Annotated in this window: 55 protein-coding genes (2 of these 55 cut by a window edge); 28 read left to right on the top strand and 27 right to left on the bottom strand. The window is 62.7% G+C overall.

What is annotated here, in order from left to right:
• Positions 1–1,576 carry the 3' portion of a methyl-accepting chemotaxis protein gene (locus BGK68_RS22970; RefSeq protein ID WP_075258967.1) on the top strand. It extends 197 nt beyond the left edge of the window, so the window shows 1,576 of its 1,773 coding nt (coding positions 198–1,773); its start codon lies off the left edge, out of view; it ends in the stop codon at positions 1,574–1,576.
• A 177-nt stretch (positions 1,577–1,753) separates the two neighbouring features.
• On the opposite strand, the gene kdgD is transcribed toward BGK68_RS22970, so the two are convergent.
• A complete protein-coding gene (kdgD, locus tag BGK68_RS22965; RefSeq protein WP_075258966.1) occupies positions 1,754–2,674 on the bottom strand; it encodes a 5-dehydro-4-deoxyglucarate dehydratase in 921 nt (306 codons plus the stop codon).
• Between the two features lie 310 nt (positions 2,675–2,984).
• Positions 2,985–3,752 (bottom strand): FadR/GntR family transcriptional regulator, encoded by a 768-nt coding sequence (locus tag BGK68_RS22960; protein ID WP_075258965.1) that lies wholly within the window; start codon positions 3,750–3,752, stop codon positions 2,985–2,987.
• Positions 3,753–4,056: 304 nt separating this feature from the next.
• On the opposite strand from BGK68_RS22960, the gene iscR reads away from it, so the two are divergent.
• The 9 genes from iscR (at position 4,057) to iscX (ending at position 10,571) form a co-directional block, all read left to right on the top strand.
• The gene (gene iscR, locus BGK68_RS22955) at positions 4,057–4,551 is read left to right on the top strand and encodes a Fe-S cluster assembly transcriptional regulator IscR (protein ID WP_075258964.1); all 495 of its coding nucleotides are present in this window, start codon (positions 4,057–4,059) and stop codon (positions 4,549–4,551) included.
• 16 nt (positions 4,552–4,567) lie between these two features.
• The gene (locus BGK68_RS22950) at positions 4,568–5,821 is read left to right on the top strand and encodes an IscS subfamily cysteine desulfurase (RefSeq protein ID WP_075258963.1); all 1,254 of its coding nucleotides are present in this window, start codon (positions 4,568–4,570) and stop codon (positions 5,819–5,821) included.
• Between the two features lie 84 nt (positions 5,822–5,905).
• Positions 5,906–6,304: a Fe-S cluster assembly scaffold IscU gene (gene iscU / locus BGK68_RS22945; RefSeq protein ID WP_008330359.1), complete on the top strand. Its 399-nt coding sequence runs from the start codon at positions 5,906–5,908 to the stop codon at positions 6,302–6,304.
• Between the two features lie 55 nt (positions 6,305–6,359).
• Entirely contained in the window at positions 6,360–6,683 is a 324-nt protein-coding gene (gene iscA, locus BGK68_RS22940) for an iron-sulfur cluster assembly protein IscA (RefSeq protein ID WP_006712826.1), read from the top strand.
• A gap of 184 nt (positions 6,684–6,867) precedes the next feature.
• Positions 6,868–7,383, top strand: a complete 516-nt coding sequence (gene hscB, locus BGK68_RS22935) for a Fe-S protein assembly co-chaperone HscB (protein WP_075258962.1) — start codon at positions 6,868–6,870, stop codon at positions 7,381–7,383.
• A 15-nt stretch (positions 7,384–7,398) separates the two neighbouring features.
• The gene (locus BGK68_RS22930) at positions 7,399–8,025 is read left to right on the top strand and encodes a LysE family translocator (protein WP_075258961.1); all 627 of its coding nucleotides are present in this window, start codon (positions 7,399–7,401) and stop codon (positions 8,023–8,025) included.
• Positions 8,026–8,072: 47 nt separating this feature from the next.
• The gene (gene hscA, locus BGK68_RS22925; RefSeq protein ID WP_075258960.1) at positions 8,073–9,938 is read left to right on the top strand and encodes a Fe-S protein assembly chaperone HscA; all 1,866 of its coding nucleotides are present in this window, start codon (positions 8,073–8,075) and stop codon (positions 9,936–9,938) included.
• 45 nt (positions 9,939–9,983) lie between these two features.
• Positions 9,984–10,322 carry an ISC system 2Fe-2S type ferredoxin gene (fdx, locus tag BGK68_RS22920; protein ID WP_013235088.1) on the top strand — a complete coding sequence of 113 codons (339 nt, stop codon included), beginning with the start codon at positions 9,984–9,986 and terminating at the stop codon, positions 10,320–10,322.
• Positions 10,323–10,376: 54 nt separating this feature from the next.
• A complete protein-coding gene (gene iscX, locus BGK68_RS22915) occupies positions 10,377–10,571 on the top strand; it encodes a Fe-S cluster assembly protein IscX (protein ID WP_075258959.1) in 195 nt (64 codons plus the stop codon).
• An 86-nt stretch (positions 10,572–10,657) separates the two neighbouring features.
• Here the strand turns inward: iscX and BGK68_RS22910 are convergent, their stop codons facing one another.
• Both BGK68_RS22910 and BGK68_RS22905 read right to left on the bottom strand, forming a co-directional pair.
• Positions 10,658–11,971 (bottom strand): DUF1501 domain-containing protein, encoded by a 1,314-nt coding sequence (locus tag BGK68_RS22910; RefSeq protein ID WP_075258958.1) that lies wholly within the window; start codon positions 11,969–11,971, stop codon positions 10,658–10,660.
• 19 nt (positions 11,972–11,990) lie between these two features.
• Positions 11,991–13,553, bottom strand: a complete 1,563-nt coding sequence (locus BGK68_RS22905) for a DUF1800 domain-containing protein (RefSeq protein ID WP_075258957.1) — start codon at positions 13,551–13,553, stop codon at positions 11,991–11,993.
• 425 nt (positions 13,554–13,978) lie between these two features.
• Between BGK68_RS22905 and BGK68_RS22900 the strand changes: the two genes are divergently transcribed.
• Together BGK68_RS22900 and BGK68_RS22895 are read left to right on the top strand one after the other, a co-directional pair.
• A complete protein-coding gene (locus BGK68_RS22900; RefSeq protein ID WP_407645716.1) occupies positions 13,979–14,722 on the top strand; it encodes a response regulator transcription factor in 744 nt (247 codons plus the stop codon).
• 20 nt (positions 14,723–14,742) lie between these two features.
• Positions 14,743–15,444, top strand: coding sequence for an Hpt domain-containing response regulator (locus tag BGK68_RS22895; RefSeq protein ID WP_075258955.1), 702 nt, complete (start codon positions 14,743–14,745; stop codon positions 15,442–15,444).
• Positions 15,445–15,463: 19 nt separating this feature from the next.
• On the opposite strand, the gene BGK68_RS22890 is transcribed toward BGK68_RS22895, so the two are convergent.
• Entirely contained in the window at positions 15,464–15,925 is a 462-nt protein-coding gene (locus BGK68_RS22890; protein ID WP_075258954.1) for a rhodanese-like domain-containing protein, read from the bottom strand.
• A gap of 541 nt (positions 15,926–16,466) precedes the next feature.
• Between BGK68_RS22890 and glnA the strand changes: the two genes are divergently transcribed.
• From glnA to ntrC, 3 genes are all read left to right on the top strand, one after another.
• Positions 16,467–17,882, top strand: a complete 1,416-nt coding sequence (glnA, locus tag BGK68_RS22885; protein ID WP_075258953.1) for a type I glutamate--ammonia ligase — start codon at positions 16,467–16,469, stop codon at positions 17,880–17,882.
• Between the two features lie 182 nt (positions 17,883–18,064).
• Complete coding sequence (glnL, locus tag BGK68_RS22880; protein ID WP_075258952.1) at positions 18,065–19,138, top strand: nitrogen regulation protein NR(II); 1,074 nt, start codon at positions 18,065–18,067, stop codon at positions 19,136–19,138.
• Positions 19,139–19,275: 137 nt separating this feature from the next.
• Positions 19,276–20,778, top strand: coding sequence for a nitrogen regulation protein NR(I) (ntrC, locus tag BGK68_RS22875; RefSeq protein WP_075258951.1), 1,503 nt, complete (start codon positions 19,276–19,278; stop codon positions 20,776–20,778).
• Between the two features lie 119 nt (positions 20,779–20,897).
• Here ntrC and BGK68_RS22870 read toward each other — a convergent pair whose 3' ends face one another.
• Positions 20,898–22,529: a methyl-accepting chemotaxis protein gene (locus tag BGK68_RS22870; RefSeq protein WP_075259963.1), complete on the bottom strand. Its 1,632-nt coding sequence runs from the start codon at positions 22,527–22,529 to the stop codon at positions 20,898–20,900.
• A gap of 69 nt (positions 22,530–22,598) precedes the next feature.
• On the opposite strand from BGK68_RS22870, the gene BGK68_RS27670 reads away from it, so the two are divergent.
• Positions 22,599–22,805, top strand: a complete 207-nt coding sequence (locus BGK68_RS27670) for a hypothetical protein (RefSeq protein ID WP_143433142.1) — start codon at positions 22,599–22,601, stop codon at positions 22,803–22,805.
• A 138-nt stretch (positions 22,806–22,943) separates the two neighbouring features.
• Here the strand turns inward: BGK68_RS27670 and BGK68_RS22865 are convergent, their stop codons facing one another.
• From BGK68_RS22865 to BGK68_RS28090, 3 genes are all read right to left on the bottom strand, one after another.
• A complete protein-coding gene (locus tag BGK68_RS22865) occupies positions 22,944–24,227 on the bottom strand; it encodes an MFS transporter (RefSeq protein WP_013235073.1) in 1,284 nt (427 codons plus the stop codon).
• Between the two features lie 395 nt (positions 24,228–24,622).
• The gene (gene prpR, locus BGK68_RS22860; RefSeq protein ID WP_075258950.1) at positions 24,623–26,260 is read right to left on the bottom strand and encodes a propionate catabolism operon regulatory protein PrpR; all 1,638 of its coding nucleotides are present in this window, start codon (positions 26,258–26,260) and stop codon (positions 24,623–24,625) included.
• Between the two features lie 144 nt (positions 26,261–26,404).
• Positions 26,405–26,560, bottom strand: a complete 156-nt coding sequence (locus BGK68_RS28090) for a hypothetical protein (protein WP_198937244.1) — start codon at positions 26,558–26,560, stop codon at positions 26,405–26,407.
• On the opposite strand from BGK68_RS28090, the gene prpB reads away from it, so the two are divergent.
• The 6 genes from prpB to BGK68_RS22830 all read left to right on the top strand — a co-directional run bounded on the left by prpB (position 26,559) and on the right by BGK68_RS22830 (position 32,400).
• On the top strand, positions 26,559–27,449 hold the full coding sequence (prpB, locus tag BGK68_RS22855) for a methylisocitrate lyase (RefSeq protein WP_075259962.1): 891 nt from the start codon (positions 26,559–26,561) through the stop codon (positions 27,447–27,449). The genes BGK68_RS28090 and prpB overlap by 2 nt on opposite strands.
• 61 nt (positions 27,450–27,510) lie before the next feature.
• Positions 27,511–28,665, top strand: a complete 1,155-nt coding sequence (gene prpC / locus BGK68_RS22850; RefSeq protein WP_013235069.1) for a bifunctional 2-methylcitrate synthase/citrate synthase — start codon at positions 27,511–27,513, stop codon at positions 28,663–28,665.
• Positions 28,666–28,851: 186 nt separating this feature from the next.
• On the top strand, positions 28,852–29,283 hold the full coding sequence (locus BGK68_RS22845) for a hypothetical protein (protein ID WP_075259961.1): 432 nt from the start codon (positions 28,852–28,854) through the stop codon (positions 29,281–29,283).
• A 328-nt stretch (positions 29,284–29,611) separates the two neighbouring features.
• Positions 29,612–31,498, top strand: a complete 1,887-nt coding sequence (locus BGK68_RS22840) for a propionate--CoA ligase (RefSeq protein ID WP_075258949.1) — start codon at positions 29,612–29,614, stop codon at positions 31,496–31,498.
• Positions 31,499–31,609: 111 nt separating this feature from the next.
• Complete coding sequence (locus tag BGK68_RS22835) at positions 31,610–32,113, top strand: arsinothricin resistance N-acetyltransferase ArsN1 family B (RefSeq protein WP_075258948.1); 504 nt, start codon at positions 31,610–31,612, stop codon at positions 32,111–32,113.
• On the top strand, positions 32,113–32,400 hold the full coding sequence (locus tag BGK68_RS22830) for a hypothetical protein (protein WP_075258947.1): 288 nt from the start codon (positions 32,113–32,115) through the stop codon (positions 32,398–32,400). Before BGK68_RS22835 ends, BGK68_RS22830 begins: the two co-directional genes overlap by 1 nt.
• Before the next feature lie 64 nt (positions 32,401–32,464).
• Here BGK68_RS22830 and xth read toward each other — a convergent pair whose 3' ends face one another.
• The 3 genes from xth to BGK68_RS28555 all read right to left on the bottom strand — a co-directional run bounded on the left by xth (position 32,465) and on the right by BGK68_RS28555 (position 34,221).
• Positions 32,465–33,232 (bottom strand): exodeoxyribonuclease III, encoded by a 768-nt coding sequence (gene xth, locus BGK68_RS22825; RefSeq protein ID WP_013235065.1) that lies wholly within the window; start codon positions 33,230–33,232, stop codon positions 32,465–32,467.
• 137 nt (positions 33,233–33,369) lie between these two features.
• Positions 33,370–33,579: a helix-turn-helix transcriptional regulator gene (locus tag BGK68_RS22820; protein ID WP_075258946.1), complete on the bottom strand. Its 210-nt coding sequence runs from the start codon at positions 33,577–33,579 to the stop codon at positions 33,370–33,372.
• A gap of 507 nt (positions 33,580–34,086) precedes the next feature.
• A complete protein-coding gene (locus BGK68_RS28555) occupies positions 34,087–34,221 on the bottom strand; it encodes a hypothetical protein (RefSeq protein WP_267889726.1) in 135 nt (44 codons plus the stop codon).
• Positions 34,222–34,252: 31 nt separating this feature from the next.
• On the opposite strand from BGK68_RS28555, the gene BGK68_RS22815 reads away from it, so the two are divergent.
• Entirely contained in the window at positions 34,253–34,897 is a 645-nt protein-coding gene (locus BGK68_RS22815) for a hypothetical protein (RefSeq protein WP_075258945.1), read from the top strand.
• A 509-nt stretch (positions 34,898–35,406) separates the two neighbouring features.
• Here the strand turns inward: BGK68_RS22815 and BGK68_RS22810 are convergent.
• Complete coding sequence (locus BGK68_RS22810) at positions 35,407–35,823, bottom strand: hypothetical protein (protein WP_075258944.1); 417 nt, start codon at positions 35,821–35,823, stop codon at positions 35,407–35,409.
• Positions 35,824–35,849: 26 nt separating this feature from the next.
• Between BGK68_RS22810 and BGK68_RS22805 the strand changes: the two genes are divergently transcribed.
• Positions 35,850–36,641, top strand: coding sequence for a hypothetical protein (locus BGK68_RS22805; protein ID WP_075258943.1), 792 nt, complete (start codon positions 35,850–35,852; stop codon positions 36,639–36,641).
• A gap of 1,295 nt (positions 36,642–37,936) precedes the next feature.
• On the opposite strand, the gene BGK68_RS22800 is transcribed toward BGK68_RS22805, so the two are convergent.
• From BGK68_RS22800 to BGK68_RS22775, 6 genes are all read right to left on the bottom strand, one after another.
• Positions 37,937–38,509, bottom strand: coding sequence for an FxDxF family PEP-CTERM protein (locus BGK68_RS22800; RefSeq protein ID WP_075258942.1), 573 nt, complete (start codon positions 38,507–38,509; stop codon positions 37,937–37,939).
• 465 nt (positions 38,510–38,974) lie between these two features.
• Complete coding sequence (locus BGK68_RS22795; protein WP_075258941.1) at positions 38,975–39,544, bottom strand: FxDxF family PEP-CTERM protein; 570 nt, start codon at positions 39,542–39,544, stop codon at positions 38,975–38,977.
• Positions 39,545–39,941: 397 nt separating this feature from the next.
• On the bottom strand, positions 39,942–40,703 hold the full coding sequence (locus BGK68_RS22790) for a MipA/OmpV family protein (protein ID WP_075259960.1): 762 nt from the start codon (positions 40,701–40,703) through the stop codon (positions 39,942–39,944).
• A 122-nt stretch (positions 40,704–40,825) separates the two neighbouring features.
• Complete coding sequence (locus BGK68_RS22785) at positions 40,826–41,926, bottom strand: alkene reductase (protein ID WP_143433141.1); 1,101 nt, start codon at positions 41,924–41,926, stop codon at positions 40,826–40,828.
• A 212-nt stretch (positions 41,927–42,138) separates the two neighbouring features.
• Positions 42,139–43,161, bottom strand: coding sequence for a dienelactone hydrolase family protein (locus BGK68_RS22780; protein WP_233149388.1), 1,023 nt, complete (start codon positions 43,159–43,161; stop codon positions 42,139–42,141).
• A 14-nt stretch (positions 43,162–43,175) separates the two neighbouring features.
• Entirely contained in the window at positions 43,176–44,696 is a 1,521-nt protein-coding gene (locus BGK68_RS22775) for a leucyl aminopeptidase (RefSeq protein ID WP_075258940.1), read from the bottom strand.
• A 151-nt stretch (positions 44,697–44,847) separates the two neighbouring features.
• Between BGK68_RS22775 and lptF the strand changes: the two genes are divergently transcribed.
• From lptF to BGK68_RS22760, 3 genes are read left to right on the top strand one after another with little or no spacing between them, the layout of a single operon-like run.
• On the top strand, positions 44,848–45,978 hold the full coding sequence (gene lptF, locus BGK68_RS22770) for an LPS export ABC transporter permease LptF (RefSeq protein WP_075258939.1): 1,131 nt from the start codon (positions 44,848–44,850) through the stop codon (positions 45,976–45,978).
• A gap of 1 nt (position 45,979) precedes the next feature.
• Complete coding sequence (lptG, locus tag BGK68_RS22765) at positions 45,980–47,110, top strand: LPS export ABC transporter permease LptG (protein ID WP_075258938.1); 1,131 nt, start codon at positions 45,980–45,982, stop codon at positions 47,108–47,110.
• Between the two features lie 30 nt (positions 47,111–47,140).
• Positions 47,141–47,506 carry a sirohydrochlorin chelatase gene (locus BGK68_RS22760; RefSeq protein ID WP_075258937.1) on the top strand — a complete coding sequence of 122 codons (366 nt, stop codon included), beginning with the start codon at positions 47,141–47,143 and terminating at the stop codon, positions 47,504–47,506.
• Positions 47,507–47,583: 77 nt separating this feature from the next.
• Here BGK68_RS22760 and BGK68_RS22755 read toward each other — a convergent pair whose 3' ends face one another.
• The 8 genes from BGK68_RS22755 to BGK68_RS22720 all read right to left on the bottom strand — a co-directional run bounded on the left by BGK68_RS22755 (position 47,584) and on the right by BGK68_RS22720 (position 54,894).
• Entirely contained in the window at positions 47,584–47,955 is a 372-nt protein-coding gene (locus BGK68_RS22755) for a tRNA-binding protein (protein ID WP_075258936.1), read from the bottom strand.
• Between the two features lie 7 nt (positions 47,956–47,962).
• Positions 47,963–48,724, bottom strand: coding sequence for a uroporphyrinogen-III C-methyltransferase (cobA, locus tag BGK68_RS22750; RefSeq protein ID WP_075258935.1), 762 nt, complete (start codon positions 48,722–48,724; stop codon positions 47,963–47,965).
• Between the two features lie 37 nt (positions 48,725–48,761).
• Complete coding sequence (locus BGK68_RS22745) at positions 48,762–50,093, bottom strand: sulfate adenylyltransferase subunit 1 (protein WP_075258934.1); 1,332 nt, start codon at positions 50,091–50,093, stop codon at positions 48,762–48,764.
• Complete coding sequence (gene cysD / locus BGK68_RS22740) at positions 50,093–51,028, bottom strand: sulfate adenylyltransferase subunit CysD (RefSeq protein ID WP_075258933.1); 936 nt, start codon at positions 51,026–51,028, stop codon at positions 50,093–50,095. The genes BGK68_RS22745 and cysD overlap by 1 nt, the downstream gene beginning before the upstream one ends.
• A gap of 49 nt (positions 51,029–51,077) precedes the next feature.
• Entirely contained in the window at positions 51,078–51,809 is a 732-nt protein-coding gene (locus tag BGK68_RS22735; RefSeq protein WP_075258932.1) for a phosphoadenylyl-sulfate reductase, read from the bottom strand.
• A 30-nt stretch (positions 51,810–51,839) separates the two neighbouring features.
• Positions 51,840–52,367, bottom strand: a complete 528-nt coding sequence (locus tag BGK68_RS22730) for a DUF934 domain-containing protein (protein ID WP_075258931.1) — start codon at positions 52,365–52,367, stop codon at positions 51,840–51,842.
• Positions 52,360–54,057 carry a nitrite/sulfite reductase gene (locus tag BGK68_RS22725; RefSeq protein ID WP_075258930.1) on the bottom strand — a complete coding sequence of 566 codons (1,698 nt, stop codon included), beginning with the start codon at positions 54,055–54,057 and terminating at the stop codon, positions 52,360–52,362. The genes BGK68_RS22730 and BGK68_RS22725 overlap by 8 nt, the downstream gene beginning before the upstream one ends.
• 63 nt (positions 54,058–54,120) lie before the next feature.
• The gene (locus BGK68_RS22720) at positions 54,121–54,894 is read right to left on the bottom strand and encodes a sulfite exporter TauE/SafE family protein (protein ID WP_075258929.1); all 774 of its coding nucleotides are present in this window, start codon (positions 54,892–54,894) and stop codon (positions 54,121–54,123) included.
• A gap of 183 nt (positions 54,895–55,077) precedes the next feature.
• Between BGK68_RS22720 and BGK68_RS22715 the strand changes: the two genes are divergently transcribed.
• Positions 55,078–55,742 carry the 5' portion of a CysB family HTH-type transcriptional regulator gene (locus BGK68_RS22715; protein ID WP_075258928.1) on the top strand. The gene runs 277 nt beyond the window's last position, so 665 of the gene's 942 nt are visible here — the first part of the coding sequence; it begins with the start codon at positions 55,078–55,080; the stop codon falls past the right edge of the window.

Raw genomic sequence — 55,742 nt, 5'->3', positions numbered from 1 at the left:
CGGGCGCATGTATGCGACCCTGATGGAAAAGGGTGACCAGGCGGTGATCGATTCTGCGTTGAAGAGCGCAGAGATGACTTATGAGCGCAGCCTGAAATACCTCGACGAGTATGCCAAGTTGCCCGATCTGGAAGGCCAGGATCCGGCCACCAAGGCCGAGCTCCTCGAATCCGCCAAGGCGTTGAACGAGATCCTGAAGAAGGCCACCGACCTGCTCAAGGCCGGCGACGCGGCGGGCTACTCCCAGCTCAACAACAACTTCATCAGCAAGGGCGGCGCGCGGTTCTCGACCGCCCTGGATGCGTACCAGAAGCGGGCGATGGAGCTCAATGACAATGTCACCACCCAACGCCAGCGTGAATACAACCTGGTGGTCTGGCTGGTCGTGACCGGCCTGATCGGCGCCATGTTCCTGGTGGTGGGCGTGCATTTCCTGTTGCGCAACATCGTCCTCACGCCGCTCAACCGCGCCGTCCACCTGCTGGACCTGGTGGCCAATGGCGACCTGACCACCAAGGTGGAAGTGCAAAGCAGCAACGAGATCGGCCGTCTGTTCTCGGCCATCCGCAGCATGCAGCAAGCCTTGCTGACCACGGTTTCGCGGGTGCGCAGCAGTTCCGACAGCATCGACACCAGCGCCAAGGAAATCGCGGCTGGCAACATGGACCTGTCTTCGCGGACCGAACAGCAGGCCAGCTCGCTGGAAGAGACCGCCGCCTCGATGGAAGAACTGACCGGCACCGTCAAGCAGAATGCCGAGAACGCCTTGCAGGCCAACCAGCTGGCGCATTCGGCTTCGTCCACCGCCAGCAAGGGCGGCGAGGTGGTCTCGAAGGTGGTCGATACGATGCAGGCCATCAATGATTCCTCGCGCAAGATCGTGGACATCATCAGCGTCATCGACGGCATTGCTTTCCAGACCAACATCCTGGCCTTGAACGCCGCCGTGGAAGCGGCACGCGCTGGCGAGCAGGGGCGCGGCTTTGCGGTGGTGGCGTCGGAAGTGCGTTCGCTGGCCCAGCGCTCGGCGGCTGCCGCCAAGGAAATCAAGTCGCTCATCGATGACTCGGTGGAAAAGGTCGAGGCCGGCAGCCAGCTGGTCGAGCAGGCCGGTGCGACCATGAGTGAAGTGGTCACCAGCGTGCAGCGCGTCACCGACATCGTCGGCGAGATCGCCGAGGCCAGCCGTGAGCAGAGCACCGGGATTGAACAGGTCAACCGCGCCATCACCCAGATGGACGAAGTGACCCAGCAGAACGCTGCGCTGGTGGAAGAAGCGGCCGCTGCGGCCCAGTCCCTGCAGGCGCAGGCGACCAACCTGGTGGGTGCGGTGAGCATCTTCAAGATCGAGGCGCACCAGGTCGCGCCGGCTGGCAAGCCGGCTGCCAAGCCGCGCGCAGCCCCGGCGGCCCGGCCAGTGACGACGCCTGCCGCGCCCGCGGTGACAGCGGCTGCACCGTCCTCCGCTGCGCCAGCCCCCAAGAGCGCACCCAAGCTGCCGTCGGCGTCAGCCAAGGCGGCCAAACCGGCCAGCAGCCGCGCCAAGGATGATGCCCAGGATTGGGAAGAGTTCTAAGTCCGGCATCTTTGCTCTAAAGATAAAAAACCTCCGCAGCGATCATGCTGCGGAGGTTTTTTTTCGTCTCTCTGACCGATGCGGCAAGTCCGCCAAGTCCGCGCCAGCCAGGCTGGCGGATGTAAAAAGGGCCGCCCTGTTCTGGCGGCCCTTGGTTCTTGCGGCTACGGCAGACGCTTATTGCGGGCCGAGCTTCTTCATCAGTGCGGCCAGTTCTTCGTGCTCTTCAGGCGTGCAATCGGTCAGCGGAGTACGCACTGGACCGGCGTCGTGGCCGGCGATACGGGCGCCCGCCTTGACGATGGACACGGCATAGCCAGCCTTGCGGTTGCGGATGGCCAGGTAGGGCAGGAAGAATTCATCGATCAGCTTGCCCACGGTGTCGTGGTCTTCCTTGGCGATGGCCTGGTAGAACTCCACGGCGGTCTTGGGGATGAAGTTGAACACCGCCGAGGAATACACCGGCACGCCCAGCGCCTTGTAGGCCGCTGCATACACCTCTGCGGTCGGCAGGCCGCCCAGGTAGGTGAAGCGGTCGCCCAGCTTGCGGCGGATGTGGACCATAGGCTCGATCTCGCCGATGCCATCCTTGAAGCCGATCAGGTTGGGGCAGCGGTCGGCCAGCTTCTGCAGGGTTTCTGCGCTGAGCTTGCAGACGGCGCGGTTGTAGATGATCACGCCAAAGTTCACCGACTTGCAGACTGCCTCGACGTGGGCGGCGATGCCGTCCTGGCTGGCTTCGGTCAGGTAGTGGGGCATCAGCAGGATGCCGTGCGCGCCCAGGCGCTCTGCTTCCTGAGCGTAGGCGATGGCCGCTCGGGTGGAGCCGCCGGCGCCGGCGATGATGGGCACCTTGCCACGGCAGGTGTCCACGGCGGTGCGGATGATGTCCGAATACTCGTCCGGGACCAGCGAGAAGAATTCACCCGTGCCGCCTGCAGCGAACAGCGCGCTGGCGCCGTACGGGGCCAGCCATTCCAGGCGCTCGATATAGGTCTTCGGGCGGAAGTCGCCCTGCTCGTCGAAGTCGGTCAGCGGGAACGACAGCAGGCCGGAAGAGAGGATCTGTTTGAGGTCTTGGGGAGTGTACTGGGACATGTTTTCGCTCGACGCCGTTAAGAATTGGAAATGGGAAGGATTGGAATGGCTACCAATGCTCTGCTGCTTTGTTTGTCTCTGGATATCTATCCGGTTAGGATATCAGTCATCGTACAACATAAGATTTCAGAAATCCAGCACTTTTTTGCCGCGCTTTGATGCTTGCGGACGGAGGTGATGTCGGGGGTTTCCTGGGGAGGAAGGGGGGGCAGGGGAAGGAAGCTGAAGGGCAGATACAGGAGGGAAGAACCTGGCCAAGTCCCACGCGGCCCCGGTCCTGCGGTGGACCGGACCAGCGTGGGTGTGCGGATCAGGCGGCGCTGGTGCTGCCCGATTCGGCTTCCTGTTGCGCGCGACGCAGGCGTTCGCGGCTGTTGGTAAGGTGGTTGCGCATGGCGGCGCGCGCGGCCTCGGCGTCGCCGCGGGCGATGGCTTCATAGATGTCTTCGTGCTCGCGCTGCACCCGGTCCAGGTAGCTGGCCTGCTGGTCATGGGCCAGCTCGGCCGTGTTGATGCGCTTGCGCGGGATCACGCCCATGCCCAGATGGCTGATGATCTCGATGAAGTAGCGGTTGCCGGTGGCGTTGGCGATGGCGAAGTGGAAGCGGAAATCCGGCCCCACGGTGTCGCCGCCGCCTTGCTGGTTGGCGCGGAACAGATCGAGCGCCTCGCGGATTTCCTGCAACTGTTCATCGGTGCGGCGGGCAGCGGCCAGGCCGGCGGTTTCGGTTTCCAGGCTGATGCGCAGTTCCAGCAGCGCCAGCAGGTCACGCATGGTGGTGATGGTGGCCGGATCGATGTTGATGTTGCCGCCTTTCTTGGCCTCCAGCACGAAGGTGCCGATGCCGTGGCGGGTTTCCACCAGGCCGGCGGCCTGCAGGCGCGAGATGGCTTCGCGCACCACGGTGCGCGATACCCCTTGGGTCTGCATGATCTCGGATTCTGTGGGCAGCTTGTCTCCGGGCGTGAGGCTGCCATTGCTGATCATCGCGGTCAGCGCGGCCACGACCTCCTGCGACAGGCTCTGTGGCTTGCGGCGCGGGCGCAGCAGGGGGTTGGGGGTATCGCTTACATCCATATCGTTCTAGTTTGAGTGGCGGCGCGGACCGGGCTTGTGGTTGTTCGGTCAGTCCGCATGACGCCTGATGGAAAAGTTCGGCACATCTTACCAGATCGATAAGTGGCCAATCCTGAACATGCCGGCCCAAAGCGTGAGATTAGCGCAATTTGCCGAGGAGGTCAGACAAGTTTCACTGCAATATGAAGGAATGATGATCTGGGTCGGTGCTTGTACCTGACAGAATTACTCGGGTTTGCTATACTTGACTCAAATATTCGGGAATTCAGGGCCAATCGGTTCACTTGTTTCTGGAGCGGAATTCATGCGTCTAACCACCAAAGGTCGTTTTGCCGTCACGGCGATGATTGACCTGGCCTTGCGCCAGGGCAAGGGTCCCGTCACGTTGTCGGCCATCAGCGAGCGCCAGGAAATTTCTTTATCATATCTGGAGCAGTTGTTCGGCAAGTTGCGGCGGCACCAGATCGTCGAGTCCGTGAGGGGGCCTGGCGGTGGTTACAATCTCGCCCGCAAGGCCGCCGACGTCTCGGTGGCCGACATCATCATTGCAGTGGACGAACCGCTGGATGCAACCCAGTGCGGCGGCAAGGAAAATTGCCACAGCGCTTCGCATCCCGGCGGCGCACGCTGTATGACGCATGACCTATGGTCCACCCTGAACGAAAAGATGGTCGAGTACCTGGATTCGGTGTCGCTCCAGGATCTGGTCGACCAGCAAAAAGAACCCAAGCCGGCGGAGCAGCGTGCCGCCGACTCGCAGAGCGTGGTGGTGATGCACCGCCCGCAAGCCGCAGCCTGATTTGGAGCAAGCACACATGAACGCACCCTTGGAAAAAAGCCTGCTGGAGACCATCAAGGCTCCGCACTTCCCGATCTACATGGATTACTCGGCGACCACCCCGGTCGATCCGCGCGTGGCCGACAAGATGATCCCCTACCTGCGCGAGCAGTTCGGCAATCCCGCCTCGCGCAGCCACATGTATGGCTGGACCGCCGAGAAGGCCGTGGAAGAGGCCCGTGAAGAAGTGGCCAAGCTGGTCAACGCCGATTCGCGCGAGATCATCTGGACCTCCGGCGCCACCGAGAGCAACAACCTGGCCATCAAGGGTGCAGCGCAGTTCTACAAGTCCAAGGGCAAGCACATCATCACCGTCAAGACCGAGCACAAGGCGGTACTGGATACCTTCCGCGAGCTCGAGCGCGTGGGCTTCGAAGCGACCTACCTGCAGCCGCAGGACAACGGCCTGGTGACGGTCGAGCAGATCGCCGCGGCCGTGCGTCCGGATACCATCCTGGTTTCGGTCATGCTGGTCAACAACGAAATCGGCGTGATCCAGCCGGTGCCGGAGATCGGCGAGTTCTGCCGTTCCAAGGGCATCATCTTCCACAGCGACGCCGCGCAAGCGACGGGCAAGGTCAAGATCGACCTGGAAAACTGGAAGGTCGACCTGATGAGCTTCTCGGCCCACAAGAGCTATGGTCCCAAGGGCATCGGCGCGCTGTACGTGCGCCGCAAGCCGCGCGTGCGCATCGAAGCGCAGATGCACGGCGGTGGCCACGAGCGCGGTCTGCGTTCGGGCACCCTGGCCACGCACCAGATCGTGGGCATGGGCGAAGCCTTCCGCCTGGCCCGTGAAGAGATGGACAGCGAACTGGCCCGCATCCGCGCCCTGCGCGACCGCCTGGCCAAGGGCTTGCAAGAGATCGAAGAGACCTACATCAACGGCGACATGGAGCACCGCGTGCCGCACAACCTGAACGTGAGCTTCAACTACGTGGAAGGTGAGTCGCTGATCATGGCCATCAAGGATATCGCCGTTTCTTCCGGTTCGGCCTGCACCTCGGCCAGCCTGGAGCCCTCCTACGTGCTGCGCGCCCTGGGTCGCAGCGACGAGCTGGCACACAGCTCGATCCGCTTCACCATCGGCCGCTTCACCACCGAGGAAGACATCGATTTCACCATCGAGCTGATCAAGAGCAAGGTCGGCAAGCTGCGCGAGCTGTCCCCGCTGTGGGACATGTACAAGGACGGCGTGGACCTGTCCACCATCCAGTGGGCGGCCCACTAACCAGGACTCTGCCAGCCATCGCCAGCAGCCGCAGTAGAGCAGGGCAAGGGCGATGGGCGAAACCATCATCTAGGGAGCAAGAACATGTCTTATTCGGAAAAAGTACTCGACCACTATGAAAACCCCCGCAACGTCGGCGCCTTCGAAAAGGGCGACGAGACCGTGGGCACCGGCATGGTCGGCGCGCCGGCCTGCGGCGACGTGATGAAGCTGCAGATCAAGGTGGGCGCCGATGGCGTCATCCAGGACGCCAAGTTCAAGACCTACGGCTGCGGTTCGGCCATCGCCTCGTCTTCCCTGGTGACCGAATGGGTCAAGGGCAAGACCCTGGACGAAGCACTGTCCATCAAGAACACCCAGATCGCCGAAGAACTGGCGCTGCCGCCGGTGAAGATCCACTGCTCGATCCTGGCCGAAGACGCCATCAAGGCAGCGGTGCAGGATTACAAGGCCAAGCACGGCGCGGAACAGAAGGCAGCCTGAGCGGCCTTTTTCCGACAGCAGCACTCGCGGTTTTCGATTTCGTAAGGCAAGCATCATGGCAATCACGTTGACAGAGAAGGCAGCAAAACACATCAGCCGCTACATGGAGCGCCGTGGCAAGGGCATCGGCCTGCGCCTGGGTGTGCGCACCACCGGTTGCTCCGGCCTGGCCTACAAGCTGGAGTATGTGGATGAACAATCGTCCGAAGACACCGTCTTCGAGTCGCATGGCGTGCGCGTCTTCGTCGATCCCAAGAGCTTGCCCTACATCGATGGCACCGAGCTGGACTTTGCCCGCGAGGGTTTGAACGAAGGCTTCAAGTTCCAGAACCCCAACGTCAAGGACGAGTGCGGCTGCGGCGAAAGCTTCCGCATCTGAGCCGCACTCCTGATCCTTGTCGATGCCGTCGCGCCGGCCTTGCGGTGCGGGCGGCCAGTGCTTAGCCGGCTCGTGATAGCCTTGTGACAGCCTCGTGATCGCTCCATGCGGGGCCGCCCGGTCACCGCGCCGTCCCTGATGTGCCAAGCCTGTTGCAGTCCGACAGGCTTTTTATTTTTCAGCCATGCAAAACCACTACGACCTGTTCCAGTTGCCGCAACGCTTCGCCATCGACCTAAAGGCGCTGGAGCGGGCTTTCCATCGCGTGCAGAGCCAGGCCCATCCGGACAAGTTCGCCCACGCCAGCGATGCCGAAAAACGCGTGGCGATGCAATGGGCCACGCGCGCCAACGAGGCCTACCAGACGCTGAAGCATCCCTTGAAGCGCGCGCGCTACCTGTGCGAACTGCACGGCGTGGACCTGCAGACCGAATCCAACACCGCCATGGCCCCGGCCTTCCTGATGCAGCAGATGGAATGGCGCGAGACCCTTGATGACGCCAAGGCGGCCAAGGACATCGACGCCCTGGAACAGCTCAACACCGAACTGCTGGCCGAGAAGAAGGCCGAGATCGGTCGCATCGAAGCGCTGCTCGATGCCGGCGACTACGCCGCGGCCGGCAAGCTGGTGCGCCAGCTGATGTTCCTCGACAAGTTCGGCGCTGAAATCGGTGATGCCTTCGCCCTGATCGAAGGCTGAGCTCGGGAGCCGCCCATGCCTGACCTGATCCTGTTCCTGCTGGCCGCGATGACGCTGACCCTGGCCCCCGGCCCGGACAACCTCTACGTCCTTACGCGCGGCATCGCCCAGGGCCGCAAGGCCGGCCTGGTGGCTGCCGCCGGCTTCTGCTCGGGACTGGTGTTCCATACGCTGCTGGCGGTGCTGGGCTTTGCGGCCCTGATCAAGGCCTATCCGCCGGCCTACCACGCCTTGCAATATGCGGGCGCGGCCTACCTGGCCTATCTGGGCGTGCGTACCTTGCGCTCGGCCTCGGCGGGCCTGGCGCTGGCCGCAGATGGGCAGGGCGTGGCCGCAGTACCGCTGCGTCGCATCTACTGGCAGAGCGTGCTGGCCAACATGCTCAATCCCAAGGTGACGCTGTTCTTCATCGCCTTCCTGCCGCAGTTCGTGCAGCGCGAAGCGGGTCATGAAGCCTTGCAGATGCTGGTGCTGGCGCTGGTGTTCATCGTCCAGGCCTTTGCCATCTTCAGCGCCATCGCACTTTTTTCCGGCGCGGTCGGCGCCTATTTCCGCCGCCGCGCCACGGCGTCCGTCCATCTGAACCGCCTGGCAGGCTGTGCCTTCATCGGCCTGGGCATCCGGATGGCCTTACCTGAATAACAGCGAGTCACATCGCTCAACACCGCTCCACGACGAGTCCAATTCCTATGGCTTTACTGCAGATTTCCGAACCGGGCATGTCCACCGCGCCGCACCAGCGTCGCCTGGCTGTCGGTATCGACCTGGGTACCACCAATTCGCTGGTGGCCACCGTGCGCAACAGCATTCCCGAAGTGCTGGCCGATGACGACGGCCGCGTGCTGCTGCCGTCGGTGGTGCGCTACCTGCCCAATGGTCACGCCAACATCGGCTACAAGGCGCAGGCGGCCCAGACCACCGATCCGCGCAACACCATCGTCTCGGTCAAGCGCTTCATGGGCCGCGGCCTCAAGGACATTGCCCACGCCGAGAACATGCCCTACGACTTCCAGGACCAGCCCGGCATGGTGCAGATCAAGACCGTGGCCGGCGTGAAGAGCCCGGTGGAAGTGTCGGCCCAGATCCTGGCCACGTTGCGTCAGACTGCCGAAGACGCCCTGGGCGACGACCTGGTCGGCGCCGTCATCACGGTTCCGGCCTACTTCGACGATGCCCAGCGCCAGGCCACCAAGGATGCCGCTCAGCTGGCAGGCCTGAATGTGCTGCGTCTTCTGAACGAACCGACGGCTGCAGCCATCGCCTATGGCCTGGACAACTCATCGGAAGGCGTCTTCGCAGTCTATGATCTGGGCGGCGGTACTTTCGATATCTCCATCCTCAAGCTCACGCGCGGTGTCTTCGAAGTGCTGGCCACCGGCGGCGATTCGGCCCTCGGAGGCGACGACTTCGATCACCGGCTGTTCTGCTGGATCAGCCAGGAAGCGCAACTGCAACCACTGTCGGATGAAGATACGCGCCTCTTGATGGTCAAGGCCCGCGAGGTCAAGGAACTGCTTTCCACCAAGGACGAAGTGCAGATCGATGCCGTGCTCAGGTCCGGCGAGGAAGTGCATCTGTCGATCACCGCTGCGCAATTCAACGAGATCACCCAGCATCTGGTGGCCAAGACCATGGCCCCGGTGCGCAAAGCCCTGCGCGATGCCGGCCTGACGGTGGAAGATGTCGACGGTGTGGTGCTGGTCGGCGGCGCCACCCGCATGCCGCATATCCGCCGCGCCGTGGGTGAGTTCTTCAAGACCAACCCGCTGTCCAACATCGACCCCGACAAGGTCGTGGCGCTGGGCGCGGCGGTGCAGGCTAATCTGCTGGCTGGCAATCGCGCACCGGGCGACGACTGGCTGCTGCTGGACGTGATCCCGCTGTCGCTGGGCATCGAGACCATGGGCGGCCTGGCCGAGAAGGTCATCCCGCGCAATTCCACCATCCCCTGCGCACGCGCCCAGGAATTCACCACCTTCAAGGACGGCCAGACCGCCATGGCCATTCACGTGGTGCAGGGCGAGCGCGAGCTGGTGGCCGACTGCCGCTCGCTGGCCCGTTTCGAGCTGCGCGGCATTCCCCCGATGGCTGCTGGCGCGGCGCGTATCCGCGTGACCTACCAGGTCGATGCCGATGGCTTGCTGGCCGTGTCGGCGCGCGAGATGACCTCGGGTGTGGAAGCGTCCATCACCGTCAAGCCCTCGTACGGCCTGGGCGACGACGAAATCGCCCGCATGCTGCAAGAATCCTTCAGCTCGGCTGACGAAGACATGCAACGCCGCGCCCTGCGTGAAGAACAGGTCGAAGCCGAACGCATCGTCCTGGCGACGCGCTCTGCGCTGCAGGCGGACGCCGCGCTGTTGTCCGAAGACGAGCGCAAGCTCATTGAAGCGCAGGTGGAGGCGGTGAGCGCCGCTGCGCAAGGTACCGACCACCTCGCCATCAAGGCTGCGGTGGATGCGCTGGCGCACGGTACTGAGGAATTCGCCGCCCGCCGCATGGACCGCAGCGTCCACGCCGCGCTGGCCGGCAAGAAACTGGATGAAGTCGCTTGAGCGGCTTCCTGACCTGAACACTGTAGACAAGACCCGAGAGCCACCATGCCCCAGATCGTCATCCTCCCCCATCCGGTCCTCTGCCCCGAAGGCTCGGTGATCGACGCCCCCGCCGGCAAGACCCTGTGCGATGCGCTGCTGGACAGCGACATTGACATCGAACACGCCTGCGAAAAGTCCTGCGCCTGTACCACCTGCCACGTCGTCATCCGCGAAGGCTTCGAGACCCTCGATGATCCGACCGACAAGGAAGAAGACCTGCTGGACATGGCCTGGGGCCTGGAAGCCACCTCGCGCCTGTCCTGCCAGGTGGTGCTGGGCGAAGACGACCTGACCGTCGAAATCCCCAAGTACACCATCAACCACGCCTCGGAAAATCACTGATTCACTGATGCACTGAGGACCACGTCCGGCGCACACTGCGCCGTGGAGACCGACATGAAATGGACTGATACCCAGCAGATCGCCGAGGAACTCTACGACAAGTTTCCCGAGATCGATCCCAAGACCATCCGCTTCACCGACCTGCATCGCTGGGTAATGGAGCTGGACGGATTTGACGATGATCCCAACCGTTCCGGTGAGCGCATCCTGGAGGCGATCCAAGCAGCGTGGATTGCCGAAGTGGAGTGAACTTCGGCAGTTGATGTTCGCGAGTAAAAAAACCGTATCCATCGATACGGTTTTTTTACGCCACGAATTGCCGGCGCCGTTTTATTTCATACGAAGAGGTTGGGCACCCCTTTGGCCCCGTTAGCATATTGGGGAAAGATCTTCTCCAATGCCTGGTCCGGAATGCGCATATGCCGCTCCGAAAGCGCACACAGCACCGCGCGGAAATCAGTGGTGATGGCCAGATCGCGCCCCTCGTTCAAGGCCGCCTGGTTCAAGCCCGGCCACTGTCCATAGATCTTGCCGCCGCGCAGATTGCCCCCCATCAGCCACAGCGCATTGCCATGACCATGATCGGTGCCGCCATTGCCGTTCTCGCGGAAGGTGCGGCCGAATTCGGACATCACCACGATCACCGTGTCATTGAAGGCCGGCCCCAGCTCATGGGCCAGCGTGGCCAGCCCTGCACCCAGCGGGGAGAGTCGTCCAGCCAGTTGGCCAGTGCCATTGCCCTGGTTGATGTGGGTGTCCCAGCCGCCCACCGCCAGGAAGGCCAGACGGATGCGTGGATCATGGCGCATCAAGCGGTCCAGCCGCGCCGTATCCATCGACAGCCCATTGGGCAGCGGCGCGCCGTTGTTGGCCATCTGCTGTTCCTGGCTGTTGATCTCGGCCATCAGTTCGCGGCGCGCGGCGATGCCGTCGCGGTAGGCCTTGGCGATGGCATCGTCGCCCTCATAGAGCGGGCTGTAGGCCTGCAGCATGCGCGGCTGGTCGATCAGGCCGGGACGCGTGGCGGCACGCCCGCTCTGCAGGTTGGCCACGACATTGTGGCCGCTGAGGATGCGCGGCGTGGCGTCGCCCACATTGAGCGCCTGCAGGGGCGATTCCGACGGCGGCAGGTAGCCCATGAGGCGATTGAGCCAGCCGTCACGGGTGGTGTGCTGTCCGGGCGTGCCGGTCTCCATGTAGTCCTGCGCCTCGAAGTGCGAGCGCGAGCCATCGGGTGAGCCAGAGGCATGCACGAAGGCCAACTGGCCGCTTTCCCAGTAGGGCAGCAGCGGCGCGAGGGCCGGATGCAGGCCGAAGTAGCCGGTCAGGTCGAGTGCGCCATTGGCCTGGCCGGGACGCGCCACGGCGATGCTGGGGCGGGCGCGGTAATACTCCGGATCGCCATGCGGCACCACTACATTCAAGCCATCGACCGCGCCGCGCAGGAACACCACGATCATGCGTGGCGCGCCATCGCCGTTGGCGTGCGCCCTGGGCGCCGGCGAGCCATAGGCCAGCCGCGCTGGGGTGGCGCGGCTGATGCTCTTGTCGCCGGTGGGAGCGACCGCGCAGCCGGACAGGCCGATCGGCACCAGGATGGCGCCGCCGGTGGCGGCGCCCAGGTAGCGGATGAAATCGCGACGGTTCATGGAAGTCCTCGGACAGGGATCAGCGTTTCATGAAATCGGGGCCGCCCAGGATCAGGCCAGCCTGCACGTTCTCTGGGGCGGCCAGGATCTTGGCTGCAGTCTGCGGCGCGACCGCTGGACCTAGGGTGCGCAGCAACTGCTGCGCATCCACGGGCCGCGCATCTGCGTTCGAAGGAGGCGCTTCGCCCTCGGGCCGGGCAATCGGCGACTTGCCATTGACCAGGTTGCCGGCAAAGTTGATCCGCCGCAGCAGGGCGTCCGGATTGAGCCAGGCCGCTTGCGAATACTTGTAGCCTTCCGGCGTGAGCCAGCCATACAGCGGCATGCCGAACTGCGCCAGCGCACCATTGACCGGCTTGGCGTTGCGCACCGGGATGTCGCTGGCCCGCAAGGCTGAGACCACGAACTGGTAGGGCGTCTTGAACTGCGTCTGGTAATTGCTGCGCGCCCAGAACTGCGGGCTGTCGAACAGGGTCTTGAGCACCGCGCGCAGATCGCCATGCGTGGCGAGGAAGGTCTGTGACAGCTTCTGCACCAGCGCCGGATCGGGCTGGTCCGACACGAAATACTGCACCAGCTGGGTCGAGATGAAGCGCGCCGTCGCTGGGTGGTTGGCCAGGATGTCGAGTGCGGCTTCACCCTCCTGGTAGCCGGTGGCCGCCAGTGGCTTGCCGAGGAACACCTTTGGGTTCGGGTCATGGCGCTGCGCCGCGAAGGAGAACGGGGCCGCACCGGCTTTCATCGCATTGACGTCGATGGTCCAGCCCGAGAGGATGCGCGCCAGCGTGATCACGTCGGCCTGCTGGTAGCCACCGTCCACGCCCAGGGTATGCAGTTCCATCAGCTCGCGGGCGTAGTTCTCGTTGAGTCCCTTGAAGCGCCCGCGTGCTCCGCGTGTGTCCGCGCCGCTGGAGAGCCAGTTGTCGAGGTAGTAGAGCATGGCTGGATGATGCGCCACCGCGCCCAGCAGATCGCGGAAGTTGCCCAGCGCATAGGGGCGGATGGCGTTCTTTTCATAATCACCCACCCAGTAGCGCACCCATTCCTTGCCCTCGAAGACATTGAAGTGATTGGCCCAGAACTCGGTCATCACTTCTTCCAGCTGGCGCGGACTGTCGGTGGCCTGCAGCAGCCGCGCCATATGGAACTGCGGCGTCAGCTCGCGCGGGGCGCGCTGGCGGGCGGCCTGTTTTTCTTCCTTGCTGCCCTCCTTGTCGAAGGAAGGTGGTCCATAGTCCACGAACAATTGTGCTGGCGTCATCTGCAAGCCGGGCAGGGCCGCCAGCGATGCCTGCAGTTGCGCCGGCAGGGGGATGCGCTCTGGATGCAATTGCTGGTCGATGTAGCGCTTGACGCCCATGCGCTCGACTTCTTCCAGGTCGCCCGGACGCGGGCCATAGGCCAGGCGGTTCAGCACGTGCAGCGCACGTTCCTGTTCCGACAGCGGAGCGGCCGCCGGTGTGGGTGTGGCGGCATGCGCTGCGGGCAATTGGCCAGCCAGCAGTCCCAGCAGGGCCAGCGTGAGCAGGCAACGTGCGCGCGCCGCAGGGGCAGCGGACGGATTTTGGCGTAACGGGCGCATCAATGAGCCTCGCAGTTATCGACGACATTTGTTGAGGCCAGTATGGACAAAGGCCGTGAGCCCGGCTGTAAGAAAGTGTAATGCGGCGCAGCCGGCGTTCTGGCGGCTTAACGCCGGCTCCGGCATTTTGGTTGTCATGACGGGCAGGGGAAGTGAAGCAAACATCTTCTTCCCCATGCACCATGGGCTTGTTGCCAATTCATACATGCATTGGCAAAGAAGAAGCCGTGATGATCCGGGAGTCTCTTGCCAGGTGGGAGGGCAGAATGCAGGTTCGAGGATAAAGGCCGCTTTCCCCTCGGTTTTTTGAGACGATTCCTATGCGGGAAAAGCGCATGCTACAGGACAATAGCACCTGCGTTGCATCGCAAGTGCATGAGGCCAGCGTCGGCGCACCACGACAAAAACGGGGACGGGACAGCAGCATGAGCAGCACGATATGGACACTGGCATCGAGGATGCGCATTGCCTTGCTCGACGACCACGCGGTGGTCCGTTACGGCCTGGCCGCACGCCTGGCGGAGGAACCGGATCTGGAAGTGGTCGGCAGCTTCGCCACCAGCAAGGAATTGATGACTGCGCTGCGCGCCTCGCCGGCCGACCTGTTGCTCATCGACTATTCGCTGGGCAGCAATGACATCGATGGCCTGAACCTGATCCGCGCGCTGCGCGTGCGCTTCCCCCGCAGCAAGATCCTGGTCACCTCGGCCCACAACAACCCGGCTACCGTGGCCCTGGCGATGAAGGCCGGGGCACGCGGCTTCGTGGGCAAGTCGCAGGAGCTGGGCGAGCTGATCCAGGCCATCCGCACCGTTTCGGTGGGCCGTGAATATCTCAATGCCGCCATGGCGCGCGAACTGACCGCGATGCTGGCCAGCGACACTCCCACCGCTGCGCCCGATGGCGGCCAACCCCAGGCGCGCCCGCCGCGCCGCAAGCGCAGCAGCCCGCCTTCCAGCGATTCGCTCTCGGAAATGCCCAGCCTCTCGCCACGCGAGCGCGAAGTGCTGCGCTGCTGCCTGGATGGGCTCTCGGTCACCGCGATCGCCGACAAGTTCGCCCGCAGCGTCAAGACCATCAGCGGCCAGAAGCAATCGGCCTTCCGCAAGCTGGGCGTACGCAGCGACAACGAGCTGTTCAAGATCGAATACCAGATCAAAGACCTGTAAGACCAGCAAGGAGACAGAAGATGAACCGCAGTGAGCCGAGGATCTTGCTCGTCGATGATTCGGCGACGATCCGTTATGCGATGCAGAATCGCTTGCAATCGCTGGGCTGCCAGGTCCAGGTGGCGGCCGACGGCGCGGCCGCGCTGGCGGCGATCCGCGCCCAGCCGCAGGGGATGGTGCTGCTGGATTGCTTTCTGCCGGACCTGCCCGGCCACGAGGTGGCGCGTCAGGTGCGCGCCCTGGAACAGCAAGACCCGCAGCGTCCCTACACGCCCTTGATCGGCATTTCCGCCGAGGCTGATGCGGCGCACGTGCGGCTATGCCTGGACGGCGGCATGGATGGCATGCTCGACAAGCCCGTGCAGACCGCCGACCTGCGCAAGATGCTCTCGCTCTGGTGCGATCATGAATGTGGCGACGAGGGCGCTGCGCTGCCCCCGCGCGAGGAATATGCACGCGACCTGGCGCGCTTGTTCCTGAGCACCTCGCAGCACGACCTGGCGGCCCTGCAACAGGCCCACCGGGCCGGCGACCTGGCGACCATGGGCAAGCTGGCGCACCGGATGAAGGGCGCGGCGCTGACCATGCAGCGCAACGAGATCGTGGCCCTGCTGGAGTGCCTGGAAGAGGCCATGCAGGACGACTATGACACCCAGGACGCTATCGCCCTGTTGTTGACGTCACTGGAGAAGGTGTTGGCCGCAAGCGCTACGCCGGGCTAGGAGAGCGTCAAGCCGAAGCTTAGGCGCTCACCCACGGCAAGCCCGCCTTGCACCAGCCCTCGACGGTCTTGCGGTGGCCCGCGGCGTCCTTGTTGCCCTCGAATCCTTCGAGGATGTCGAAGCAATGGGTATAGCCATGCTCGGTCGCCAGCTTGGCCGCATGCTTGGAGCGCACGCCCGAACGGCACAGGAACAGCAGCACATCGTCGGGGTTCGTGACTTCCCGCAACTGTTCCAGGAATTGCGGGTTGGGCTTGCCCTCGGGATAGAGATTCCATTGCACCGCCAGATGCTGTGCCGGCGCGATCTGGACCACGCCGACCCAGTCGCGCTCGGCGCGGGTGCGGACATCGACCAGCTTGATGCTGCTGTCGCCTTCGAGCAGGGCCAGCGCTTCGGCCGGCGTGACCGCGCCGCGGTAGGGGAGCTGTGCATCGGCGGCGCGTTGGGTGGCGGCGGAGAGGATATCTTGAGTGCTCATGCTGGGTTCGCTATCAAGTGTCAGGTATCAGTGTCAGGTATCGTTGATCGTGGATCGCTGTTTGGGGCCGGGGCAAGCACCCCAGGTCATCGCCACAGGCAATCGCACCGGGAGGACAGATTCTAAAGCCAAACCGGCGCGCGTCCCCGGCCTCGCTTGCTTCGGTTGCTTTGCTTGCTTGATGTGGCCGCTTTGGTGCGTGCCTGCTGCGATAGCAAACGCTGCCCCAGAAAAGCGCAGGCACCAAAACAGGGCAATTCAGCTTGTTTCTTTCATTTGTGCATTTTAATGGTGCATCATCCTAAAAACGCACTAAAATAATGCATCTGCTTGCGGCCTCTGCACCGCAGGGATCGGCCCGCAGGCCGTGTCCTCCCTAAAATATCTCATCCTGTGCGCACCCTAAAGGTTGGTGGCATGGAATCTGCTATCATCCGCCACTGAGTTCGGCGCAAGACCGTTGTATCAAATGCAAAGATCCAGTCGCAGAAAACGGCTCAACACCCCAATTTATACTACTTCCTCGTTTTAGGAGATTCGCATGGCAAGGACGGCCGCAGAGGTTTTGAAGATGGTGAAGGACAACGAAGTCAAGTTTGTCGACTTCCGTTTCGCTGACACCCGTGGCAAGGAACAGCACGTGACCGTGCCGGTTTCGCATTTCGACATCGACAAGTTCGAGTCCGGTCACGCCTTCGACGGTTCGTCGATTGCCGGCTGGAAGGGTATCGAAGCCTCCGACATGCTGCTGATCCCGGACCCGAACACCGCCAACATCGACCCGTTCATGGAAGAAACCACGCTGTTCATGCAGTGTGACGTGATCGAGCCGTCCGACGGCAAGGGCTATGACCGCGATCCGCGCTCCATCGCCAAGCGCGCTGAAGCCTACCTGAAGTCCTCCGGCCTGGGCGACACCGCCTACTTCGGTCCGGAACCCGAATTCTTCATCTTCGACGGCGTGCGTTGGGGCGCCGACATGTCCGGCTCCTTCGTCAAGATCGAATCCGAAGAAGCTTCCTGGAGCACCGGCGCCGAGATCGAAGGCGGCAACTCCGGCCACCGTCCGACCGTCAAGGGCGGCTACTTCCCGGTTCCCCCGGTCGACAGCTTCCAGGACATGCGTTCGGAAATGTCCCTGATCATCGAATCCCTGGGCATCCCCGTCGAAGTGCACCACCACGAAGTGGCTGGCGCTGGCCAGAACGAACTGGGCACCAAGTTCTCGACCCTGGTCGAGCGTGCTGACTGGACCCAGACCATGAAGTACGTGATCTGGAACGTCGCCCACACCTACGGCAAGACCGCGACCTTCATGCCCAAGCCCCTGGTTGGCGACAACGGCTCCGGCATGCACGTTCACCAGTCCGTCTGGAAGGATGGCAAGAACCTGTTCGCTGGCGACGGCTATGCCGGCCTGTCCGAGTTCGCGCTGTACTACATCGGCGGCATCATCAAGCACGCCAAGGCTCTGAACGCCATCACCAACCCTGGCACCAACTCGTACAAGCGTCTGGTCCCCGGCTTCGAAGCCCCGGTCAAGCTGGCCTACTCGGCCCGCAACCGTTCGGCCTCGATCCGTATCCCGCACGTGGCCAACCCGAAGGGCCGTCGTATCGAGACCCGTTTCCCGGATCCCCTGGCCAACCCGTACCTGTGCTTCTCGGCCCTGCTGATGGCCGGTCTGGATGGCGTGCAGAACAAGATCCACCCGGGCGAAGCCGCCACCAAGGACCTGTACCACCTGCCGCCGGAAGAAGACAAGCTGATCCCGACCGTGTGCTCCTCGCTGGATGAAGCGCTGGAACACCTGGACAAGGACCGCGAGTTCCTGACCCGCGGCGGCGTGTTCACCGACAGCATGATCGATGCCTACATCGATCTGAAGATGCAGGAAGTCCAGCGCTTCCGCATGACCACGCACCCGATCGAATTCGACATGTACTACTCGCTGTAATCGAATCCGCATCCGGACAAAAAGGGGAAGCTTGCTTCCCCTTTTTTTATGCGCGCAGGCAAGTCCCCCCCTGAGTTCCGTGCATCCCTTGCATCCTCATGGGAGCGCGCCCGAAACTTGCTAGTGTTCCCGCACGAACGACTCTGCTCCACGACATGAATCCAGGCTCCCCGACTACCGCCATGAAGACTCCGTTCCCCTCCCTCGAAGGTCTCGACCTGCTGGCCTCGGCGGTGATCATCCTCGACGCCGCCGGCGGCATCGTCTATGCCAATGCCGCCGCCGAGAACCTGCTGGAGAGCTCCTTCAAGGTGCTCTCGCAGCAGAAGCTCTCGGAGCTCTTCCTCAACGGCAAGGAGCTCTCGGCCCTGTTCTACCAGGCCATCGAACACCAGTTCGCCGACAAGCGCCTGGACCTGGTGCTGGAACGCGCCAACCGCGAACCGCTGCAGGTCCACACCATCGTCACACCGCTGGACAACCCCGACATGCCGGTGCTGCTGGAGCTGCGCGAAAATGTCCAGCAATTGAAGCTGGACCGCGAAGAGCGCATCTTCGACCAGAGCCAGGCCAACAAGGAACTGATCCGCAACCTGGCCCACGAGATCAAGAATCCGCTGGGCGGCATCCGCGGCGCCGCGCAACTGCTGGAGCTGGAACTGCCCGAGCGGCACCTCAAGGAATTGCGCGAATACACCCAGGTCATCATCAAGGAAGCCGATCGCCTGCAGACCCTGGTAGATCGCCTGCTGGCGCCGCACCGGCATCCGCACATCGTCGGCGACGTCAACATCCATGAAGTCTGCGAACGCGTGCGCAGCTTGGTCATGGCCGAGTTCCCGCAGGGGCTGACCATCAAGCGCGACTATGACCTGTCCATCCCGGAATTTCGCGGCGACAAGGAGCAACTGATCCAGGCCGTGCTCAACATCGTGCACAACGCCGCCCAGGCGCTGGCCGACCGTATCCGCGCCGGCGATGGCGAGCTCATCCTGCGCACCCGCGTGAGCCGTCAAGTGACGCTATCCAAGGTCCGATACCGGCTGGCACTAGACTTGCATATCATCGATAACGGTCCGGGCATCCCCCCCGACATCCAGGACAGAATCTTCTATCCGCTGGTGTCGGGACGGGAAGGTGGCAGCGGACTGGGGCTGACCCTGGCGCAGACGTTCGTCCATCAACACATGGGCGTGATCGAATGCGACAGCCGGCCAGGTTGTACCGATTTCAGAATACTTATACCGCTGCCGTGAGCATGGCCGCAGGCGGCGCGCCAAAGCCGACATGACGGAAGACATCCCGTCATCCAAGGGGGCTGCGGACAGGGCGCCAGAAGCGACCTGGCTCGCGGGAGCATCAACAGCAAGACCAACGCAGGAAGACGTGATTTATGAAACCAATCTGGATTGTTGACGACGACGAATCGATACGCTGGGTGCTCGAAAAAGCACTGGCCCGGGAAAATCTCGCCACACAAAGTTTTTCCAGCGCACGCGATGCCATCGCCGCCCTGCAAAACGGGACGCCGCAAGTGCTGGTTTCCGACATCCGCATGCCCGGCGCTTCCGGGCTGGAGTTGCTGCAGACCGTCAAGGCCAAGCATCCGGGCATCCCGGTGATCATCATCACCGCCTTCTCGGACCTGGACTCGGCCGTCTCGGCCTTCCAGGGCGGCGCTTTCGAATACCTGGCCAAGCCTTTCGACGTGGACAAGGCGGTCGAGCTGATCCGCCGCGCCCTCGACGAGAGCCTGCGCGAGACCGACATCGAGCAGGGCGCCGCACAGACCCCCGAGATTCTTGGCCAGGCGCCGGCCATGCAGGACGTGTTCCGCGCCATCGGGCGTCTGTCGCAATCGAACGTGACCGTGCTCATCACCGGCGAGTCCGGCTCCGGCAAGGAACTGGTGGCGCGCGCCCTGCACAAGCACAGCCCGCGCGCCAGCCAGCCCTTCGTGGCGCTCAATACGGCGGCCATTCCCAAGGACTTGCTGGAATCCGAACTGTTCGGTCACGAGCGCGGCGCCTTCACCGGCGCGCAAGCCATGCGCCGTGGCCGCTTCGAGCAGGCCGAGGGCGGCACCTTGTTCCTCGATGAAATCGGCGACATGCCGCTGGACCTGCAGACACGCCTGTTGCGCGTGCTCTCGGATGGACACTTCTATCGTGTCGGTGGCCATCAATCCATGAAGGCCAACGTGCGCGTCATCGCCGCCACCCACCAGAACCTGGAACAACGGGTGCGTGAAGGCTTGTTCCGCGAAGACTTGTACCACCGCCTCAACGTGATCCGCCTGCGCCTGCCCAGCCTGCGCGAGCGCAGCGAGGACATCCCCATCCTGGCCCGTTACTTCCTGGCACAGAGCGCGCGTCAGCTCGGCGTGGAAGCCAAGCGGCTCTCGCCGCAGGCCATGCAGTTCCTGTCCCAACTGGAATTCCCCGGCAACGTACGCCAGCTGGAAAACCTGTGCAACTGGATCACCGTGATGGCCCCCGGCCAGACCGTGGAAATCAAGGACCTGCCGCAAGACCTGGTGGAAGAACGCGTGCATGCGCCGCAACCGGCGCAGATCGTGGCCGCTCCGGCCTCGGCGGCAGCCCTTCCGATGGCCTATGCCGAGGCTGTGCCAGGCGTGGCGTCTGGCTCGGCCGATGGCGCTCCCAGCGCCAGCTGGATCACGCTGCTGGAAACCGAAGCCGCACAGATGCTGGCCTCTGAACAGCCCGAGGTGATGGATATCCTCGGCCGCCAGTTCGAGGCTGCGCTGATCAAGGTCGCCTTGAAGCATACCCACGGCCGCAAGAACGATGCCGCCGTGCGCCTGGGCATCGGACGCAACACCATCACCCGCAAGATCCAGGAACTGGGCATCGGCGGGGCGGAAGACGACTGAGCCTCACAGGTCAGGGCGGGTTTCAAGCCGCTCGTGGTGGGAAAAGACAAATGGCCTGGATCGCATGATCCAGGCCATTTGCATTGTTCATTGCCTCGGCGCCGCTATTGCCGCGGCCATCAAGACAGCGCCGGCGTGGTCAATGGCCGCCCCAGCTGGGGCGCGGAGGGCATGCCGGGCAGGGTGCGCAGTGCCTGCTCATCCAGCTTGAAGACCGACACCGCCGTGGTGAGCGCTTGCGCCTGTTGCATCATGGACTGCGCCGCTGCCGCCGCTTCTTCCACCAGCGCCGCGTTTTGCTGCGTGACCTGGTCCATCTGCACGATGGCCGTATTGACCTGGCCGATGCCGGCGCTCTGTTCTTCGGAGGCTGCGGCAATTTCCTTCATCAGGTCGGTGGTGCGGGCGCTGGACTGCATGATCTCGGCAATCGTCGCGCCGGCCGCTTCGACCAATTGGGAGCCGTTGCGGATGCGCCCCACCGAGTCTTCAATCAGGTCCTTGATTTCCTTGGCCGCAGCCGAGCTGCGCTGGGCCAGCGCGCGCACTTCCGAGGCGACCACGGCGAAGCCGCGTCCGTTCTCGCCGGCGCGGGCAGCTTCCACGGCAGCGTTGAGCGCCAGGATATTGGTCTGGAAGGAAATGCCTTCGATGACGCTGATGATGTCCGACATCTGGTGCGAGCTCACGCTCATCTCGCGCATCGTCGTCACCACCTCGGCGATCTCTGCCTCGCCCCGGCGCGCCACTTCCGCTCCGGCGCTGGCCATGCCGCTGGCCTGCTTGGCGTTGCCCGCATTCTGTTGCACGGTGCTGGTCAGTTCTTCCATGCTGGAGGCGGTCTCTTCCAGCGAGGCGGCCTGTTCTTCGGTGCGCTGCGAGAGATCGATGTTGCCCTGCGCGATCTCCTGGGCAGCCACGTGGATGGACGTGCTGGCATGCTGGATCTGGCCCACCAGGCCGCTGAGCTGGTCGCGCATGATCATCAGCGAGCGCATCAGGCTGCCGTTGTCATTGCTCTTGAGTTCCAGTCGCGCTGCCAGGTTGCCGGCGGCGATCTGGCCCGACAGCCACATCGCCTCGCCCGGTTCACCCCCGAGCTGGCGCGTGAGGCGGCGGCTGATCAGCAGCGCAATGCCCAGTCCCGCCAGCGCCGCGGCCAGAGTGAAGGCGATGATGGTGAGGTGGCTCTGCGCATAGCTGGCCTGGCCGTGCTCGACCGCCTGCGCCGCGCCTTCCTGGTTGATCTTGATGATCTGCTGGATCTTGGCTTCCATGGCGGTACGCACCGGATAGAGCGTGTCCTTCATGGTGTTGGCGGCTTCTTCTTCCTTGCCTTGCTCCACGCTTTGCAGCAACTGGTCGCCGATCTGCATATAGCGGGCCAGCAGGACTTGCAGCTCGTCGTAGGCGCTTTGTTCGGCGGGCGAGCTGATGAGGTGACGGTACTGCTCGCTGGCCTTGGTATAGCGTCCCAGGGCAGCGGTGATGCGGGTGCGAGCGTCTTGCATGCGCTGCGCATTGTCGGCGGTCAGGGCGCGGTATTGGGCCAGGTTGACCGCCCGCATCTCGGCCAGCATGGTTTGCGCGGTCGTCACGCTGGGCATCCAGTTGCCCTGGACGTCGACCAGTTGGGCGTTGATCTTTCCCATGATGTAGAGGGACGTTCCTCCCAGCGTAGCCATGAAGAGGATCAGGATGGAAAAGCCCAGCATGAGCTGGGTGGCGACTTTGGTATTTCGGATGTTCACGATGTGACCTGAGGGGAAAGGGCAGAGCGCATTGGAGGCGGCCTGCGCAGTGGATGACGGAGGTCCGGCATGGATGGCCTTGCGGCAGTGCGCCTCGGCCAGCAGCAAGCTCCTGGCATTGCATCGCCGAAGCGGTCATCTCTGTGGATGGAATATTGGGCGGTTTCGGCGATGTCGTCGGGCGACATCTTCATGGCATACCGGGCGATAGATGCGCATTGCACTCTAATGGCGACATTGCTCAAACACAATATGATTTTTGTTGCCTATTGGTAATGGCAGAGGCAAGTCAATGATGGCACTGCTGGTCAAGCAAGCTTGAACGCGGCCAGAACGGAAGAGGGAGAAGGAAACAGCAGGAAGAAAATCAAGCGCATGGCGACCCGCCGCCGCAGCGACGGCGGGCCGGTCAGATCAGCGCAGACGCAGCACCAGACGCGCCGACAGCGACGCAATCAGGCTCAGTACAGCACCGAAGATGACGAAGTAGCTCACCGACAGCTTGTCACCGGTGAAATCGATCAGCCAGGTGATGATCAGGCCGGCGAAGCCGCCAAAGATGGTCACGGCGATGTTGTAGGCCAGCGACATGCCGGTGCCGCGCGTGGCCACCGGGAAGATATCGGCCAGCAGCGCCGGCATGGCCGCGAAGTACATGGTCATGAGCACGCCGATGACGGTCTGCAGCAACAGCAGTTGCAGGAAGCCAGGGGAGTTGGTCAGGAACACGAACATCGGATAGGTCAGCACGATGTAGAGCGCGCTGCTGGTGATCATGAAGGGGGTACGGCCGATCTTGTCGGAGAGCGCACCGACCAGGGGCGAACCGATGAACATGATCAGGCCGGCCACCGACATCGCGGCAAACGAGGACCAGGCCGGCAGTCCCAGCTGCTTGACGGCATAGGTCGGGATGTACAGCGACAGGTACACCGAGACGGTCGCCATGATCACGCTGCCCGCGCCGATCAGCAGGCGCATCTTCTGGTGGGCGAAGGTGTCGCGCAGGGGCGCGTTGGTCTTCTCGCTGGATTCCTTGAATTCCGGTGCTTCATCCAGGTGGCGACGGATATAGATGCCCGCTGGCGCGATCAGCAGGCCGAAGATGAACGGCACGCGCCAGCCCCAGGAAGCCAGTTGTTCCGGCGTGAGCATATTGTTGAGCACCGCGCCGAAGAGCGCGGCCAGCAACAGGCTGATGCCCTGGCTGGCCACCTGCCAGCTGGAGAAGAAGCCGCGACGGTGCGGCGCATGTTCCACCAGGAAGGCGGTGGAGCTGCCGAACTCGCCGCCCGCCGAGAAGCCCTGGATCATCTTGCCCAGTGCGATGCCCGCCGGGGCCAGCAGGCCGATGCTGGCGTAGCTGGGCATGAAGGCGATCATGGCCGTGCCCACGGTCATGAGCATGATCGACAGCATCAGCGCCGCCTTGCGTCCCGCGCGGTCGGAGTAGGCGCCCAGCACCACCGCACCCAGCGGACGCATGAAGAAGGACACGCCAAAGGTGGCGAAGGTCAGCAGCAGCGAGACACTGTCGTCGCCGGTGGGGAAGAACTGCTTGGCGATCACCACGGCGAAGGCGCCGTAGATCAGGATGTCGAACCATTCCAGCGCATTGCCGATGGACGAGGAGATGATCGCACGCCGCGCCTGCGGATGCGTGATGTCGGCGCCTGGCGCCGCAGTGTTGCTGCTCATGGGGACTCCCTGATGGATTGCGATGTGGATGGAGGAGCGGCGCGCCACGTTCACCCGGACGGGCTTGCGGCGGCCTCTGGCTGTTCATTGCTTGTACGCTCCTGGCAGCGGCCATGGCCGCTGTAGCGGGCGAGGATAGGCGGCGGGTGCTGGCGCTGTCAAGGCGCAATGCGGGGGATTATCAGAGCGCAGGACGCCTGCAAGAAAAAAACAGAGGCTGTTCTCAAACCAACGACTATCCGTTCGACCTGAGTAGGCCCTTGGGGCCGTATCGAAGGCGCTCTCAAGCTTGCTGGACGGTGCGCCTTCGATACGCGGCCTTGCCGCTACTCAGGACGAACGGTGGGGGCGTGATCGATGTCGAAGATGGACGTAAATAGTTTACGGATTTGTAGTCAGGTGGTGGTGCCGTTTTCCTTTAGCTTGCGCCACAAGGTGGTCCGACTCATGCCCAGATACCTGGCTGCCGCAGCACGATTGCCCCGAAACCGGCGCAGTGCGGCGGCGATGCTTTCGTTGTCGGGCGTGATGTTTTCTTGGGCCTCATCGGGGGCAGCCGGGGAGGGCGGCGCCTGGCCCAGTTCGGGCGCCACCCGCTGGATCAGTGCCGGCGTGAGCGCCTGCAAGGGTTCGGCGGCCAGGAACAGCGCCAGTCTTTCCATCAGGTTGCGCAGCTCGCGCACATTGCCCGGCCAGTCGTAGCGGCACAGCAGCGGTGCGCAGCGTACGATCTCTGCGCCCAGGTTGGCATGCGGGCGCACATCCAGCGCGGCCAGTGCGTGCTTGAGATGCCATTCGGCCAGCGCCGCAATGTCGTCGCGGCGCTCACGCAGCGGCGGCAGTTGCAGGCGCAGCACGCTGAGACGGTAATACAGGTCGGCGCGGAAACGTCCTTCACGCACCCGCGCTTCGAGATCGCAGTGGGTGGCGCTGATGATGCGCACCTGGACCGGGATGGGCCGGGTGCCGCCCACACGCACTACCTCGCGCTCTTCCAGCACGCGCAGCAGGCGCGTCTGCAAGGGCAGGGGCATCTCGCCGATTTCATCGAGCAAGAGCGTACCGCGATGCGCCGCCTCGAACACGCCGGCACGCCCGCCCCGGCGCGAACCGGTGAAGGCGCCTTCCTCATAACCGAACAGTTCGGATTCCAGCAGCGATTCGGCCAGCGCACCGCAGTTGATGGCCACGAAGGGATGCGCTGCCTGGGTCTTGCCTTGCATCAGCGGATGAGCGCGGTGGATGGCTTGTGCAGCCAATTCCTTGCCGGTGCCGGTCTCGCCCTGGATCAGCACGTTGGCTGGCGAGCGCGCAAAGAGGGTGATGGACTGGCGCACCGTTTCCATCTCCGCCGAGTCGCCGCGCAGGTCCTTGAGGTGATGTCGCGCGCGCAGGCTGTCGGCCACCGGTAGGATGGGGCCGCGCGTGCTTTCCAGTTGCGTCAGGCGCGCCAGTTCCAGCGCATCCTCGAAGGCCTGCCGCACCGTGGCGGCGGAATACAGAAAGATGCCGCGCATGCCCGCCTCCTCGGCCAGGTCGGTGATGAGCCCTGCGCCAGCGACGGCTTCGATGCCGGTGGCCTTCAATTCGTTGACGACGGCGCGGGCGTCTTCTTCGGTGGCATAGGTGCGCTGGATGATATCGAGGCCGAAGCGCTGGCCAAACTCGGCCAGCGCCGGCATGGCCTCCTGATAAGTCACCAGCGCGATGCGGCGGGTGAGCTGGCGGGCCCGCGCCAGCGCCTGCATCACGTCAAAGCCGCTGGCGCGCGCCACGATCACCGGCACCGGCAGGCGGCTCTTGAGGTAGGCGCCATTGGAGCCGGCCGAGATGACCACATCGCAGCGCTCGGTCGCCAAGCGTTCGCGAATCTCGCGCACGGCGTCGTCAAAACCCAGATGGATGGGCTCGATGTCGGCCAGGGCGTCGAATTCCAGCGTGATGTCGCGGAATAGCTCGGACAGCCGCGATACTGACACCGTCCAGATGACGGGTTTGTCGGCATGACGATCGGCAGGGGCGGGACGTTTCATGAGGGCCTCGATGTTTCAATGGGTGGCGTTCATGGTGTTTCAATGAAACGTTAATGTAACACTGTTGGAACACATTCCCATCGCTTTGCGGGCAGGGATGTCGCTGCGATTGCATCCGGATGGATGCTGTCATGGCGTTTCAAGTCATTGATTTTCATAGAGTTGTTGCCGCGTGCCCAGCATGCTCCGGCCATCTCCATGAACCCTTGGCATGGCCATTGCAATAAGCACCGGCAAGCGGCCGCACTGGCCGACATCGACCAGCCGTCTCCAGCAACCCATCCAGAAGGTGTCCACCATGGCTCTCCATTCCGCAGGCGCAGCATTCCGCAAGGCCGTCCAGGAAGAATCTCCCTTGCAAGTCATCGGCGCGATCAACGCCAACCACGCATTGCTGGCCAAGCGTGCGGGCTTTCGCGCGATCTATCTTTCCGGCGGCGGTGTCGCGGCGGGTTCGCTGGGCTTGCCCGACCTGGGCATCTCCAACCTGGATGATGTGCTCACCGACGTGCGCCGCATCACCGACGTCTGCGACCTGCCGCTGCTGGTGGATGTGGATACCGGCTTTGGCGCCTCGGCCTTCAACGTGGCGCGCACGGTCAAGTCCATGATCAAGTTCGGTGCCGCCGCCATGCACATCGAGGACCAGGTCGGCGCCAAGCGCTGTGGTCACCGTCCCAACAAGGAAATCGTCAGCAAGCAGGAAATGGTAGACCGCATCAAGGCCGCCGTGGATGCCCGCACCGATGAGAACTTCGTCATCATGGCGCGCACCGATGCGCTGGCCGTGGAAGGGCTGGAGGCCGCCATCGAGCGCGCCGTGGCCTGCGTGGAAGCCGGGGCCGACATGATCTTCCCGGAAGCCATCACCGACCTGGCCATGTACAAGCAGTTCGCCAATGCCGTGAAAGTGCCTATCCTGGCCAACATCACCGAGTTCGGCTCGACCCCGCTGTTCACGGTGGACGAGTTGAAGGGCGCGGATGTAGGCCTGGTGCTCTATCCGCTGTCGGCCTTCCGCGCCATGAACAAGGCCGCCGAGAACGTCTACCAGGCGATCCGCCGTGACGGCACCCAGAAGAACGTGGTCGATACCATGCAGACCCGCATGGAACTGTACGACCGCATCGATTACCACAGCTACGAACAGCGCCTGGATGCGCTGTTTGCCCAGCAGAAGAACAAGTAAAACGTAAACCACCCCTTCCGATAATTAGTTTTCACCTAATGCCGAATACGAGGAGAACACGATGAGCGAACAACAAGCCGCAGGTTTCAAGCCCAAGAAGTCCGTTGCCCTGTCTGGCGTCACCGCCGGCAACACCGCCCTGTGTACTGTCGGCAAGACCGGCAATGACCTGCACTATCGCGGCTACGACATCCTGGATGTGGCCGACAGCTGCGAGTTTGAGGAAATCGCCCACCTGCTGGTGCACGGCAAGCTGCCCACCGCTGCTGAACTGCGCGCCTACAAGGCCAAGCTGAAGTCGCTGCGCGGCTTGCCGGCCAACGTCAAGGCGGCGCTGGAATGGCTGCCGGCCGCGTCCCACCCGATGGACGTGATGCGCACCGGCGTCTCGGCGCTGGGCTGCGTGCTGCCCGAGAAGGATGATCACAACACCCCCGGCGCGCGTGATATCGCCGACCGCCTGATGGCCTCGCTGGGTTCCATGCTGCTGTACTGGTACCACTACAGCCACAACGGCAACCGCATCGAAGTCGAGACCGATGACGACTCCATCGGCGCCCACTTCCTGCACCTGCTGCATGGCGAGAAGCCGTCCGAGGCCTGGGAAAAAGCCATGCACACCTCGCTGATCCTGTACGCGGAACACGAATTCAACGCCTCCACCTTCACCGGCCGCGTCATCGCCGGTACCGGTTCGGACATGTACTCGGCCATCACCGGCGCCATCGGCGCACTGCGCGGCCCCAAGCATGGCGGCGCCAATGAAGTCGCCTTCGAGATCCAGAAGCGCTATGACAACCCCGACGAAGCCGAAGCCGACATCCGTCGCCGCGTCGAGAACAAGGAAGTGGTGATCGGTTTCGGTCACCCGGTCTACACCATCTCCGACCCGCGCAACAAGGTCATCAAGGAAGTGGCGCGCAAGCTCTCCAAGGAAGCCGGCTCGACCAAGATGTTCGATATCGCCGAACGGCTCGAAACGGTCATGTGGGACATCAAGAAGATGTTCCCCAACCTGGACTGGTTCTCGGCCGTGTCCTACCACATGATGGGTGTGCCCACCGCGATGTTTACGCCGCTCTTCGTCATCGCCCGCACCTCGGGCTGGGCCGCGCACATCATCGAGCAGCGCATCGACAACAAGATCATCCGTCCCTCCGCCAACTACGTGGGGCCGGAAGACCTGAAGTTCGTGCCGATCAGCAAGCGCAAGTAAGACACCGGGAGGCCGGAGGGGGCGGAGAGCAAGGGGGGGGCGGGCCGGTGGGTCGCCGCAACGCCGATGCAGCGGATTTGTAACAAGCGTTACAGAGTGTCGAGCAGGCCGTGATTACTTGTTAAGATGCGGGCGGATCATTTTCCAGCCCCCGTCTCTTACCCCACGACCTTGATGGACTTCCTGATGATTGCTTCCCTTCCTTCCTTCCGTTCCTCGTTGCGCCCGCTGTGCCTGGCCGCGTCGGCCGCCGTGTTGCTGGCTTCCTGCGCTTCCCGCGAGGCAGTGCCGGTGACCGAGACCAAGCCGGTCTTGCCGCAGCTGCTGCAATCCCCGGCCGCGACCCAGCCGACCTGGGCCACCCAGTTGAAGACGGGGGCCTTCAGTTGTGAAATGGGCAACAAGGTTGAGTTGCGCATGGATGGCCGTGTCACCGACGGTGTCACGCTGGTGTGGAAGGGCAGGAATTACATGATGAATCCGGTCAGCACATCGACCGGCGCGGTGCGCCTGGAAAACAAGGGCGAGGGACTGGTATGGATACAGATCCCGTCGAAGTCCATGCTGCTCAACGCCAAGATCGGCCAGCAGCTGGCCAACGACTGCACGACCCGTTGATGCGGGCTGCGCCGTTGGCCTCGGGCTGGCGGCGCATTCTGTTCTGATGCCTCTCCCGGACGGCGTTCGCCGTCTGCTTTCCCTTCGCTTTTTCCCGTCCATGCCCGGCTTGATGCAAGTCAAGCACAGGCCCCGCACCGGCTCGCACGCAGGCCGGATTCAGCCGCCAGTAAGTTTCAGGGGCAAGACTGATATTGATGATCGCATGAGGACCACGCATGGCAATCCATCTGGAGCGCCGGCATGAGAGTCCGCGAGAGTCGCCTCGCAAGCCTGCGTGCAGGCGGGTGACGCAAGGGTTCCAATACGAGAGACATGAGGAGACGTCATGCAATACGAGCAATTCTATCGGCAATCCGTCGAGCAACCCGAGGCCTTCTGGGCGCAGGAAGCACAACGCATCCACTGGCAGCAACCGTTCTCGCGCACGCTGGATTATTCGCGTCCGCCCTTTGCACGCTGGTTCGTCGATGGCCAGACCAATCTGTGCCACAACGCAGTGGACCGCCACCTGCCCGAGCGCGCTCAGCAGGCCGCCCTGATCGCCATTTCCACCGAGACCAACAGCGAGCGCGTCTACACCTATGCCGAGCTGCAGCAGGAAGTCATGGCCATGGCCGCGAGCATGCAGGCGCTGGGCGTGCAGCGTGGCGACCGGGTGCTGATCTACATGCCCATGATCGCCGAGGCCGTCTTTGCCATGCTGGCCTGCGCCCGCATCGGGGCGGTGCATTCGGTAGTGTTTGGCGGCTTTGCCTCCAACAGCCTGGCTTCGCGCATCGATGATGCGCAGCCGCGCCTGATCGTCTCGGCCGATGCCGGCTCGCGCGGCGGCAAGGTCATCCCCTACAAGGGGCTGCTGGATGAAGCCATCGCCATGGCGCAGCACCAGCCGCAACACGTGCTGCTGGTGGACCGCGGACTGGCCCCGATGGCGCGCACGGCGCAGCGCGACGTCGATTACGCGCCGCTGCGTACGCAGCACCTGGGCCAGCAGGTGCCGGTGACCTGGCTGGAATCGAATGAAACCAGTTACGTCCTCTACACTTCCGGCACCACCGGCAAGCCCAAGGGCGTGCAACGTGATGTCGGCGGTTACACAGTGGCGCTGGCCTCGTCGATGCAGCACATCTTCTGCGGCCAGCCTGGTGAGACCTATTTCTGCACCTCCGATATCGGCTGGGTGGTGGGCCACTCCTACATCGTCTATGGCCCGCTGATCGCCGGCATGGCCACGGTGCTCTACGAGGGTTTGCCGATCCGGCCCGATGCCGGCATCTGGTGGAGCATCGTCGAGAAATACAAGGTCACCCGGATGTTTTCCGCGCCGACCGCCATCCGCGTGCTCAAGAAGCAACCGCCCGAGTGCATGGAGCGTTACGACACCTCCTCGCTGAAGGCCTTGTACCTGGCCGGCGAGCCGTTGGATGAGACCACCTCCAGCTGGATCTCGGGCGCGCTGAAGGTGCCCGTCATCGATAATTACTGGCAGACCGAATCGGGTTGGCCCATCATCTCCATTGCCAAGGGCATCGATGACAAGCCCACGCGCCTGGGCAGCCCTGGCGTGCCCATGCCGGGCTATCGACTGGCCATCCTCGACGAAGCCACTGGCGAGCCCTGCGGGCCGGACCAGAAGGGCGTGGTCGCCATCGAAGGCCCCTTGCCGCCGGGCTGCATGCAGACCGTGTATGGCGACGATGAGCGCTTCGTCAATACCTACTGGCGCAGCCTGCCGCGCGAGGTGTATTCCACCTTCGACTGGGGCATCCGGGACAAGGACGGCTACTACTTCATCCTGGGCCGCACCGATGACGTCATCAACGTCGCAGGCCATCGTCTGGGCACGCGCGAGATCGAGGAAAGCATCTCCAGCCATCCCAACGTCTCCGAGGTGGCCGTGGTGGGTGTCGAAGACAAGCTCAAGGGCCAGGTCGCCTTTGCCTTCGCCATTCCCAAGCAGGCCGATAGCATCGCCACGCCCGAACAGCGCAAGGCGCTGGAAGCCGAGATCATGGCCGTGGTGGACAAGCAGATCGGCGCAGTGGGGCGACCGGCGCGGGTCTTCTTCGTCAGCGCACTGCCCAAGACGCGCTCGGGCAAGTTGCTGCGGCGGGCCATCCAGTCCATCTGCGAAGGGCGCGATCCGGGCGATCTGCCGACTATCGAAGATCCGGCGGCGCTGGAACAGGTGCGGGCGGTGATCAAGGACTGAAGCATGCAGCAGCGGCGGCCTTGCCTGGTGCAGGGCCGCCGCTGCCGGCGTAATTTGGTTACACTGACGGCTTTCGCATTTCCCTGATATCCCGCCGATTCCGTCCCGCCCATGCAGCCTTCCATCCGCCCGGCCAACGCCGCCGACGCTTCCGCCCTCTGCGGCATCTACAACCACTACGTCGCCACCACCGCCATCAGCTTCGAGACCGAAGCGGTCAGTGAAGAGAGCATGGTCGCGCGCATTGCCGATGTGCAGGCGAAGTTTCCCTGGCTGGTCTATGAAGAAGCGGGCCAGGTACTGGGCTATGCCTATGCCATCCAATGGAAACCGCGCGCGGCTTATCGCCAGTCGGTGGAGAGCTCGGTCTACCTGCGCCACGATGCGGGTGGGCGCGGTATCGGCAAGCGCCTCTACCGTCAATTGTTTGCCGAGCTCAAGCCACTGGGCATCCACCTGGTCATTGGCGGCATCGCCCAGCCCAATGCGGCCAGCGTGGCCTTGCATGAGAGCCTGGGCTTCGTGAAATGCGGCGTGTTCAACGAGGTCGGTTACAAGATGGGGCGCTGGATTGATATGGGATACTGGCAACTCAAACTGCAAGAGGTGCAATGATGAGATCGACCCGTGCCGCCAGCGCCATCGAGCGCCTGAACAACCGCACCGAGTCGCGCGAGTATTCGATGCTGCGCACTTCCGACGAACGCTTCATCCTGACGCGCCGCGTGGCCGGCCAGCCGATGGAGAAACTCAATGAGGCGATGGAACTTGACGACTTCGTCAGCTTCGTCAATGCCCAGGGACCGCAGAAGGCCAAGCGTGTGAGCAAGCTGGACGTGAAGTTCGAGAAGAACATGCGCAACAAGAAAGAACAAACGCCACCCGAAGGTGGCGCTCAGTAGGCTGGTTCGGTAGACCCATCCGTAAATGATATAAATCATTTACGGATAGCGGGCGTTTCAGGCTTCAGTCCGCCAACGTCGCAATCACCGGCGCGTGATCCGAAGGCTGTTCCCACTTGCGCGGTACCTTGTCGATGACGCAGGCCGTGCAGCGCGGCACCAGTTCTTCGGACAGCAGGATATGGTCGATGCGCAGGCCGCGGTTGAGGCGGAAGCCCATCTGGCGGTAATCCCACCAGCTGTACATCTTTTCCGGCTGTTCAAAGAGACGATAGGAATCCGTCAGGCCCAGCGCCTGCAGCTTGCGGAAGGCTTCGCGCTCGGGTTCGGACACCAGCACCTGGCCTTGCCAAGCCACCGGGTCATGCACGTCGCGGTCTTCGGGGGCGATGTTGTAGTCGCCCAGCAGCGCCAGGCGCGGGTTCTTGGCTTTTTCCTGTGCCAGCCATTCGTGCAGCGCGGCCAGCCAGTTCAGCTTGTAGGGATACTTTTCCGACTCCAGCGACTGGCCGTTGGGGATGTAGGCGCAGACATAGCGCACGCCCTCGATGGTGGCGGCGATGATGCGCTGCTGTTCATCCGGGAACAGGGGATTGTTCTTGACCACGTCGTTCATCGGATGGCGCGACAGGATGGCCACGCCGTTGTAGGTCTTCTGTCCCGAAAACTCCACCAGATAGCCCGCAGCGGCGATCTCTGCAGCGGGGAACTTGTCGTCGGTGAGCTTGGTTTCCTGCAGGCAGAGCACATCCACCGGGTTTTCTTCCAGCCATTTCAGCACTTGCGGCAGGCGGACTTTGAGGGAGTTGACGTTCCAGGTGGCGATTTTCATGGTATATGCAAAGTCCTTATGTGATGCGGCTTTGCGCGGTATGGGTAGCTGGAAAATTTGCCTAGCTGCCCACCTAGCTACCCGCCCTCGAAGGCTTGGACGTGCGCGCAAAGTGTTGCTAAGGCGCCACTATAGCATCAGTGGTTGACCTTGTTGTTCTCGATCATGACGGCAATGCTTGCAGCTGTGATGCCACTGGAACGCTTGCCGATCTTTATCAGATCCAAGGTGCTTTCTTTAGCCAGGCGGTAGATTGTTGCGCGCGACACGCCCAACTTGGCCTCTGCGACGTTGATGCGGCATAGCAGCGGGCCGTTGATGTCCGGCACTTTGGTAATAATTGCCATGCTTCGATTCTCCTAAATTCAATGACCACACCCAGGGGTTGCATCCCAGCTGGCGCCGTCGCCGCTGTTTTCCTGTAAATCGAGAAAAGGCCTGAGAGTTGCGCGTCGGTGCATAGCTGAGCGTTCCTTGTTGCTGTCGCCGAACATTGCGAACTAGCGGATTTCATGGGCCGTAATGCCTTCTGCGCGCGCTTCGTATTCGCTGATGTCCTGCAGGCGCTCCACGCGCACTCCAGTGATTTCCGGCAGGATGCGGCATGCAGAACTCGGCATATGGATGCTTGGCCACCACGGCACGTTGGTTTCTCAACCAGCGCCGTCGCTACTGCTGATAGAGCCAGTCGCGCGGTACAACGTTTCTTCGGCAACTGATTTTCATCCTCATCAAACTGCCGAAGCCGATCAGTCTCGGCGTCGTAGGCGAAGCCTTGCACGAAGGTTTCCCGTACCCATAGGCGGTCTCCAGGGCGACCATAAGGGCAGGCGCGCTCGATGACATGCCGCGGCTCATGCTGCAGGTACGTAGATATTGCCCAGGTCGGGACGCCGAACTGGTTTGGCGATCCGTCGCATTTGCGTCTTGTTGCCGGCGAGGATGGCGCGCACCATCGGTGCATTGAAGAGGATATGGCGTTCTTTCATGCTAGGATTTCGCAAAAACTTGGATTAAAAAATGAAGCGGATAACGTTGCGTGTAGAGCATTGGGTCTTTTTGGTAGGGGTGGCGCTGGGTATCTTGGTTGCGTTTCCACTTGCTGCGCCGATTTTTGATGCAAAGATTCCCGATGGCGCCGCGACACTCTGGGGGGCGGCACTTGGAGCAGTTATTGCAATAGGTGGATCTTTTTGGGTCGCGGATCGTGCGCAGCACAGTCAGCAAAAGAGTGCGGTCGCTCTTTTCTTTTCTATCGTCGAGCCGAGTGTTTTCCTCTTTCAAGATATGGTCTATGAGCACGGGCGACCATCTGTTCGATCTGGTGCCCAAGAGGAAGATCGCGAACCGGATCTTCTTGATGGGGAGAAATGCCGCCAGCTAATGATTAGCACGCAAGCGTTCGTGCGTGAATATCAAGTAGTCCAAAAACGTGTGGCGAGAATCGATTCTTCGCTTCATAGTCTAGGTACAAGAAAGCTTCAAATTTTCCTTGCGTTAGAGGTTGAGTTGGACTTTGCTTATGGCTCTGCAAGTCAGTTGCTGTACCAAATTAGGGAATCTAGGGAGTCCATGTCTCCGATGTACGCGAGCCGGAAACTTAGGAGCGAAATGGCAGAGCATGCCGAACAGTTGAATGAACTACTTTTTGACCTGCAGCGGTAATGCAGCAAAAAATGCTGAGTTCTGTCCTTCGCTCGTTTACCGCTTAATTCCCCCATCTTTTTAAGAGCGCTCTCTTTCATAGTTTGGACAACAGCCTGTTGCGCTACCAGTTCATAGATTACTGTGGCGGGCAGCTCGATCATCTGGCCTTTTGCGAGTTTGTCGGTCATCGCTTGGCGTACATGCTCCGGTATGATCTGCGCTACCGCATCGACCGCCGAGACCATTGGCGACACCGCGCGGGCCGGCGGCATTCAGGGGCGAATTGCTGCGGTAGTGACCTTCTTTTTCCCCGAGGCCGGCTTCCCGCTTTGCCTCGCTCTGCACTGCCTCAGTGACGTCACCGTGCTGGCACACAGCCTCGATGGCGGTGGTTGCTGCTGTCTCGCCGGAGCGGGCCATCATTTGAACAGCATGCGGTGCGGCCGCGAGCAGGAGAATTTGCTCGATGTGCTGCCGCGACTTGCCCACCAGATTGCCGATTTCCTCGTTACTGAGCGCGAACGCTTTCAGACGTCGTTAGCCTTCGGCAGCTCCAGTCGAAGCAACTTACGGTTGTCCTGGCTCGTGAGGATACGGGCCTGGCGCTCCAGGTCATTGCCTTCGAAGGGCTCAATGCGAATCCACTCGATCTTCAGACCTTCCGCGAGCAACTCCTGATCCGCAGTCGTGCGGCGATGGCCATCGATAACGTCTACGCCCAGGCTGTCTTTGGACAGGCTGACTTCGAGCGGCGGAACCTTGCCGCCTCGGCGCTTGTGATTCTTCAGGCTTTCGATGTCCTCGCAGTAGCCTGGCGCTTCTGTGTCGCGTAGATTGAAGCCGGGCAGAATACGGATCGCGCTGCGGCGCGCCCACAGGCCGGCGTCAGTGCGCTTGACCACGTCGAGATCCATAAGCTTGCGCCAGCTGGGTTTGTTAGGCATTTACGGTCTCCATCTTGGTGGAATTCATGAGTGAAGCGAAGGCGCGCGTGCAGCGCCGTATTCGAGGTAGCAAGACACTGCTTGATGTGGTCAAACTTCATGCTAGGATCACTCCCCAAGAAGGGGGGGGTATGGAAAGACGTTTCTTTTCGATAATCGGCTTTGTCTTTTGTATGGTTGCGTTGATAGCCATATGTGCTTCGCTGATTCACACAATATCAAACGAGTTCACTCCAGATAAAAAAGGTGATTTCGCGACCTGGGTTGGTGCAATTGGTACTGTCGGTACATTGATTGGAACCATATGGTTGGCAACCGATAAGGATAGAAGGGAGAGGGCATTGGCCGAACGTAAGGCCTATATCGTTGCAGTAAAGATCGCCATCCCGCTAAAAAACCTCATTTCTGATCTTGAGAAATCTGAGATAAAAATTTGGTTTGCCACGAAGCTTGATGATCAATGGAATTACCAGAGACTTTGTGGTGAAATCGAGAGCATCACGACGCCCGACATCGCAACGGAAGATCTTGCCGCGCTTGTCGTCCTGGACGGCAGCCATGCGTTTCACCTCATAAGAGCTATCCAATTGGTCGAGTTTTTTAAGCGCGAACTTAAGGAACGAAATGACATGTTCGTGCATCCCAATATCTTGGTTACTAGTGAGGATGTGGAATGGGTAAAGTCTAAAATTAAATTGATAGTTAACCACCTGACGGTGTGCGGAGGCTTCTACCAGAAGTTTGTTGATATGCATGCTAGCCCTCCAACGCTTGAAGAAATGTGGGATGTTTGGCAAACCGGCTACACGAATTTTTGATTAAACGCACGCATGGAAAGATGCACCGCATTCAAAAAAGCTTGCCATCACGACGATGAGATGCATACAGCCTGACGAACACGTGTAGGACGGCAAGAGTTTTCATGTCGTGCTCCGATAGCAGGCGGGCTCGACGAAGACGGCCTTCTCCTGTTAGGTGCGAGCAGCCAGGCAAAGTACGACCCACCGCATGAAGGTGCAGCCGGCAAAGAAGCCGATGACGTAGCCCTTCATGCGAGCACCATCACTGTTACGCCTAGGGCTCCAGCGTTGTTAGCCGACGGCTTCCAGTTCGTCAGGCGCGCCCATAGCGCCACCGCGAAATTCGGTGCCAGCTGCAAATACATAGCGAACACGGCAAGTCATTGGTCACCTCAGCGGATTGAGTGGTAGACCAGGCTTCCACCTATTCGGCTGCAGCATTCTGAGAGGACGCCAGCGAGTGCGCTTCCTTGGGATGAGATGCTTTCGGTAAAGCTAAAACCGCGGAGCAGGCGGCTGCCTCGGCTAAAATCCAGAAAGGGCATGACAACGAACTCGAAAAAGTGCGCGCTTATCTGCGCAATTCTGAATGGCTGCGTCTCGGTGTCGCCTGGTGTGCTGGTGCAAGCTTTGGAGGATCGGCCTGAGCCAATGGCGCCTGCGGCGGCAATGGCACCGATACCGCCGGCCGTTCTTTCTCCAGAGCTGAACGGCGCTGTTCGCCCCCTGATTCTGCAGGGCGGAGGAAGTTGCCGCAACCACCCGCGCAGCCCAAGCCTTCATTCGCAATAATGGCATTTCCCATGTGATCCCTGACGACCTTGCATCTGAACTGTCGTGGTGACACGAAGCCTTGATTGAATGAGGTCAATGTCGGTTTCAAGAGATGTCTGCTGCGGCACGATGTAGAAAAGAAAAATACAGAGTAGTCGTTTCATGTTTTCGGAGGTCCATTGGTTGTAACGCCTCCAAGAGTATTGTCAGGCCCCCGAAAACTCCTCTGGTGGTTTTTCCGCTTATTGCCGAGCGACCTTGTCGAAGTCGTAATCCCTGCCGAAGTGAAAGGGGGCGACTCCGTCCTAAAGCCGACAATCATTTCCCATAGGGCCAGCGAAAGCTGGATAAGCTCCCAGTCCCATCCTCCGATGAGCATCGGGGCTTTTTTCGTTGTACGAAAAGAAGGGGCGCTCACGCGTGACCGCATTCACCAGTGGAAGGGGCCGAAAGGAACCGCCGGGGCTGGAGAGGGCCTGGGGAGAGGGAGGAGAGGAACTGAGAGGGAACGCAAGACTGCGCCCCCTCCATGCTGACGATTACGCAGGCATCAGCAGATCATTGCGTTGCTGCGGCGCGTCCTCGCCGGCTTTGCGGCGACGACGGTAGGCGGCAAAGCCGATGATGCCCAGGCCGCCCAGCATCATGGCGGTGGTCGAGGCTTCCGGCACCGGTGCGACGCTGATGTTGCCGGCGAAGCTGCCGCCTTCCGATCCCAGGATGGTACCGGCCACCGACAGGGTGTAGAGGCCGGTGCTCAGGCCATCGGTGCGCAGGCTGAAGGTCTGGGTGTCACCTTCCAGCAGCGGCGTACCGGTGAAGGTATGACCGTTGCCCGACAGCGTGAAGCTGTCGATGCCCAGGCGCGACAGGCCGTCCAGAGCGATGGAGACCACCGCCGAGGAAACCGCCGAACCCATGGCGTCGACCGTGAAGGTGAAGTTTTCCAGGAAGCTCAGGCCGGTGGTGCCTTCACCATAGCGGGCGTTGAAGGTCGACGTGGCGTCGGTCCAGACCAGCGAGCGCGTGCGCTCCAGGTCAGCAGCGCTGGCCGTGGATGCCATGCCGATGAAGGCGGAAGCGAGCAGCAGACTGCCAATGAGTTTTTTCATTACACACCTCTTTCCAGTTCGAATGATTGAGAAAGCACTGCAAGGGGGAAGTTGTGCCGACCGTTTTCTTGTTGGCGTTGTCGAGGTCGGAACAGGGGTGTCTCGGGTTGTCATTGTTGTTCGGAGAGACGAACAGAGATTAGGTGTGCGGCGCAAAAATATCAACTAAATTTTACGTATTTTGCGTAATCGATGTTGCGTCGTAGGATTCCTGGAAGCCGCCATGGTAAAGGCTTTCCGATGAGCTGCTTGATTTCTTGTCGGTGTCAGTCGTCGTGCCTCTTGCAGTGCGGAATGTATCCCGCAGGATGATTCCGGATGAGTCGATAAAACGATATAAATAATTTATAAAATAGAGTGGGCCGACCAATGAAAACGGCCAGCCCGATGGGCTGGCCGCACTGCCGAGCAAGGCAGTTCATTGCCATCGCGCAGACTGATCTGTCCGCGCTGGCGAGGTCAGACTCAGGCCGGCATCAACCGATCCTGTGATTGCGCATTGCCTTCGGTACGACGGCGACGGTAGGCGGCAAAGCCCACCAGCGCCAGGCCACCCAACATCATCGCGACCGTCGAGGCTTCCGGCACGGCGGCGATGCTGATGTTGCCGCCGAAGCTGCCGCCGGTGGCGCCTGTGACCAGGCCGCCCACCGACAGGGTGTAGTTGCCGGAGGACAGGCCATCAGTACGCAGCGTAAACACCTGGGCGCTGCCCACGGTGGTCTTCACGCCGGTCCATGTGCCGCCGTTGCCGCTCAAGGTGAGGCTGTTGAGGTTCAGGCGCGAAATGCCGTCCAGGGCAATGGAGATCACCGCCGAGGACACCGTGAACGGACTGGAATAGCTGAACGTGAAGTTCTCCAGGAAGCTCTTGCCGGTAGTGCCAGCGCCAAATTCGGAACCGAAGTACGACGACGTCGTGGATGAGTTGTTGAAGGTCAGCGCCTGCGTGCCGTTGATTTGCGCTGCGCTGGCCGTGGCGCCAACGCTGCAAAGGGCCGACGCGAGCAGGACGCCGCCAATGAGTTTCTTCATGACACACCTCTTTCTTGGATTTGATTCATCGAGAATGCACAACAGGGGGAGTTGTCGCGGCGCTCCTGTCCGATGGCCGCAACGGTGGTGTGCCTCAGCTTGTATTTGTCTTCAAGACTTTGTTGGAAAGAGACCTCGAGAGGGTAGCTGCTTGTGGTCGAAAGCTCAACTTTTTTCGCCGCAAATTTGCTACTTTTTGTTGCGCTGTAGGACTCCTGGAAGTCTTGCTGGTAAAGGGATTCCGATCAGTAGCGGAAATTCGTTTCTGCATCGCAATTTTGCCAATTATTGATGATTGGCAATGATGATGGCGGGCATCATGCGAAGGGGGATGGAAGCTTGCGAAGGCAGCCGGGCCGATGACATGGCCCGGTGCGCAGAGGAGGGATGAAGTGAATTACTTGAAGCGGTAGGTCAGTGCGAGGATGGCCAGGTCGTCGGTCTTGCGGCGGATGATCGGGCTGTCGGAGATGGAGTTGTCCAGCCATTTGCGGCGCAGGGTCAGGTTCAGCCGCCAGTTGCCGCTGATGGGCATGTCGGCCACCAGGCCCAGGAGCGGACTGGTGGAGGAGCCCGCGCGATAGGCCGGCAAGCCGCTGGAGCTGGCCTCCTGGCCGGAGACGCCGTAGAAGTAATCGTTGTAGCGGCTGTCGCGATATTCCACTCCCAATTGCGGGTAGAAGCTCACCGGCCCGACGTCGAGCTGGGCGGCGTAGATGGCTTCGGCCAGGGTGCCATGCGATTTGTTGAAGTCGTGGAAGACATTCACGAAGAAGGCGCCGATAGGCGTTTCCTGGAAGGTGCCCAGGCCCAGCGGGATGGGATCGGAGCGACGCTGCAGGCCGCCCTGGGCGTCGAAGCCCTCCAGGTTGATGCGGCCAGCCAGTTCCAGGTAGCCATAGCCCATGCGCGCGGTCTTTACGCCAAAGGTATCGACCCGCGCAAAGAAGCGGCCATAGTCGAAATACGCATAGGGCAGCACGGTGGTGCGGCTGCTGCGGTCGAGCCCATTGCGGTCCATGCGGTAGACGCCGCCACCGATGTCGCCGGTGATGCGGTCTTGCAGTTGCAGCGGATCGGTATCCTGGGGCGCGGCTTGCTGGGCCAGTGCGGGCAGGGCGCAGCAGGCGAGGGACAGGGTGGCGAATATTGTTTTCATGATCTCGGAGTTGAAGGATGCAGACTGCATTGTAGCGGCCACAACGCAAGCGCGGCATGGTTGCTGACAACCATGCCGCACCGTGCCGCGTCATGCCGCATCATGCCGCCGGGCAACCCGGCTTAGCCTTGCTGCATGGGCGGATAGTCCGTGTAGCCGGCCGCACCACCGCCATACAGGGTGGCCTGGTTGAAGGAGGCCAGTTCAGCGCCGTGCAGCAAGCGCTGCACCAGGTCGGGGTTGGCGATCCAGGGCCGGCCAAAGGCCACCAGGTCGGCACGGTTGCTGGCGCGGGCCTGCAAGGCCATCTCCAGGTCATAACCGTTGTTGGCGATATAGAGACCCTGGAAGAGGTCGCGCAGCACCTGCAGGTCGAAGCCGCCCGGCACCTCGCGCGGTCCGCCGGTGGCGCCTTCGACCACGTGCAGGTAGACCAGCTTGAAGCGGTTGAGCTGCTCCACCACATAGCTGAACAAGGCCTTGGGTTCGCTGTCGGCGATATCGTTGGCCGGGCTGATGGGCGAGAGGCGGATGCCTACGCGCTCGCTGGGCACGACCGAGGTCACGGCCTGCACCACCTCCAGCAGCAGGCGTGCGCGGTTCTCGATGCTGCCGCCGTAGGCGTCGGTGCGCTGGTTGGTCTTGTCACGCAGGAACTGGTCCAGCAGGTACCCATTGGCGGCGTGGATTTCCACGCCGTCGAAACCGGCCTGCATGGAGAGCTGGGCGGCCTTCTTGTACTGCTCGACGATGGCGGGCAGCTCGGCTGCTTCCAGTGCACGCGGCGTGACGAAGGGCTTGAAGCCGCTTTCGGTAAAGGCCTGGCCCTCGGGCTGGACCGCTGACGGTGCGACCGGCAGGACATGGCCCGGTTGCAGGTCGGGATGGGAGATGCGGCCGACGTGCCATAGCTGCAGGAAGATGCGGCCGCCCTTGGCGTGGACGGCGTCGGTGATCTTCTTCCAGGCCGCCACGTGGGCGTCGTTGTAGATGCCTGGGGTCCAGGCGTAGCCCTTGCCTTCGGGCGAGATCTGGGTGGCTTCGGCGATGATCAGGCCGGCACCGGCGCGCTGGGCGTAATACTCGGCGGCCAGTTCGCTGGGCACGTCGCCGGCTTGCGCGCGGCTGCGGGTAAGCGGAGCCATGACGATACGGTTCTGCAACTGGACTGCGCCTAGTTGCACAGGCTTGAACAGGTCGCTGTTCTGGCTGGAGATACTCATGTAAATCCTTTCTTGTCGCGTTGGCGGATGAATGGAGCCGGGCTGCGCTGGGCTTCCCGTGGCGGCGCGCCCGGCTGTTGGAATGACGGTTGCTGCAATGCATGTTCCTTCATACCGACCGCGCTCAGGCGTCGGCGTTCCGGAAAAGACCTAGTAGTTTAGTCGAGAATTATTCTGTCTGCCGGAGGCGCACGCGCTGTGCTTGCGGCGGATCAAGGCAGCGTGGCCGGCGGCACCTGGTCGGCCCACGGACCCAGGCGGGCCAGGGCGTCGGCGCGGGCCTGCCGGTTGGCCGGGACGGCCTGGCGGGGGCGTCCGGGATCGTCGAAGTCATGGGTTGCGCCAGGGTACAGGGTGAGCACCGGACTACTGTTGCGGCGCATGGGGATGGCCTGGCGCAGCACGCGCAGGCAGCGCTGGGGGGAGACTTCCTGGTCGGCCGCGCCCAGCAGGACCTGCACGGGCCGGTCCAGTTCAGGTGTGGAAGAGAGCAGGGCCTGGGGACCGCAGCCGGGATAGAACACCATCGCCCCGGCAAAGGAGGGCGCTGTGCCACCCAGGCGACTGGCCTGACGCTGCATCACGTTCAGGGCCGTGCTGGCGCCATTGGACCAGCCTTGCAGCAGGATGCGCGCCGGGTTGACGTCGCTGCGCGGCGCCAGCCAGGCCAGCGCGCCTTCGGCGTCCAGCGGGCGCACCGTCAGTTCGTTGACCTCGGCGCGTTCTGGCGCGCCATGGGTATGCCGTCCGAAGCCATGGGCTACCCCGCGCGGGCCGTAGCTGTCCACCAGCAGGGCCAGGTAGCCGCGTTCTACCCAATAGGCGGCCCAGGCCTGGTGGCGCTGGCTGAGCGTGCTGGCGTCGCAGGGCGAGGGCAGGGCGGGGCCGATGCGGGTGCAGTCACCATTGATCCGGCTGGAGTAGGGGCCGGCGCGCCCGTGCAGCATCACCACGGCAGGGTGCGGTCCGGCGCCGGCAGGGGTAAAGAGGTAGGCGGTCAGCTCGGTGCGTCCATCGGCTGAAGGGAAATGCACGGTCTGCGCGGGCGGCAGGGTCTGGGCCGCCAGCGGCAGCGCCAGCCAGGCGAGGGCGAAAAAAAGCCACCGCAGGCCGGCTGGCTGCGGTGGCGCTACTGCTCGTGCTGCTTGTGCTGCTTGTGTTGATGGGGGCGAGCCGACGGAAGCTTGCGTTCCACAGGCACGCCAGCCTGGCCATGCCAGGACTGGCGTCTCCATCGGCCGCTCCGTCATCAGGCGCGGGCCGGCTTGGCGCTCGCCTGGTTCAGCAGCCAGGTGGTCAGCAGCGGTACCGGGCGGCCCGTTGCGCCCTTGGCCGCGCCGCTCTTCCAGGCAGTGCCGGCGATGTCCAGGTGCGCCCAGGTGTACTTGCGGGTGAAGCGTTCCAGGAAGCAGGCGGCGGTGACGCTGCCGGCCGGCTGGCCGCCGATGTTGGCGATGTCGGCGAAGTTGGACTTCAACTGCTCCTGGTAGACCTCCTGGATGGGCATGCGCCAGGCGGTGTCGCCGCTGTCGCGGCCAGCGGCCAGCAGGGCGTTGGCCAGGGCGTCATGCGCCTCGTCCTCACGGGTGAACAGGCCCGAGTTGTGGTGGCCCAGGGCCACGATGCAGGCGCCGGTCAGGGTGGCGATGTCCACCACGGCGGCCGGCTTGAAGCGTTCCACGTAGGTCAGGGCGTCGCACAGGATCAGGCGGCCTTCGGCGTCGGTATTGAGCACTTCGATGGTCTGGCCGGACATGGAGGTGACGATGTCGCCCGGCTTGGTGGCGCGGCCCGAGGGCATGTTCTCGCAGGTGGGGATGACGCCGATGACGTTCATCTTCAGGCCCAGTTCGGCGATGGTGCGGAAGGTGCCCAGCACCGAGGCGGCGCCGCACATGTCGTACTTCATCTCGTCCATGTTCAGGCCGGGCTTGAGCGAGATGCCGCCGGTGTCGAAGGTGATGCCCTTGCCCACCAGCACCACCGGCGCATCCTTGGCCTTGCCGCCCATGTGCTTCAAGACGATGAACTTGGGCGGCTCGTCGCTGCCGTTGGTGACCGACAGGAAGCTGCCCATCTTCAGCGCCTGCAACTGCTTGCGCTCCAGCACTTCCACGCCCAGGCCGAACTGCTTGGCCAGCTTCTTGGCGGTATTGGCCAGGTAGGTGGGGGTGCAGACATTGCCCGGCAGGTTGCCCAGTTCCTTGGTCAGGGCCATGCCGTTGGCCAGGGCCACGGCTTCGGCCAGGGCCGCCTTGGCGGTGGCGCTGTCGCTGGCCGGGACCAGCAACGTCACCTTCTTCACGCCGGTGGGAGCGGGGTCCTTCTTGCTCTTCATCGTGTCGGAACGGTAGGCCGCGTCACGGCCGGCCAGCACGACGTTGCGGATGGCCCAGGCCAGGTCGCGGCCCTTGACGCCGTCAAAAGGCAGCGCCAGGGCGGCGTCGTCGCAGCCCAGCGTGGCCAGGGTGCGCACCAGCGCGCTGCTGGCGGCGGCGAAGCTCTTGTCGGCGATCTCTTCCTCAGCGCCCAGGCCCAGCAGCACGATGCGCTCGGCAGCGATGCCGGTGACGCCGCGCAGCAGCAGGGTGGAGCCCGGCTTGCCGGAAATGTCGCCCGACTTCAGGGCGGCGCTGATGGCGCCCAGCTTGTCGAGCGCGCCAGCGGCTTTGGACAGCTTGCGGTTTTCATAGATGCCAACCACCAGTGCACCGGTCTTGACGGCGGTCACGGCGTTTTTTGCGTCCAATGTTTTTGTGCTAAAGTCCATCGTTCGTCCTTTGTATGAATTACCTGGCGATTATAGAGCCCATTTCGACGCCACGCGCGCATGAGTTCGCCGGGTGGGCCGGCCGGGACAGGACGCTTCGGACCAGCGCCCGCATTCATTGACCCGACATCAGAGACTTTCCGCCATTTCCATGATTTTCCAGCGCGCACTTCGACGCGAATTGACCAGCACCGCAGGTGGGGTCTTCACGACGCTGTTTACCATCACCCTGACCGTGATGCTCATCAAGATTCTGGGCCAGGCCGCTGGCGGCCAGGTCGCCTCTCAGGACGTGATCGCCCTGATCGGCTTCCAGTCCCTGAACTACATGCCCATCATCCTCATCCTCACCGGCTTCATCTCGGTGCTGCTGGTGATGACGCGCAGCTACCAGGATTCCGAGATCGTGGTCTGGTTCGCCTGCGGCATGTCGCTCACCCGCTGGATCGCCCCGGTGCTGCGTTTCGGCTGGCCCATCGTGGCCCTGGTGGCGGCGCTGTCCTTCGTGGCCACGCCCTGGGCCAACCAGCAGAGCAGCGAATACCGCAGCCGCTTCGAGCAGCGCGAGGATATCGCCCGGGTCTCGCCGGGCAAGTTCCAGGAGTCCGCTGCGGCCAACCGCATCTTCTTTGTCGAAGGCATTTCGGGCGACGCCTCCAAGGTGCGCAACATCTTCGTCAATACCATCGGCGCCGATGGCAAGAACAGCGTGGTGGTGGCCAAGGAAGGCGAAACCGTCATCGATCCCGATGGCGAGAAGTTCGTGGTCATGAACCAGGGCCGCCGCTATGACGGCTCGCCCGGCCTGCCGGACTTCCAGATCGTCGATTTCGAACGCTATGGGCTGCTGATCGGCAACCAGTCCCAGAACGCTGCCGGCGAGCGCTCGGCGCGGGCCTTGCAGATGAATGAGCTGGTCGCCAAGAACGACGGCTACGCCCGCGGCGAGCTGCTCTGGCGCATTGCCTTGCCCTTCATGGCGCTGACCCTGATGCTGCTGGCCATCCCGCTGTCCTTCGTCAATCCGCGCGCCGGACGGTCGCTGGGCCTCTTGGTGGCGCTGCTGCTGTTCGTGGTCTACAGCAATACGGTCAGTGTGTTCCAGGCCTCGGTGGCGCAGGGGCGCGCCACCTTCATGATGGCCTGGTGGCCGGTGCACGTGGTCGTGGTTGTTCTGATCGTGGGCATGTTCGCGCTGCGGCTGAACATCAACCATCCCTATCATCCATCCCGGTTGTGGAGCCGTGTGCGCCGCGCCATGACGTTCCAGCGCGAGGCCTGAGATGCGTGTCATCCAACGTTACTTCACTTCCGAGATCACCCGTTCGGTGCTCTTCGCGCTGGCGGCTTTCCTGGCGCTGTTCGCTTTCTTCGAGATGATGGGGCAGCTGGAGCAGGTCGGTCGCAATGGCTACAAGCTGCAACAGGCGGTGTTCTACGTGTTGATGGGCTTGCCCGGCAACGTCTATGAGTTGATGCCCACCGCCGTGCTGATCGGCACCATCTACACCCTGTCGCAGCTGGCGGCGCGCTCCGAATTCACCATCATGCGCGTCTCCAGCATGTCCACCGGCCAGGCCGCCCGCGTGCTGGCGCGCATCGGCGTAGGCTTTGCGGTGCTGACTATCGTCTTCGGCGAACTGGTCGCCCCCAAGGCTACCGAATGGGCCGAGAAGCTCAAGCTGCAGGCCCAGGGGGCGTCCCTGTCGTCGCAGTTCCGCTCCGGCATGTGGGCCAAGGACGTGATCCGTGACCATGGCCTGGAAGGCAATGTGGTGGGCAGCCGCTTCATCAATATCCGCACCGTGCAGCCGGACGGCCGCATCGAGGGCGTCAAGCTCTACGAGCTGGATTCCGACTTCCACATGGCCCGCATGGTCACGGCCAAGGCTGGCATGTATGACGGCAATCACCAGTGGACGCTGTTGGACGTGGTCCAGTCCGATTTCACCGGTGGGCGCGACCGCAAGATCACCGAGCCGGTCAAGACCGTCAAGTCGGCCCAGTTGAAACTGGTCTCCGAGGTGACGCCGGAGATCCTCTCGGTGCTCTTCGCCGACCCTGATCGCATGTCCGCCTACGACCTGCTGGCCTACACCAAGCACCTGGAAGCCAACAACCAGCGCACTGACCGCTACGAGATCGCGTTCTGGAAGAAGATCGTCTATCCGCTGTCCATCTTCGTGATGCTGGCGCTGGCGCTGCCCTTCGCCTACCTGCACTTCCGCGCTGGCGGGGTGAGCCTGAAGATCTTTACCGGCATCATGATCGGCGTGTGCTTCCAGCTCATCAACAGCCTCTTTTCGCACCTGGGCCTGCTCAACACCTGGCCGGCCTTCGTCACGGCGGCCCTGCCCAGCCTGTTGTTCATGGCCTTGGCGGCGGGGGCGCTGTGGTGGGTGGAACGGACCTGATCGCTTGTTTCAACCTGACCTGACCTTCTCATGCAAAGTCTGATCCTCTTCGCCCATGGCGCCCGCGACCCCGCCTGGGCCGCGCCTTTCGAACGCCTGCGCACCCTGACCCGCGCTGCCATGCCGCAGGCCAGCGTGGAACTGGCCTTCCTGGAACTGATGCAGCCCGATCTTCCCAGCGTGGTGGCGCAGCAGGTGGCGGCAGGCAGCCAGCGCATCACCGTCATTCCGGTGTTCCTGGGGCAGGGCGGCCATGTGCGGCGCGATCTGCCGCAATTGCTGGAGCAGTTGCGCCAGGCGCATCCGCAGGTGGAGATCCGGACCGTGCCGGCAGTGGGAGAGGATGAAGCCGTGTTGCAGGCGATTGCCGCCTATTGCGTAGCGGCCAGCAGCTGAAGCTTGCAGGACCGCTGGAGACGAAGAAGCCCGTTCATGCCGAACGGGCTTTTTTTGCGCCGCTCAGCGCTTAGCGATCAGAACAGGCGCGCGCCGTTGGGAACGGCCTGATCAGGGCTGAACAGCACGACCTCGCCTTGCGCATCCGGAAAGCCCAGCGTCAATACTTCGGACATGAACTTGCCGATCTGGCGCGGCGGGAAATTGACCACCGCTGCGACCTGCCGTCCGACCAATTGGTCCAGCGTGTAGTGGACGGTGATCTGGGCGCTGCTCTGGCGCACGCCGATAGCGGGGCCAAAATCGATCTTCAGCTTGAAGGCAGGCTTGCGTGCCTCGGGGAAGGCCTCGGCCGAGAGGATGGTGCCGACGCGGATGTCGACCTTGAGGAAGCTGTCGAAGTCGATGGAGGCAGCGGGGGGCGCCGCAGGGTCATGGAGCAGGTGCATGGGGTCCTCAGTTGCGGTCGGCCAGCGCTGGCCCGATCATCACCAGCACCGGCCCGCTACAGGCTTGCAGTCCGGCTTCCAGGCCGGCCAGTTGCAGATGGTAGATATGCTGGTCGGGGCGGCTGCAGTTTTCCACCACCACCACCGGGGTATCGGGTGCGTGACCCAGGGCCAGCAGCCGTTGCGCCGTGGCCGTGGCTTCGCGCCCGCCCATGTACTGGACCAGGGTGTCGCCATTGGGCATGCGCACCTCGTCCGGCTCGTCCACGCCCGTGCTGGAAGTGAACAGCGAAACGCTGCGCGCAATCCCGCGCCGCGTCAGCGGACGCTTGGCGGCCGAGGCCGCAGCCAGCGCGGCGGTGATGCCGGGGACGATTTCGTAGGGGATGTGGTGTTCTTCCAGCGCCCGCATCTCTTCATCGGCACGGCCGAAGAGCATGGGGTCGCCGCCTTTCAAGCGCACCACGCGGCGATACTGCTGGGCTGCTTCCACCAGCTTCTGGTTGATGACTGGCTGGGCCGTGGAGCGTTGGCCGCTGCGCTTGCCCACCGAAACCAGCACGGCTTGCGGGCACAGGGCCAGGATGTCCGGCGTGACCAGGGCATCGTGCAGCACGATCTCGGCTTGCGCCAGGAGGCGCGCGGCACGCACCGTCAACAGGTCAGCGGCGCCAGGACCGGAGCCGACCAGCCACACCATGCCCGGATGCTCCGGGCTGGGGGCGGGTGAATCGGAAGAGTGTGAAGTCGCTGCCTGTTGGGTGGCCATGGCCTGTACGAAGAGACGATTGCGGATCGAAGGAAAATCAGTCGATCCGAATCATACCAGCGGCAACCGTCTGGTGGCTCACTTCGTCGATCAGGATGAAGGCGCCGGTGGCGCGGATATCCTGGTAGGCGTCGGCGGCGATGGGTTGCTGCACGTTGACGCTGATACGGGCGATGTCGTTGAGCTTCAGGGTCTCGGCAGGACGACGCTCCTGGGTGTTGATGTCCAAGAGCGTATCGACCTTGGCCACGCGCGCCGCTACCTGCTTGGTGGTGTGCTTGAGCCAGTACTTGCGGCGCAGGTCCAGCGGTTCCTCGGAGAGCCAGCAGACGTCGGCATTGACGGTCTTGAGGATGGTCGAAGGCTGGGCAGCCGCAGCCAGCAGGTCGCCGCGCGAGATGTCCAGGTACTCGTCCAGCAGGATGGTCACCGACTGCCCGGCCGTGGCCGATTCCAGCGAACCGTCCAGGGTCTGGATGTCCTTGACGGTCGCACTCTGGCCGCTGGGCAGCACGACCAGCTTGTCACCCTTGGCCACCTTGCCGGCCTCGATGCGGCCCATGTAGCCACGGAAGTCATTGGCTTCATGGCCGTTGTGGCGCGCCACCAGCTGCACCGGGAAGCGGAAGGCTTCTTCGTGCGCATCTTCATAGACCGACAGCGACTCCAGCAGGGTGATCAGCGTCGGGCCCTGGTACCAGGGCATGCGCGCGCTGGCTTCCACCACGTTGTCGCCGGCCAGCGCCGACAGCGGGATGGCGTGCACGTCCTGCAAGCCCAGTTGCTGCGCGAACTGCTGATAGGCACCGACGATGCGGTCATAGACGGTCTGGTCGTAATCCACCAGGTCCATCTTGTTGATGGCCACGATCACGTGCTGGATCTGCAACAGGTGCGCGATGGTGGAGTGGCGCTTGGTCTGGGTCAGCAGTTCCACGCTGCCATCCTCACCGAGCTTCACCTTGGAGACGTCCACCAGGATGATGACGGCGTCCGCAGTGGAGGCCCCGGTCACCATGTTGCGGGTGTACTGCTCATGGCCCGGGGTGTCGGCGATGATGAACTTGCGCTTGGGGGTGGCGAAGTAGCGATACGCCACGTCGATGGTGATGCCTTGCTCGCGCTCGGCTTCCAGGCCATCGGTGAGCAGCGACAGGTCCACCGTGTCGCCCACGGTGCGCTTGTGCTTGGCGCGCGAGATGGCGTCGAGCTGGTCGGCGAAGATGCCCTTGCTGTCGAACAGCAGGCGGCCGATCAGGGTGCTCTTGCCATCGTCCACGGAACCGGCGGTGATGAAGCGCAGCAGGCCGCGTTCGTGCGGTTGGGCGGAGGCCTGGGCCAGTTGTGCTTGGGTTGCGGCGGCGTTCATCAGAAATATCCTTCCTTCTTGCGTTTTTCCATCGAGGCTTCGGACGTCTGGTCGTCCATGCGGGTCGCGCCGCGCTCGGTAATCTGGGTCACTGCGGTCTCGGCGATGATGGCTTCGACCGAAGCGGCATCGGAGGAGACCGGGCAGGTGCAGGAGATGTCGCCCACGGTGCGGAAGCGCACAATCTGCTTTTCCACGGTCTCGCCTTCGCGGGCCGGGGTGAGGTCGGTCAGCGGCACCAGCAGGCCATTGCGGGGGATCACTTCGCGCTCGTGGGCGAAGTAGATCGAGGGCAGGGCCAGGTTTTCGCGGGCAATGTACTGCCACACGTCCAGCTCGGTCCAGTTGGAGATGGGGAAGACACGCATGTTTTCACCCGGATGTACGCGCGTGTTATACAGGTCCCACAGCTCGGGGCGCTGGGCCTTGGGATTCCATTGGCCGAACTCGTCGCGGAAGGAGAAGATGCGTTCCTTGGCGCGGGCCTTTTCTTCATCACGGCGCGCGCCGCCGATACAGGCGTCGAACTTGAATTCTTCGATGGTTTCCAGCAGCGTTACGGCTTGCGCTGCGTTGCGCGAATCGGTCTGCGGATTGCGCAGGCGCACGGTGCCGCGCTTGATCGAATCTTCCACCGAACGCACCACCAGGCGCTCGCCCAGTTCAGCGGCGCGGCGGTCGCGGAATTCGATGACTTCCGGGAAGTTGTGGCCGGTGTCGATGTGCACCAGCGGGAAGGGGAACTTGCCGGGGCGGAAGGCTTTCTCGGCGATGCGCAGCAGCACCACCGAGTCCTTGCCGCCGGAAAACAGCAGCGCCGGGTTGCTGCACTCGGCGGCGACCTCGCGCATGATGTGGATGGCTTCCGATTCCAGCCAGTCGAGGTGACGGTTGCTGGCGTTGTCCAAAAAGAGTTTGTCTACCGCTGTGTTCATGCCGGACCTTCCGATGCTTTGCTTGTTGTTGCTCTGGTTGAATTCTGGTTCAGCTCGCTGCGTGCGCCTTGATGCGCACCAGCTTGCCATCGACCACATGCAGGCCGCATTCCTTGGAGTCGGGGTTTTCCCACCACCAGCGGCCGGCACGGATATCTTCACCTGGCTGGATGGCCCGGGTACAGGGCTCGCAGCCGATGGACGGATAACCCTGGTCATGCAGCGGGTTGTAGGGCACGTCGTTGGCGCGGATGTAGTCCCAGACGTCCTGTTCCGACCAGTCGGCCAGGGGGTTGAACTTCTCCATGCCGTGGGCTTCGTCACGTTCCTGCACGTGCAGCTCGGCGCGCGTGACCGATTGGGCGCGGCGCTGGCCGGTGACCCAGGAGGCCTTGCCTTGCAGGGCGCGGTTCAGCGGCTCCATCTTGCGGATGTGGCAGCATTCCTTGCGCAGTTCCACACTGTCGTAGAAGGCGTTGGCACCGTTCTTCTGCACGTAGGCCTCGATCGCCTCGGGCTGCGGACGGTAGGGCGCGACGTCGTAATCGTAGGTCGCGCGGATGCGGTCGATCATGCCCACGGTCTCCTTGTGCAGGCGACCGGTTTCCAGGGTGAAGATGCTGATACGGTCCTGCAGCTTGCCGCGCAGGATCAGGTCGGTCAGCACCATGTCTTCGGCGGCCAGGCTGGAGGCCAGCGCCGCCGGGGCGTACTCGGCGGCGATGCGTTCCAGCGTGGCCTGGGTCTTGGCGATGAGGTCTTGCAAGCCTGGGTTAGTCATGGTCTGTCCTTCCTTCTTCACAATCGCGGTTCAGTCGGCGGTCTGCGCGGTTTCGCGCTTGACGCGGCGGAACAGCGGGTTCTTCTCGTCCCAGGAGGTCTGGTACTTCTCGGAGAAGTCGGTCAGGCCCTTGACGGCGTCATGGATGTTCTTGTCGGCACGCACGGCAAAGGCGTCGAAGCCCACGCGCTGCATGTAGAACAGCTGGTCGCGCAGCACGTCGCCGATGGCGCGCAGCTCACCGGTATAGCCCAGGCGGGCGCGCAGGTTGTAGGCGATGGAATAGCCACGGCCATCGGCGAACTTGGGGAAGTCCACGGCCACGACCTTGAAGCTGTCCAGCTGGCCCTTCAGTTCTTCCGGACGCTCATCGCTGGCCAGCCACACGCCGATCTCGGCGCGCGCCTTGAGGGCCTCGCCCTGCGCCTGCCACACCTTCAGCGGCACGATCACGTGGCCTTGCGGCACAGTCACGGTCTCGGCGGTCTCGCCTTCAGCCAGGCGCAGTACGTTCCAGTCGTCACTGACGACGGTCTTGTTCTTGATGATTTCAGGCATTTGCGTCTTCTCCTGCGACATACTCGGCCGAACGGATCGGCGTTGCGTAAACGAATTCCTTGAACGGGGTCACACCGATGCGGCGCACGGTGTCGATGAAGCGTTCTTCTTCGGTGCGCTGCTTGACGTACACCTGCAGCAGGCGGTCAATCACGGTGGGCATCTGGGTGGCCGAGAACGAGGGGCCGATGATCTTGCCGATGGAGGACTCGTTGCCCTGGGCACCGCCCAGCGACACTTGGTACCACTCCGAACCATCCTTGTCCACGCCCAGGATGCCGATATTGCCCACGTGGTGGTGGCCGCAGGCGTTGATGCAACCGGAGATGTTCAGTTCGATATCGCCGATGTCATGCTGGAAGTCGATGTTCTCGAACTTCTCGGCAATGGCCTGGGCGATCGGGATCGACTTGGCATTGGCCAGCGAGCAGAAATCGCCGCCGGGGCAGCAGATGATGTCGGTCAAGAGGCCGATGTTCGGGGTCGCCAGGCCATGCGACTTGGCGGCTTGCCACAGCGCATACAGCTCGGACTGCTTGACGTCGGCCAGCACCAGGTTCTGCTCGTGGGTCACGCGCAGTTCGCCAAAACTGTATTTGTCGGCCAGGTCGGCCACGAAGTTCATCTGGTCGGCGGTGATGTCGCCCGGCGGCACGCCCGGCTTCTTCAGTGACAGGACCACGGCGGCATAACCGGCCTTCTTGTGCGCCTTGACGTTGCGCTTGATCCAGTTGGCAAAGCCGCGATCTTCGGCCTTCAGGCGTTCGTATTCGGCATCCACCGCCGGCAGGGTTTCATAGGCCGGGTCGGTGAAGAACTTGGCCACGCGCTGCAGTTCTTCTTCGGTCAGGGTGGAGGGGCCGTCCTTGATCTGGGCCCATTCTTCTTCCACCTGGCGCGCAAATTCCTCGGGGCCGATGGCCTTGACCAGGATCTTGATGCGCGCCTTGTACATGTTGTCGCGGCGACCGTACTGGTTGTAGACGCGCAGGATGGCTTCCAGGTAGGACATGGCGTGCTTCCAGGGCAGGAAGTCACGGATGACGCTGCCCAGGATGGGGGTGCGGCCCATGCCGCCGCCGACCAGCACACGGAAGCCGACTTCGCCGGCTTCGTTCTTGATGACGTGCAGGCCGATGTCATGCACGGCGGTGGCGGCACGGTCTTCGGCGGCACCGCTGATGGCGATCTTGAACTTGCGCGGCAGGTAGGCGAACTCGGGGTGGAAGGTGCTCCACTCGCGGATCAGTTCGGCGTAGGGGCGCGGGTCGACGATCTCGTCGGCGGCCACGCCGGCCAGCTCGTCCGAGGTGGTGTTGCGGATGCAGTTGCCGGAGGTCTGGATGGCGTGCATTTCCACGCTGGCCAATTGTTCCAGGATCTCAGGGGATTCTTCCAGCTTGATCCAGTTGAACTGGATGTTCTGGCGGGTGGTGAAGTGGCCGTAGCCGCGGTCGTACTTGACGGCGATCTCGGCGAACTTGCGCAGTTGATTGGAGGCCAGCATGCCATAGGGAATGGCGATGCGCAGCATGTAGGCATGGCGTTGCAGGTACAGGCCATTCTGCAGGCGCAGGATGCGGAATTCGTCTTCGGCCAGCTCATCCGACAGGCGCCGGCGCACCTGGTCCCGGTATTGTGCGACTCGCTCTTTGACGATCAGGTGATCGTATTGGTCATAGCGGTACATCTTGTCTTCCCTGTTAACGTCTTATGGGCGCCCGGATCAGGGTGCGCCCGATTGAAAATAAGCCTACCAAATCAGCTTGACTGCAACGCTCGTCAGCGTAATGGCCAGCAGGCCGCGCAAGAATTTCTCCGGCACCGCTCGCGCTGCGAGTGAGCCGATGGTGATGCCCGGCACCGACCCCAGCAGCAGGGTGACCAGCAATTCCCAGTTGATCGAACCCAGCCACCAGTGACCCAGGGCCGCAATGGCGGTCAGCGGGACGGCGTAGGCGATGTCGGTGCCAGCGATCTCGGCCGGAGACAGGCGAGGATACAGCAAGACCAGCAAGGTCGCGCCCACCGCGCCTGCGCCGATGGAGGAAATGGTGACCAGCGTCCCCAGCAGGGCGCCCGCGGCAATGGTGGCGTTGGCCAGCGTCGCGCCTTGCAGCTGGCGCTGCGGATGGGCATTGAGCCAGGCCTGCATGCGCGAGCGGAACAGCAGGGCGATCACGGTCAGGAACACCGAGATGGCAATCGAATAGCGGATGGTCAGGGCGATGCCGTCGCTGACCGCGCCGAAGTGCTTGAGCAGCAGGGTCGTGATCAGGGCGGCAGGCAGGGCGCCGTAGGAGAGGCGGCGCACCACATCCCAGCGCACCGTGCCCTTGAAGCGATGGGCCAGGGTGCCGGCGGTCTTGGTGGCCGAGGCAAAGGCCAGGTCGGTACCAACGGCCACGGAGGGGTGGATGCCGAACAGCAAGGTCAACAGTGGTGTCATGAGCGAGCCGCCACCGACCCCGGTCAGTCCGACCAGCAGTCCTACAGCAAATCCGCTTACTACATAAGAAACAGTCATAACACCTCGCCCATTAGTCTGCGAATCGTAATAAACTTATGCTTCAAACCAAACTACATAGTATTTATTTGCTTATATACGCCTTTGGCATATGGAAATGCGGCCAATGAAGCAAATAAGAAGCAGGCAAGGCTGGCGCGGTGCGCTGCCCTGCTGACTAGGTAGAAGCGAAGGAATTCCCATATGAATCTTCATCAATTCCGTTTCGTGCGCGAAGCGGTACGGCAGAACTTCAACCTCACCGAGGCCGCCAAGGCCCTCTATACCTCGCAGCCAGGCGTGTCCAAGGCCATCATCGAGCTGGAGGAAGAGCTGGGCGTGGACATCTTCACCCGTCACGGCAAGCGCATCCGCGGCCTGACCGAGCCGGGGCGGGCGGTGCTGCGCTCGGTCGAGCTGATCATGCAGGAGGTGGATGGCCTCAAACGCATCGGCAAGGAATTCGCCGCCCACGACAGCGGCAGTTTCACCATCGCGACCACCCACACCCAGGCGCGCTATGCGCTGCCCAAGGTAGTACAGGCCTTCACCCAGAAATACCCCAAGGTGCATCTATCCTTGCTGCAAGGCAATCCCAAGCAGATCACCGAGATGGTGCGCAACGACCAGGCCGACATCGCCATCGCCACCGAGGCGCTGGCTTCGGGCGAAGGGCTGGTCTCGCTACCCTGCTATCAATGGGAGCATGTGGTGGTGGTGCCGCCGGATCATCCCTTGCTGCAGTCCAAGAGCCTCACCCTGGAAGAGATCGCCACCAATCCGCTGATCACCTATGACTCCGCCTTCAGCGGCCGCAGCAAGATCGACCACGCCTTCTCCTTGCGCCAGCTCAAGCCGGATGTGGTGCT

The organism is Herbaspirillum camelliae (assembly GCF_001929405.1).
GTDB classification, from domain to species: domain Bacteria; phylum Pseudomonadota; class Gammaproteobacteria; order Burkholderiales; family Burkholderiaceae_D; genus Herbaspirillum; species Herbaspirillum seropedicae.
The sequence above is the reverse complement of the archived record's forward strand: the minus strand, read 5'-3'. Positions and strand labels throughout refer to the sequence as shown.

Excerpts from the sequence above, each read along its gene's own strand:
- kdgD (WP_075258966.1), bottom strand. The coding sequence starts at position 2,674 with ATGTCCCAGTACACTCCCCAAGACCTCAAACAGATCCTCTCTTCCGGC.
- BGK68_RS22960 (WP_075258965.1), bottom strand. The coding sequence starts at position 3,752 with ATGGATGTAAGCGATACCCCCAACCCCCTGCTGCGCCCGCGCCGCAAG.
- iscR (WP_075258964.1), top strand. The coding sequence starts at position 4,057 with ATGCGTCTAACCACCAAAGGTCGTTTTGCCGTCACGGCGATGATTGAC.
- BGK68_RS22950 (WP_075258963.1), top strand. The coding sequence starts at position 4,568 with ATGAACGCACCCTTGGAAAAAAGCCTGCTGGAGACCATCAAGGCTCCG.
- iscU (WP_008330359.1), top strand. The coding sequence starts at position 5,906 with ATGTCTTATTCGGAAAAAGTACTCGACCACTATGAAAACCCCCGCAAC.
- iscA (WP_006712826.1), top strand. The coding sequence starts at position 6,360 with ATGGCAATCACGTTGACAGAGAAGGCAGCAAAACACATCAGCCGCTAC.
- hscB (WP_075258962.1), top strand. The coding sequence starts at position 6,868 with ATGCAAAACCACTACGACCTGTTCCAGTTGCCGCAACGCTTCGCCATC.
- BGK68_RS22930 (WP_075258961.1), top strand. The coding sequence starts at position 7,399 with ATGCCTGACCTGATCCTGTTCCTGCTGGCCGCGATGACGCTGACCCTG.
- hscA (WP_075258960.1), top strand. The coding sequence starts at position 8,073 with ATGGCTTTACTGCAGATTTCCGAACCGGGCATGTCCACCGCGCCGCAC.
- fdx (WP_013235088.1), top strand. The coding sequence starts at position 9,984 with ATGCCCCAGATCGTCATCCTCCCCCATCCGGTCCTCTGCCCCGAAGGC.
- iscX (WP_075258959.1), top strand. The coding sequence starts at position 10,377 with ATGAAATGGACTGATACCCAGCAGATCGCCGAGGAACTCTACGACAAG.
- BGK68_RS22910 (WP_075258958.1), bottom strand. The coding sequence starts at position 11,971 with ATGAACCGTCGCGATTTCATCCGCTACCTGGGCGCCGCCACCGGCGGC.
- BGK68_RS22905 (WP_075258957.1), bottom strand. The coding sequence starts at position 13,553 with ATGCGCCCGTTACGCCAAAATCCGTCCGCTGCCCCTGCGGCGCGCGCA.
- BGK68_RS22900 (WP_407645716.1), top strand. The coding sequence starts at position 13,979 with ATGAGCAGCACGATATGGACACTGGCATCGAGGATGCGCATTGCCTTG.
- BGK68_RS22895 (WP_075258955.1), top strand. The coding sequence starts at position 14,743 with ATGAACCGCAGTGAGCCGAGGATCTTGCTCGTCGATGATTCGGCGACG.
- BGK68_RS22890 (WP_075258954.1), bottom strand. The coding sequence starts at position 15,925 with ATGAGCACTCAAGATATCCTCTCCGCCGCCACCCAACGCGCCGCCGAT.
- glnA (WP_075258953.1), top strand. The coding sequence starts at position 16,467 with ATGGCAAGGACGGCCGCAGAGGTTTTGAAGATGGTGAAGGACAACGAA.
- glnL (WP_075258952.1), top strand. The coding sequence starts at position 18,065 with ATGAAGACTCCGTTCCCCTCCCTCGAAGGTCTCGACCTGCTGGCCTCG.
- ntrC (WP_075258951.1), top strand. The coding sequence starts at position 19,276 with ATGAAACCAATCTGGATTGTTGACGACGACGAATCGATACGCTGGGTG.
- BGK68_RS27670 (WP_143433142.1), top strand. The coding sequence starts at position 22,599 with ATGGATGGCCTTGCGGCAGTGCGCCTCGGCCAGCAGCAAGCTCCTGGC.
- BGK68_RS22865 (WP_013235073.1), bottom strand. The coding sequence starts at position 24,227 with ATGAGCAGCAACACTGCGGCGCCAGGCGCCGACATCACGCATCCGCAG.
- prpR (WP_075258950.1), bottom strand. The coding sequence starts at position 26,260 with ATGAAACGTCCCGCCCCTGCCGATCGTCATGCCGACAAACCCGTCATC.
- prpB (WP_075259962.1), top strand. The coding sequence starts at position 26,559 with ATGGCTCTCCATTCCGCAGGCGCAGCATTCCGCAAGGCCGTCCAGGAA.
- BGK68_RS28090 (WP_198937244.1), bottom strand. The coding sequence starts at position 26,560 with ATGGTGGACACCTTCTGGATGGGTTGCTGGAGACGGCTGGTCGATGTC.
- prpC (WP_013235069.1), top strand. The coding sequence starts at position 27,511 with ATGAGCGAACAACAAGCCGCAGGTTTCAAGCCCAAGAAGTCCGTTGCC.
- BGK68_RS22845 (WP_075259961.1), top strand. The coding sequence starts at position 28,852 with ATGATTGCTTCCCTTCCTTCCTTCCGTTCCTCGTTGCGCCCGCTGTGC.
- BGK68_RS22840 (WP_075258949.1), top strand. The coding sequence starts at position 29,612 with ATGCAATACGAGCAATTCTATCGGCAATCCGTCGAGCAACCCGAGGCC.
- BGK68_RS22835 (WP_075258948.1), top strand. The coding sequence starts at position 31,610 with ATGCAGCCTTCCATCCGCCCGGCCAACGCCGCCGACGCTTCCGCCCTC.
- BGK68_RS22830 (WP_075258947.1), top strand. The coding sequence starts at position 32,113 with ATGAGATCGACCCGTGCCGCCAGCGCCATCGAGCGCCTGAACAACCGC.
- xth (WP_013235065.1), bottom strand. The coding sequence starts at position 33,232 with ATGAAAATCGCCACCTGGAACGTCAACTCCCTCAAAGTCCGCCTGCCG.
- BGK68_RS22820 (WP_075258946.1), bottom strand. The coding sequence starts at position 33,579 with ATGGCAATTATTACCAAAGTGCCGGACATCAACGGCCCGCTGCTATGC.
- BGK68_RS28555 (WP_267889726.1), bottom strand. The coding sequence starts at position 34,221 with ATGAAAGAACGCCATATCCTCTTCAATGCACCGATGGTGCGCGCCATC.
- BGK68_RS22815 (WP_075258945.1), top strand. The coding sequence starts at position 34,253 with ATGAAGCGGATAACGTTGCGTGTAGAGCATTGGGTCTTTTTGGTAGGG.
- BGK68_RS22810 (WP_075258944.1), bottom strand. The coding sequence starts at position 35,823 with ATGCCTAACAAACCCAGCTGGCGCAAGCTTATGGATCTCGACGTGGTC.
- BGK68_RS22805 (WP_075258943.1), top strand. The coding sequence starts at position 35,850 with ATGAGTGAAGCGAAGGCGCGCGTGCAGCGCCGTATTCGAGGTAGCAAG.
- BGK68_RS22800 (WP_075258942.1), bottom strand. The coding sequence starts at position 38,509 with ATGAAAAAACTCATTGGCAGTCTGCTGCTCGCTTCCGCCTTCATCGGC.
- BGK68_RS22795 (WP_075258941.1), bottom strand. The coding sequence starts at position 39,544 with ATGAAGAAACTCATTGGCGGCGTCCTGCTCGCGTCGGCCCTTTGCAGC.
- BGK68_RS22790 (WP_075259960.1), bottom strand. The coding sequence starts at position 40,703 with ATGAAAACAATATTCGCCACCCTGTCCCTCGCCTGCTGCGCCCTGCCC.
- BGK68_RS22785 (WP_143433141.1), bottom strand. The coding sequence starts at position 41,926 with ATGAGTATCTCCAGCCAGAACAGCGACCTGTTCAAGCCTGTGCAACTA.
- BGK68_RS22780 (WP_233149388.1), bottom strand. The coding sequence starts at position 43,161 with ATGGAGACGCCAGTCCTGGCATGGCCAGGCTGGCGTGCCTGTGGAACG.
- BGK68_RS22775 (WP_075258940.1), bottom strand. The coding sequence starts at position 44,696 with ATGGACTTTAGCACAAAAACATTGGACGCAAAAAACGCCGTGACCGCC.
- lptF (WP_075258939.1), top strand. The coding sequence starts at position 44,848 with ATGATTTTCCAGCGCGCACTTCGACGCGAATTGACCAGCACCGCAGGT.
- lptG (WP_075258938.1), top strand. The coding sequence starts at position 45,980 with ATGCGTGTCATCCAACGTTACTTCACTTCCGAGATCACCCGTTCGGTG.
- BGK68_RS22760 (WP_075258937.1), top strand. The coding sequence starts at position 47,141 with ATGCAAAGTCTGATCCTCTTCGCCCATGGCGCCCGCGACCCCGCCTGG.
- BGK68_RS22755 (WP_075258936.1), bottom strand. The coding sequence starts at position 47,955 with ATGCACCTGCTCCATGACCCTGCGGCGCCCCCCGCTGCCTCCATCGAC.
- cobA (WP_075258935.1), bottom strand. The coding sequence starts at position 48,724 with ATGGCCACCCAACAGGCAGCGACTTCACACTCTTCCGATTCACCCGCC.
- BGK68_RS22745 (WP_075258934.1), bottom strand. The coding sequence starts at position 50,093 with ATGAACGCCGCCGCAACCCAAGCACAACTGGCCCAGGCCTCCGCCCAA.
- cysD (WP_075258933.1), bottom strand. The coding sequence starts at position 51,028 with ATGAACACAGCGGTAGACAAACTCTTTTTGGACAACGCCAGCAACCGT.
- BGK68_RS22735 (WP_075258932.1), bottom strand. The coding sequence starts at position 51,809 with ATGACTAACCCAGGCTTGCAAGACCTCATCGCCAAGACCCAGGCCACG.
- BGK68_RS22730 (WP_075258931.1), bottom strand. The coding sequence starts at position 52,367 with ATGCCTGAAATCATCAAGAACAAGACCGTCGTCAGTGACGACTGGAAC.
- BGK68_RS22725 (WP_075258930.1), bottom strand. The coding sequence starts at position 54,057 with ATGTACCGCTATGACCAATACGATCACCTGATCGTCAAAGAGCGAGTC.
- BGK68_RS22720 (WP_075258929.1), bottom strand. The coding sequence starts at position 54,894 with ATGACTGTTTCTTATGTAGTAAGCGGATTTGCTGTAGGACTGCTGGTC.